The organism is Dongshaea marina (assembly GCF_003072645.1).
In the GTDB taxonomy this organism is placed as follows: Bacteria; Pseudomonadota; Gammaproteobacteria; order Enterobacterales; family Aeromonadaceae; genus Dongshaea; species Dongshaea marina.
In genome coordinates, this window is the sequence record NZ_CP028897.1 from 1,051,497 (window position 1) to 1,109,167 (window position 57,671).

A 57,671-nucleotide genomic window follows, 5' to 3' on the forward strand; every position below is an offset into this window, starting at 1 on the left:
TCTGACCGAAGAGGCCAGCGGTGTGATCCCCGATGGTGGGAGTCTCGCCATCGCCGAGGAGGATGATCTCTCCGAGTTACCCGAAAGTAAGCTTCAGGGGGCCCCATTTTCCGCAATTGAACAGAGCCTCAGCTCCCTGGCCCGTCAGAGCGAGGCCGGTACCATGCAGCTTGAGCAGGACGAGCAGTGGTTAACCATCGAGCTCGACTCCCGCTCTATATTTCCCAGCGGCAGTGCAGCGCTCACCCTTAAGGCCCGTACGATACTAAGAGAAATTTCACAAACCCTTAAAACGGTCGATAATTATGTCAGGATCAGGGGGTATACCGATGACCGCCTGGTTCGTAATGAGCTGTTTGCTTCCAATTGGGAGCTTTCTGCAGCTCGAGCCGTCAGTGTTTTACGGTTTCTTAACCGAGATGGTATAGCACCTCAGCGGATGGCAATCGAGGCATTTGGCCAGTATCGCCCCGTGCTCTCTAATGAGACCGAGGAGGGGCGGGCTAAGAATCGGCGGGTGGTCATTGCGGTCTCAAAATATGCCTGGGTTGCGCCGGTGAAGGCCGTACCCAAGACTGTAGATACGGCCACCGAGACGCCAAAACCCTCTGAGCAGCAAGATTCGGATGAGGTGAAAGAGATCCCATTGCCTGGAGGCGGCTTCATCATCACAACAAGAAAGGATGCATCATCGTGATTGTATGGACAGTAGCTAATCAAAAAGGTGGTGTTGGTAAGACAACGACCGTGGTCGCACTGGCTGGCTTGCTCTCTCAACGGGGCAAGCGGGTATTACTGATCGATACGGATCCTCACGCATCTCTCACCAGCTATCTGAACTATGACTCAGACTCACTGGACAAGACGCTCTATGAGCTGTTCCAGGTCCCGAAACTCACCCCTGAATTTATTCAAGAGCATATCATTCATACCGCCTTTGAAAATATTCACCTGCTGCCGGCATCCATTACGCTGGCCACCCTGGATCGGGTGTTGGGCAACCGTGAGGGAATGGGGCTGATTCTGGCCAGGGCGTTGCACAAGCTGCATGATGAATATGATTTTGCGATCATCGATTGCCCGCCGGTGCTGGGAGTGATGATGGTCAATGCCATTGCCGCCTGTGATCGCATCCTGGTTCCGGTACAAACCGAATTCCTGGCTCTCAAGGGCTGGATCGCATGATGCGTACTTTTGAGGTGATGCAGCGTTCCAAGAAAGAGGGATTCCTCTATACCATTATTCCGACCATGTTTGATAAACGCACCAAGGCGTCACTGATGACCCTGCGCTCCCTTAAGGAGCTGCATGGTGACAAGGTCTGGAACTCAGTGATCCCGATTGATACTAAGTTCCGTGATGCCAGCCTGCAGCATATCCCTCCCTCAATTTATGCCAAGGGAAGCCGCGGGGCTTATGCCTACTGGAGCTTGCTCAACTACATTTTGCAGCTCGAAGATGAGCAGAGGGAGGAGTCTTCATCATGAATTCAAAAAACCATGAACAGGCCCTGGAGAACTATTTCGCGGCACTGTTAATGGATCTTGATGATGACATTCAGGAGACGGAAGAACTGCCTGCGGGGGAGGTTGCCCTGGAGCAGGTTTCCGCTCCTTTGCAGGAGGAGCTAACCCCTGAGCCCAAGGTGCAGCCGCAAGCCGAAGCTAAAGCCGAGCCCTTGCCGGTTCGCCTTGAGGACACACTGATTGCCCCTTTCAATCACCTTGAAAAGGATAATCTTGCGAATCTTCTGGAAACGATTGAGGAGCTTAAAGAGCAGCAAGAGAAGGTTACACCCAAGGTGAAGGTTGAGCCGGTCAAACAACCCGAGCCTGAGCCGGAGCAGCCCTGGGAAAATATAGACGCAGAAGAGAGCTTTCAGGTGCTGTTTTTCTCGGTCGATGGCGTGACCTTTGCGGTCCCCCTGACCGATCTTGGCGGCATCCATGAGCTGGAGTCGGTGACCAGTTTGTTTGGTAAGCCCGATTGGTTTGCTGGTGTGGTGGATATCCGGGGTGAAAAGCTCAATGTGGTGAAGACGCCCCACTGGGTGATGCCGGATCAACCTCACGATGAGTGGGAGGCTCGTTACCTGGTGATGCTCGGAACCAGTGAGTGGGGGCTCGGCACAGAGCAGCTGCTCGGGACCGAGCTGCTGCATAATGATCAGGTGAAATGGCGCCGCAGCGCCGGCAAACGCCCCTGGCTCGCCGGGATGGTCAAAGAGAAGATGTGTGTGCTACTTCATGTCAATGAGATGATTCGGCTGCTTGAGCAGGGCGTCAATATTAATGGGGACTGATCAGAGCTAAACGAAACGTGCTAATGTTACGGTTAGAGAGCCAAAATAGTAAAGGATGGCAGAGATGAGTGAACAGCAGAGTGTAGCGGATAATGTCGCTGGAGATGAGATTCTCCAATGGGTGACCTTCAAGCTGGATGAAGAGACATATGGCATCAACGTGATGCAAGTACAGGAGGTGCTGCGCTATTCTGAGATCGCTCCTGTGCCGGGGGCTCCCGATTATGTCCTTGGGATCATCAATCTTCGCGGAAATGTTGTGACCGTTATCGATACCCGTGCCCGTTTTGGATTGATGCCGGCTGAGGTCAGTGATAACTCACGAATCGTGATTATTGAGACCGACCGTCAGGTGATCGGTATTTTGGTCGATAGCGTTGCTGAGGTGGTTTACCTGAGATCCTCAGAGATCGATACGGCGCCAAACGTTGGGACCGAAGAGAGTGCCAAGTTTATTCAGGGCGTCAGTAATCGTGATGGAGAATTGCTGATCTTGGTTGATTTGAATAAACTGTTATCAGATGATGAATGGGATGATCTCAGCCAGTTATAACCTGATGACCGACCAACTGTTTATATATCTGCTGCCAGCGTTAGCCCTAGTGGTTGCGCTGGTCGCGCTATTTTTGGGACTCATCCACTCCAGAAATCAGCAGCATAAACTGCAGGCGATGGAGCGGGTCCTCAAAGAGCACAGTCGCAACCGGGATCTGCTGAGGAAGCAGGTCAATGAGATCCAGTCTGGTACCCTGGGGCTTGGCAAGCGCCTGGTGGCTCTGCAGAGCTCCCTTGAGGGCCTGCAGGAGCAGCAGCAGGAGCTGTCGATGCGCGAGCCTGAAAATCGCCTGTATAGCCGGGCGATGCGTATGGTTGAGCTAGGTGCGGATCTTGATGAGCTGATGCGTGAGTGCGAACTTCCAAGAGCCGAGGCCGAGCTGCTCCTCTCTTTACACCAGCAACAGCGTCAGCGTACCGAATAGCCAGAGACTCCCATTACTCATATCCCTAAGCTTTCGCCTTTTCTATGGAGGAATAGATGTCATTTGATCAAACCGTAGCTTCTCTTACCCCCGAAATGTATTCCCGCCTTAAGTTGGCGGTTGAACTTGGAAAGTGGCCCGATGGTAAGGCCCTGACCCCTGAGCAGAAAGAGCTGAGCCTGCAGGCGGTGCTGTTATGGCAGAGCCAGCATGGTGATGAACCTGAGCATATGACGCTCGATCGCCAGGGAAACCTGGTGATGAAGAGTAAGCAGGAGCTGAAAGAGCAGTTTAAATAGCCTGACGCTATCTCAGATGAGGCCTGCTCAGATTGGCCTCATCTGGTGCCTGGTGTCACTCTCCCAGGGTAAGTTCTCCCTTGAGATCCTGTTGCATCAGGGCCCGGACTTGTGGGCTGGTATAGCGTTGGCTCAGCAGCATATGCAGTTTGGTCAGTGCTGCCTCGGTTGTCATATCAAAGCCGGAGATCACCCCGGCCCGGCTCAGGGCATTCCCCCGGCATATCCCTCCATATTGACTTTTCCGCTCAGGCACTGGGTCAGGTTCACGATAATGACCCCCCGCTCCGTGGCATCGGTTAACAGGGCTAGCATCTCCTGGTTCAGGGGGCATTGCCAACTCCGTAAGAGAGCAGGATCAACGCCTTGACCGGCTGTTGCAGGATATTGCGGATCACATCCACGCTTATTCCGGGGTAGAGGGTGACCACCCCTATCGGCTGAGGGGTGATCGGAGTTACCTGCAGGGGGAGAGGCTCATCTTCGCCTATCTTGCCGGCAACCAGTTCAATGTTGATTCCGGCCTTGAGCAGGGGGGGAAGTTCGGTGAGCCGAAGGCGTTGAAACCATCGGCTCTGATCTTACTGCTGCGATTGCCACGAAACAGCTCATTGTTAAAAAACAAAGAGACTTCGTGAATCGGGTAGTTGGCAGCGATGTAGAGGGCGTTGAGCAGGTTTTGCTGCCCATCGGAGCGCAACTGTGACAAGGGGATCTGTGATCCGGTGACGATGACCGGTTTTTGCAGATCGCTGAGCATAAAAGAGAGTGCCGATGCGGTAAAGGACATGGTATCTGTCCCGTGCAGGATCACGAAGCCATCATATTTGTCATAGTTGTGGTGGATATCGTCAGCAATCCTTTGCCAGTCAGCCGGGGTCATGTCCGAGGAGTCCATCAGGGGCAGTACTCATTGATGGTGTAGCTGGGCATATCCGGATGATGGAACTCAGGCATATCGGCCAGACACTGCTCCATATATCCGGCAACCGGGATAAACCCCTGCTCAGATCGCTGCATACCTATGGTGCCCCCGGTATAAGCGATATAGATCGATTTTTTCACGACAGACTCTTCTTTTATTTATATGGATAACAGACGGGCATTATAGAGGCTGAGGGGGGTAAAAAAGAACCCCGGCCGGGCCGGGGTTTTCAATTACTGAATTTTCCAGGGACAGATGGCGTACATCCCCTGTGGATCATTGAGCTGCAACAGGGGTTTACCGGCGCTGACTAGCTCACCGACGATCTTAGGCAGTGTGGTTCCGATGCTACTGAACTCGCTGATATGTTCGAACAGTTGCTGGATAAACAGCTCCCGGGCCGAGATCGGCGGAGTGATCGGTAGCAGCTGATACTCCTTGAGACCCGCGAGCTTGGCCGCCAGGGCTGCGGCGTCAGCCTGATTACCGAGCTTGTCCACCAGTCCCAGCTTAAGGGCATCCTTACCCGTCCAGACATGGCCCTGAGCAATCTTGTTGACTGCCTCTGGTGACATGTGGCGGCCACTGGCAACCACTTTGAGGAAACGCTGGTAGGTATCCTCAACCCCCATCTGGATGATGCTCTTGGCCTCTTTGGACAATGGCCGGGTCATGCTGACCTGAGGGTAGGCACTCACAGTTACCCCATCGGTATGCACTCCAAGTTTACCCAGGGCCTTGTCTATGGTGGTGAGCATGCCAAACACACCAATTGAGCCGGTCAGGGTGGTGGGCTCGGCGACGATCTTATCGGCATCGGCGGCAATCCAGTAACCACCGGAGGCCGCGTAACTACTCATGGAGACCACCACAGGCTTGCCGGATTTTTTCAGGGCAATCAGCTGCTGGCGGATCTGCTCGGCGGCAAAGGCGCTCCCTCCCGGGCTATCAACTCGCAGCACCACGGCTTTTATCTCTTTATCCAGCCGGGCCCGGGTTAGCAGCTCAGACAGAGTGTCTGAGCCGATCACCCCGCGGGGCTGATCGCCGCTCATGATCGGACCTGAGGCGGTGATGAGGGCGATATCCGGCTTGCCATGGTCCCGGTATGGGCTGGGCAGGGTTGAGAGGTATCTCTGGTAACTGATGCTACGATAATGCTCTTTGCCCTTGGGATGTCCCACCAGCTTGACCAGGGCCTTGTTCATCTCAAGCTCTGTGGCCAGCTCATCAACCAGTTTATTTTGCAATGCATACTGGGCCGGGTTGCCTCCGGCTTTGGTCAGACGCGCCATGAGCTGCTGTTTACTCGGGTTAATCACATCCGCAGCTATCTTACGCTGGGTGGAAACATCTGTGACATATTGGGACCAGATCTGCTGGAGCAGGTGCTGATTGACCTTGCGGCTATCCGGAGACATGTTGTCCCTGAGGTAGGGTTCAACAAAGGATTTATAGCGGCCCACCCGGAACACATGGGTGTCGATATTGAACTTATCCAGTGCGGATTTGTAGTAGAGGCGGTAGATCCCGTAGCCTTGCAGATCCACGCCTCCGGCCGGGTTGAGGAGGATCTTGTCTGCATAAGAGGCCAGGTAGTACTGGGCCTGATCAAACTCGCTGCCAATAGCGATTATTGGCTTCCTGGAGGTTTTGAAATCCTCCAGGGCCGCACCGATCAGCCTAAGCTTGGTCAGATCCGCCTGGCGCAGGTTTTTGAGCTGCAGCACCAGCAGCTTGATTCGTGGGTCCTTTTTCGCCTGCTCGATGGCATACACCACCTTGTGGACCGAAACCTGCTGAGTGGGGGACTCCTCATCCAGCAGTTGGCGCATCAGCAGCTGGCTCGGATTATCTTCACTGGGCTGCTCCACCAGATCCCCGGAGAGGTTCAAGGTCAGAGCGGCATGCGCCGGGAGCGCCGGAGTGGTTGGCTTATCCGCGATAAAGACAGAGATAACCAGCAGCAGGATAATTAAAAAAATAAGGTTTAGGATCAATTTGCGCAGGGTATTGATGCACTTCCATGCGCCAATCAGGATCCATTTTATGGTTTGCCAAATAACTTTCATATAGGTTTGCACAACTTATGGGCTCTAACTGCTGATTATCGGAGTTATTGATGCAAATTACCATGGAAGCGGGGGCAATTCGTGCTCGGGCGGGTGCACGGATTCAATTCTGTCATATCGGCATCAGTATCCTGGGTTTTGCTGTGCTGCATTTTTTACATGGCCTGTGCTAAGGTAACTTTTTTAAGTGGTCGAGAATCGTTATGGAAGCGTTAGAATTGCTGCTTAATCGTCACTCTTGCAGTCGACTCAAGGTACCGGCTCCTGCAGGGGAGGGGTTGCAACTTATTCTGAAGGCCGGGCTTTGTGCCCCGGATCATGGGGCCCTTAAACCCTGGGAGTTTATCATCGCCAAGGGTGAGGGGCTCACCCGGTTGGGGGATATTTTTGCCAGGGCTGCCGAGGCTCGGGGGGAGTCCGCAGATAAGGTAGAGCGGGCGCGTAATGCCCCCTCAAGAGCCCCTCTGGTGATCGCCGTTGCAGCCAAGGTCAAGCCTCACGAGAAGGTCCCTCCCTTCGAGCAACACCTGGCGGCAGGCTGCTCGGTGATGGCGATGCAGATGGCGGCCCAGGCCCAGGGATTTAACGGGATCTGGCGCTCCGGCTGGTTTATCTATGATCGTCAGGTTCACCAGGAGCTTGGGTTATCGGATGAAGATCAGCTGGTGGGCTTTCTTTATCTCGGGACGCCGACGGTCGAGTGCCACGCGTTGCGCAAGGTGGTGGTGGCCGACCACTGCCGCGAGCTATAAAAAAAGCCCTGCCATCCGGCAGGGCTTTTTTGTAATGCGGGTGCTGGCTTTTAGAACTCCGCCGTGCGGGCCGCGCGGGGGAATGGCATCACATCACGGATGTTGGCCATACCTGTGACAAAGGTTACCAGGCGGTCAAACCCTAGGCCAAAGCCTGAGTGAGGGACGGTGCCGTAGCGACGCAGATCCCGATACCACCAGTAATCCTCTTTTTCCAGCTCCATCTCTTCCAGGCGCTGATCCAGGATCTCCAGACGCTCTTCACGCTGGGAGCCACCGATGATCTCACCGATGCCCGGAGCCAGAATGTCCATCGCCGCCACTGTTTTGCCATCATCATTGAGACGCATGTAGAAGGCTTTGATATCTTTCGGATAGTTCTTCACCACCACCGGAGCTTTGAAGTGCTCCTCGGCCAGGTAGCGCTCATGCTCGGAACTCATGTCGATGCCCCAGGAGACCGGGTACTCGAACTCCTTGCCGCAGTTTTCCAGGATCTCGATTGCGTCGGTGTAGTCTACCTGCACAAATTCGGAGCTCACTAGCTGTTGCAGGCGCTCAATCACACCTTTTTGGATGCGCTGATCAAAGAACTGCAGATCGTCCATCCGCTCTTCGAGGACCGCCTTGAACACATACTTGAGCATCTCGATTGCAACTTCGGCCGCATCGTCGAGATCGGCAAAGGCTATTTCCGGCTCCAGCATCCAAAACTCGGCCAGATGACGGCTCGTGTTGGAGTTTTCGGCGCGGAAGGTCGGACCAAAGGTGTAGACCTTGCTCATGGCACAGGCAAAGGTTTCAACGTTAAGCTGGCCGGATACGGTCAGGAAGGCCTCTTTACCAAAGAAGTCTTCGCTATAATCCACCTCACCCTTATCGGTCAGGGGTAGGTTTTGCATATCCAGGGTCGAGACGCGGAACATCTCTCCGGCGCCCTCACAGTCACTGGCGGTGATGATCGGGGTACTGATCCAGTTGTAGCCATTTTCATAGAAGAAACGGTGCAGAGCCTGAGCCAGGCAGTTACGTACCCGGGTCACGGCGCCAATTACATTGGTGCGCGGACGCAGGTGGGCATGCTCACGCAGGTATTCGATGGAGTGGCGCTTTGCCGCCATCGGGTAGCTGTCCGGGTTCTCGACCCAGCCGATCACTTCAACCCCGGTCGCCTGAAGCTCAAAGGTTTGCCCCTTGCCCTGGGATTCGACCACCTCGCCCGTGACTGCTACCGAGCAGCCTGCGGTCAGGCGCTGGACCTCTTCCTGGTAATTATTCAGGGTATTAGGGACGACTGCCTGCACAGGATTGAAACAGCTGCCATCATGGATAGCAAGAAAAGAGATGCCGGCTTTCGAATCCCGTCGGGTTCGAATCCAGCCCTTGACAGTCACTGTGCTGCCGACAGGAAATTGACCTGCCAGTACATCTACAACAGACGCTAGCGCCATATTCTTCGGTTCTCCAGCAAGAGGGGTGATAAAAAAGAGAAAATCTCACGCAGCCCTCAATCTTACCTTCGTCACAATAAGACTCAAGTAAAAAGATTGGAAACGGGCAATTTTGGCCACAAATGCGACTAGGGATTATTCTAGTAAGTAGATAGGGAGGTAATATGCACGACAACGAGCGACGCAAAGGCCCCGATCTGGGGCAGCGGATCCTCCAGCTGTGCTCGATTCTGGCCTGGCTGCTGTTTCTGGTGGCCATGGTGCTGTTTCACTTTGCTCGTCCTGAAGTGCAGTTTGGTTTGCTTACCTTCTGGGGGTCGAGGTACGCCAGAGCTGGGATCAACCCCTGGGAGACTGGTTTTTGTTTACCCTGTGGGGCTGCTGTATTCTGGCGCTCGTCACCGTATTGGTGAACATCCGCCGTAGTCGCCGTCACAGTGATCACCAGTTGTTTAACCTGGTTCTGTTGCTCTTGATTGTCTCTGGCTCCCTGCTCTCCTATTACTTTGGTTTTATCTGATTATTTTCAACACCTTGCTTCATGGGCTATGTCTTTTGGACTCAGTCATGCATTTTGCCTGAGATCTTCTACGCTTTTAGGTAGGAAGATGGATAGGGAGTGTCCCTGATGACGGTCAAACAAAAACTTCTGGCCAGTGCAGTGCTGAGTGTATTGATTCTGCTGATCGTGCTGGCATTTGTGTTTCGCTTCGCATCCCAGCAGCAAGATCTGAGTATGGCGATCAAGAGCGCCGAGCACCTGGAAACCCAGATGCTGAACATGCGCCGTTATGAGAAGGACTTCTTGATCACCAAGAAAGAGGAGGATGTTACCAAGTTCAATCAGATCTATAAGGCCTTCGTCGCAGAGGATGAAGAGCTTGATGAGCTGATCCACGATGATGAGCTACATCGCCTTCTGACCCAGTTGATTGATGAGATCAAGGGCTATCAGCAGAAATTCACCAAATTGGTTGAGATGCAAAAAACCATAGGTTTGAATCCCAAGGCCGGGCTCTATGGATCGCTACGCTCCTCGGTGCATAATCTTGAGACCAAGCTCAAGGAGGATAACCAGCCCGAGCAGATGGTCGAGATGCTGATGCTGCGCCGCGCCGAGAAAGACTTTATGTTGCGCCGGGATCTCAAATACAAGGGTAAGTTTGAGAAGACCTACTCCAAGCTCGAATCCATGCTTGCCGGCGAGCCCGATAAGCTCAATCTGCTCAGTAACTATAAGCGGGACTTCTTCAATCTCATCAGTAACGAGCAGCAGTTGGGGTTGAGTCCAGATTCAGGTCTGCTCAAGGAGATGCGTACTCAGGTGCATCGCACCGAGAATATGTTTGGCCAGATGCTGGCTTACCTCGAAGAATTCTCGGCGGAGAGCCGTCAGTCGATGATCTCCCAGATCACCATCTTTGCCATCATCGGCGTTCTGCTGGTGGTGTTCTTTAGCTTCTGGATCGCGCGCAGTGTTATCGGTAGCCTCTCCGGTTTTGCCGGCCTGATGCAGAAGGTCAGTGATAATCACGATCTGACGCTACGCAGTGAGCTTCAATCCAAGGATGAGTTCGCTGATATGGGAGAGGACTTTAACCGGATGCTTGAGTCCTTCATGCATGTGATTGGCGATGTCAAAGGGGCGGTAAATGCCCTTGAGAGTGCGACCGACTCCCTGTCGCAAAATGCTGAAGCGGCCCGCAGTGGCGCCGAGCAGCAGCTGCAAGAGACAGATATGGTTGCCACCGCCGCGACCGAGATGGGTTCAACCATCAGTGAGATCGCCCAGAATACCGAACTGGCAGCGGCCAGTGCCAAGGAGACCAATGAGACAGCTCATAATGGTCAGCAGCAGGTTGAGACCACCATCCAGGAGATCCGCTCTCTGTCTGGCCGCTTGGAAGAGTCCTCCGGCGTGGTTCAGGAGCTTGAAAAAGAGAGTCAGACGGTGGGCGCCGTGCTGGATGTGATCCGCGGGATTGCCGAGCAGACCAATCTGCTGGCGCTTAACGCTGCTATCGAGGCAGCCCGGGCGGGTGATCAAGGCCGCGGCTTTGCCGTGGTGGCCGACGAGGTTCGAAGTCTGGCGATGCGTACCCAGGAGTCCACCGAGGAGATTGCCGGGATCATCAATGGGTTGCAGAGCCGTACCCAGAACATAGTGCAGCTGATGGATGAGTGCCGGGCCCAGGGAGAGCGCAGTGTGAATGCCGCCACCGATGCCGGTGAGCAGCTCTCTCAGATCACCGACAAGATGAAAGATGTGATGGATATGAGTACTCAAATTGCTACCGCTGTCGAGGAGCAGAGTTCGGTGGCCAATGAGATCAATCGCAATGTGACCACCATCCGTGACATCGCTCATGAGTCCAGTGAGAAGACTGAGCAGAATATGGAGTCGAGTTTTGAGGTATCACAACAGGCCCAGAGCTTGTCGCGCTCGGTCGAGATCTTTAAGTCCTGATTTACAGTCTTAGGAAATGAAAGAGGGATGCCTGGCACCCCTCTTTTTTATCCGGCTGGTTTTGATGAACCTTAGTCGACCTTATAGGGGGCCTTGGCTATTAGCAGGGCGCGTAGGGGAGCGGGATATCCCTCAATCGTCTTGCTTGGATCATTCGGATCCAGGAAGTCATCCAGGGATTCGGTGTTGATCCAGTTGGTTTTGCGCTGCTCTTCGAAGGTGGTCGGCGTCTCATCGGCGATGGTTACCTGTTCGAAGCCACACTTTTCCAGCCACAGCTTAAGGGCCTTGCTGGATGGGATAAACCAGATGTTGCGCATCTTGGCATAGCGATCGATCGGCACCAGTACATCCTGTTCATCTCCCGGGATCACCAGAGTCTCCAGCACCAGCTCGCCACCGGGCTTAAGATGAGACTTAAGCTGCATCAGGTGATCTATGGGTGAACGCCTGTGATAGAGGACTCCCATGGAGAACAGGGTGTCAAAGGCCTTGAGGGGAGGGAGCTCCTGGATCCCAAGAGGCAGCAGGTGGATCTTCTGCTCGGCGTTGGCAAAGTGACGAATCGCCTCGAACTGGCAGAGAAACAGTGCCGAGGGATCGACGCCGGTGACAAACTCGGCGCCCGCTCCGAGCATCCGCCACATGTGATAGCCACTGCCACAGCCCACATCCAGTACATAACGCCCCTTGAGAGGAGAGATATGAGGGGTGAGACGATCCCACTTGAGATCGGAGCGCCACTCGGTATCTATGTGGATCCCGTGGACCTGGTATGGACCTTTTCGCCAGGGCTGCAGGTGGCGAAACAGGTTCTCGGTTCGCTTGCGCTCGCCCTCAGTGAGCTCGCCCTCCTGACCCAGGGTGACCGAATCTTGGATTTCGATATGCCTGGTTGTGACCTGAGGCAGCTTGGTCAGCACCTTTTGCCAACGGGGGAAGTCGCCATGCTGGTGCTCCTTTTGCCAGTTAGAGAGCAAAGAGGGCAGGGTGGTGAGCCAGTGTTGCAGCCGGTTCTTGGCGATCGCCTGATAAAAATCGGAAAAATCTATCACTTGATCGCCACCATAGAGCCAAAGTTAAAGCATTGATACCAGAGATCCATGTGCTCAAATCCCGCCTGTTGCAGGCGCTGTTTGTGAGTTTGGATACTGTCGGTGCGCATCACATTCTCAAGGGCGGTGCGCTTTTGGCTGATCTCCAGCTCGCTGTAACCATTGGCCCGCTTGAAATCAAGGTGCAGATCCACCATCAGCTCATTGACCGGCTGATCCTCAAAGCTGAACTTTTCACTTAAGATCAGCACTCCACCCGGGCGCAGGGCCTGGTAGATACGGCTGAGCAGCACCTGGCGTTTTTCCGGCGAGAGAAATTGCAGGGTGAAGTTCAGGACCACCACGGATGCGTTATCCAGCTCAGCCTCACAGATATCCTGCTCGAGAATAGTCACCTTGGCGGTGGATTTGAATCCTTGCAGGTGACGGCGGCAGCGCTCTACCATGGCCGGAGAATTATCGATGCCGATGATTTGGCAACTGTCGTGAGGCAGCTGATTGCGCATCGACAGGGTGGCAGCACCCAGTGAGCACCCCAGATCATAGAGGTTGGTCTCGGGTTGGGCAAAGCGGCGGGTCAGCATACCGATCACCGAAATGATATGCTGATAACTCGGGATAGAGCGTTGGATCATATCCGGAAATACATCTGCGACGCGCTCGTCAAAGCAGAAATCACCAATTTGTGAGATGGCTGACGCAAAGATCCGATCTTTAGTTTGCATGGTCTTGTGGTTTAACTCGGGCTTAAATCTGGACTGCTGCTGCATCTGCGCAGCGCGAAAAGCCGGTTATTGTAGTGAAAAGTTCGCTGCTTGTCTTGAAGTAGGTTGTTTTTTATTCCCTGCTTAACCTCAGATCTGCATAAGCGCTTCCTTTTCAAGCCGAGACATTCGGATGCTCGGCTTCTTTTCCTGGAAGGTATATGCAATGAGGCCAGCAAGGAGATTCACCATAAAGCTGATGCAGCTACGATGCCGTGAGTGTTCTATCTGAGAGATGTTCTTCAGCTGATCAAAGACGGTTTCAATGATGAAGCGTTTGCGGAGCATCAGCTTATCCCATAGCCGCATCAACTTTGGTTTCATATTCTTCCTGATGCTGGTAATTAATGTGACCCCTTGGTCTGCCAGCTCTTCTGCAAGTGGTCCTGAAATATAGCCTTTATCTCCATAGAGTGAACCCCAGAGCTGCTCGCACATTTCAGGAAGAGGAGTTCTGTCATCAACATTGGCTGGGGTTAATTTGACCGAGATAACACCACCTTGATCATTGATGATAAGGTGCAATTTAAATCCATAAAACCACCCCATGGTTCCTTTGCCACGCTTGGCAGCACCTTGAAATACTTGATGTCGAGGGATGCGAAGGTTATGGCAAACCTGAAGTTTTGTTGAGTCGACGAATGCAATCCCAGTAGGTTTTGCTTGTCTGTGGGTGAGATAGGAGCACAAAGGGACAAGGGTCGTTTGCATCAATTTCAACATCCGGGTGTAACTCACCAGGCCGGGGAACTCGCTTTTCCAGTACTTACATACGAACTGAAGATAATAGGATTTAAAGTCTCGGAATCCCAAGCGATGGAATGCGATGACGATGGTCATCACTTCACTGACAGCCAGGCGAGAGGGTCTGTTCCGCTGCTTCACACCTAAGGAGATCTGCTGTTTTTGCCAAGCGGGTAGAAAGACCTGACAGAAATCATCGACATCAACGAAAATAGCTTCTAAATTGATCATGCCCAAGCTCCTTGGCGATTGATGGTTCTGGACAAACGATCAGATCGCAGCTTGGGCTTTTAGTTCCCCTCTTATGCGCAGCTCAGGTTGCTTAACAATTGTGCTGAATTATCTCAGCACAATTGTTAAGCAAACGGCTTTGTCCTTCGGACTGGTTATTTGTGCCGGCGGCACAATTGTCCGGCCGCGGACCACGGGAGTCTATCCTTCGTTACTCTTTCTAGAAAGAGTAACCAGAAAGTCGCTACGCGCTCCGAGTCCCTCCGTAGAGCTTCGCGGCTCGGCATCCTGCCTCGAAATAATCAAACACCAAAAAGGATATAAACGACCTTAGAAGCTAAATCGGAGAGAGGGAGTTTAATCCCCCATAACGAGTGCCGCGACAAGGATGTTGCGTCTAAGCGAAGCCTTAATCCTTAGGGGAGGCGAGGGTTAAGCGAGACCCGGGGCGGCAGGGGATTGCAAAGGGGAAAGGCGTTTGCCCCTTTGCTCGCTGTCGGTCGACCCCGGGCAGCTGATTGCTGGCACCATTTGGAGATATTTCTCACCTTTTTGTGATTGAGTGAGTTTTATTAGAAAAAAGATCGACCGATCAGCAAAGAAATATTTCACAGGGCATCGTGATGCTTCCGAATTAAATTTGGTGTTATTTCATTTGTCTTTAACAAGGTTAAGGGTTTTATAAATAGAGGTGTTTATTGGGTAAAAACCGCTATTGACAGCGTCTCCTTCGGGGAATTGACACACCCGCCCAGAAGACTAGAGTAGAGCCACAACAGAGCTCTTTTCTCGGAGCTTTGTATAAAAATTCCTTCAGATTATCAATACAGAGTAAACGCTCACAACTCATTGGCAGGGACTCCAATGGAGTATGTATTTCAGGCCGACGCGATCTGCCTGTGGTGGTCTATTGCACTTTTTTAAGATTTGGTCGAAGTCATGAAGTCTAAAACAATTGGTAGTATTTTAATTTTTACCGGTACCTGTGTCGGAGCCGGAATTCTTGCCTTGCCTTTATCGACTGCCGGACTGGGGTTCTTCCCGGCGGCTGGAGCACTTTTTGTCAACTGGCTATTGTCTGTGATCACAGCGATGCTGGTGCTTGAAGTCCTGATTGCACTACCTAAAAAGAAGCTTAATTTTGACTCCATGAGCCGGATGACCCTTGGGCGTCCCGGTCAGCTGGTCTGCCTCATCGCCTATCTGGTGCTGCTCTACTCTGTATCCTCTGCTTACCTTAGTGGTGGAACCTCAATGCTGATCGCTCTATTGGGTCAGTTTGGGATCAGCATGCCGAGCTGGCTGTCGGCGCTGATGTTTACCCTGATCCTGGGTGGAATCGTTTACGGAGGCCACAGGGTCGTCGATTTCACCAACCGAGGCCTGTTGTCAGTGAAAGGACTTAGCTTTATTGCCCTGGCATCCTTGTTGATCCCGGATGTAACAGCAAGCAACCTGTTTGCCCTGCATCACAGCATGCCTTACCTGTGGGCGGCATTTCCTGTGCTGTTTTTCTCCTTCGGGATGCAAATCATGGTCCCCAGCATGTATAGCTACCTGGAGATGGATGCTAAAGAGCTGCGCAAAGCGATCCTGATCGGCAGCCTGATCCCATTTTTGCTGTATCTGCTGTGGCTGGCGGTTACCCTTGGGATCCTGCCACGCTTTGGGGCGAACAGCTATGACAGCTTCCTTCAGAGTCACAGCAGCAGTGATATTGGCGCTCTGTTTGCGATGCTGGGTCACCTGGGCTCTAAAGGCTGGGGAGGCACCGCCATGGGGATCTTTACCAATGTTGCGGTCACCACCTCATTCCTGGCGGTCACCATGGCTTTGAAAGACTATGTCTCGGATATCTTCCGTCTCAAGCCGACCCGCAGCGGCAAGAATCTGGGAGCTCTTATCACCTATCTTCCACCTCTGTTGCTGGTGTTCCTGGCACCCTCAATCTTTTTGATCGCTTTGCAGTATGCGGCGGCCTCTCTGGCGGTGGTGATGGTGTTCCTGCCGGTGGCGATGACGGTTTCGGTTCGCCGAACCCTGGCCCGTGAGCAGCGCACCAGTGAGTTTCGGGTGATGGGCGGAACCGGAATGCTGGTCTTTGTGAGTGTATTTGGGGTCGTTGTGGTGGCGTTGAGCTTCATGGCGAGCATGCATATGTTGCCTGAGCTTGGCTTTGCCTAAGGGATAAACCAGAGCAGGGAGCTCCCCTCTCTATTGATGACAATGGTTACAGCAAAATCGATAAACCAGCCTCATGGGCTGGTTTTTTCTATGAGAAGCCCAATTGCGGCCTAATACAAGCTGGATTTTACCCGGTCGGGGCTTTTCCTTTATAATGCTCGCCTTTTCACACTGAGTTGGTTAGAACTTCTATGCCTATCTATGAATATGCCTGTGATAGCTGTGGCCATGAACTGGCCAAGCTCCAGAAGATCAGCGATGCGCCATTGACCGATTGTGACGAGTGCGGTCAGCCATCACTGGTAAAACAGATCTCTGCTCCCGGATTCCGCCTCAAGGGCAAGGGCTGGTACGAAACTGACTTTAAACAGGGAAAGAAGAAGAATCTTGCGACCCCCTGTGATTCAGAGCAGGGGTGTAAGACATGTCCTGCGACACAAGCAAACTAATTTGAAGAATATAGGATAACTCCATGCGCACCATCTATTGTGGACAAGTGAATATCTCTCACGTGGGGCAACAGGTCACGCTTTGTGGCTGGGTGCATCGCCGTCGTGATCTCGGTGGTTTGATCTTTATCGATATGCGCGATCGCGAAGGGATCGTGCAGGTTTTCTTTGATCCTGACTATGCCGAGGCTTTTGAGCTGGCGGGTGAGCTGCGCAATGAGTATTGCATCCAGATCCAGGGTGAGGTCCGTGCTCGCCCGGACTCTCAGGTAAACTCCGAGATGCAAACCGGCGAGGTGGAGATCCTGGCGAAGTCCCTGACCATCATCAACCGCTCAGCTCCGACTCCTCTGGACTTTAACCAAGATAATAGCGAAGAGCAGCGTCTCAAGTATCGCTACCTGGATCTGCGTCGTCCCGAGATGGCAAACCAGCTGAAGGTTCGCGCCAAGGCGACCGCATTTGTGCGCCGCTTCATGGATGACAATGGCTTTTTGGATATTGAAACGCCGGTTCTGACCAAGGCGACACCTGAAGGGGCGCGGGATTACCTGGTGCCGAGCCGGGTGCATAAGGGGGAGTTCTATGCGCTTCCTCAATCGCCTCAGCTGTTTAAGCAGCTTTTGATGATGAGTGGCCTGGATCGCTACTATCAGATCGTCAAATGCTTCCGCGATGAAGACCTGCGCGCCGATCGCCAGCCTGAGTTTACCCAAATTGATGTTGAAACCTCCTTCATGAGTGCCGAGCAGGTACAGGAGATGATGGAGCTGATGATCCGCGGGCTGTGGAAAGATGTGCTGAATGTGGAGCTGCCACGTTTCCCTGTGATGGGCTTTGCAGAAGCGATGCGCCGTTTTGGTTCAGATAAGCCGGATCTGCGTAACCCGCTGGAGCTTGTTGATGTCGCGGATCTGCTCAAAGAGGTGGACTTCAAGGTGTTCTCCGGTCCGGCCAATGATCCTGAGGGACGGGTTGCCCTGATCAAGGTTCCGGGTGGTGCCTCTTTGTCCCGCAAGCAGATTGATGAGTATGGCAAATATGTCTCCATCTATGGTGCCAAGGGGCTGGCCTGGATGAAGGTCAATGAGGTTGCCAAGGGCGCTGAGGGGATCCAGTCTCCAATCGCTAAGTTCCTGACTCCGGAGATCATCAGTGCCCTGTTGGATCGCACAGCGGCCCAGGACGGGGATATTCTGCTATTTGGTGCCGACACCTATCATGTGGTTTCTGATGCCCTGGGGGCTCTGCGCCTTAAGCTCGGGGCGGACTTTGACCTGGTTGAAGATAGCTGGAAGCCGCTGTGGATCGTTGACTGGCCGATGTTTGAGCGCAATGATGATGGCAGCATGACGGCGATGCACCACCCCTTCACCTCGCCCAAGGATAGCAGTGCCGAGGAGCTCACGGCCGATCCTTTCAAGGTTCATGCAAACGCCTATGACATGGTGATCAACGGCTATGAAGTCGGTGGTGGTTCGGTGCGTATTCACGATGCCAAGATGCAGCAGGCGGTGTTCGAACTGCTGGGTATCAATGAGACCGAGCAGTACGCCAAGTTCGGCTTCCTGCTTGAGGCTCTGCGCTATGGTACGCCACCGCATGCCGGGCTGGCATTTGGCCTGGATCGTCTGGTGATGCTGCTGACAGGCACCGACAATATTCGTGATGTTATCGCATTTCCGAAGACCACTACCGCATCCTGCCTGATGACTCAGGCGCCTTCTGCTGCAGCCGAGGAAGCCCTGGCTGAGCTTGCGGTGCAGGTCAAGGAGTAAACCAGTTTTGGCTCTGCCAGTAAAGGCAGAGCCTGCAAGAAATTGAACAAGGGGTTTAGTTATGGCAGGTCATAGTAAATGGGCCAACATTAAGCACCGCAAGGCCGCACAGGATGCCAAGCGCGGGAAGATTTTTACCAAGCTGATTCGTGAAATCACGGTTGCGGCTCGTGAGGGGGGCTCGGATATTGAGAGTAACCCACGCCTTCGCGCCGCCGTGGATAAGGCTCTGTCGAATAACATGACCCGCGATACCATTGAGCGGGCTACCAAGCGTGGTGCCGGTGAGCTGGATGATGTGATCCTCGAGACCGTGGTCTATGAGGGCTATGGTCCGGGCGGTACGGCCGTGATGGTTGAGTGTATGACAGATAATCGTAACCGGACCGTCTCCGGGGTGCGCCATGCCTTTAGTAAGAGCGGTGGTAACCTGGGTACCGATGGTTCGGTGGCCTACCTGTTCGATAAGAAGGGGGTGATCTCCTACCCACAGGGAACCGATGAAGACAGTGTGATGGAAGCGGCCCTGGAAGCGGGGGGTGACGATGTTCTGATCAATGATGATGGAAGCATCGATGTTTACACCACGCCGGAAGATTTTGGGGCAGTGAAAGATGCCCTGGATGCGGCGGGTCTTGAGGCTGAAAATGCCGAGGTCACCATGGTGCCATCAACTTCGGCTGAGCTTGATGAAGCGACCGCGCCTAAGCTTTTGCGTCTCATCGATACCCTTGAGGATCTCGATGATGTGCAGGAGGTTTACCATAACGGTGAGATCTCCGATGAGTTGGCAGCCGCGCTGTAAGCCTTAGGCTACACCTTTTGCTAGAAGCAGCCTGCGGGCTGCTTTTTTTTATGGGGCCCGGAGCTCTCTAAGCCGCGCTATCGAGAATTGCCTTAATTGCGGACAGGATCCAAGATTAGTGGTAGATGATGGTATCCCGGATACAAGAGAGCCATGCTAATCCTGCTGAGACGATTACTTTATGGTTGGCTGCTACTGTGTTCCCTGGCTGAGGCGAAACAGACGCTGATCCTGGCGGCTACCCCGGATCTGGTTTCGAAAATATCCCTGGAGGTTCTCAGGGAAGCCTACGCCGGGCTGGGGTATGATGTTCGGCCCAACCAATTGGCGGCGGAGCGTGCGCTGGCGATGTCGAATGCCGGCATGGTGGACGGGGAGGCTAATCGCATCGCAGGAATTGAGTCCGGTTACCCCAATCTGTTAAGAGTGCCGGTGGCGGTTAATTTCATTGAGGGGCTGGTGGTCACCCGGGGCCTCTCATTTAAGGTGGAGGGCTGGCAGAGCCTCAAACCCTATAAAATTGGGCTACAAAGTGGCGTCAAGTTTGCCGAAAATGCGACCCGCGGCATGTATGTTGATAGCTCGCTATCGGTCAACCAGCTGTTTCGTAACCTCAAGCGAGAGAAGGTGGACTTGCTTGTCACCACCCGCATCGATGTGTTGGATTATCTTGCGAAATATCCCGATCCTGAAGTTATGATCCTTGAGCCACCCCTGGTTCGCCTGAAGCTTTATCACTATCTCAATCATAAACACCGCGAGCTGCTTCCTAAAATCACGGCTCAGCTCCAGAAGATGCAGGCAGAAGGCCGCATCGAGGCAATTCGTCAGCGGTTACTACGACACTCTTTTAACTGAGACGGCCGGTTTCTCAGCTCTGCTTGCCTCATGGGTTGTCCGGATGGTCATCCTTGACCAAGCTTAAAGTGGGTGTCAGTACAATCTGGGGTAGATCTAGATGCTGCATCGACTTTTGCTGGGTAGCTTGCTGTTCGTGTTCTCTATGGCTGCTTTGGGCCTTGATAGACTGGTGCTCGGCTCACCCGTCTCCTCTCTTTCCAAAGCCTCTGCGAATGTGCTGGTGGAGGCCTACTCTCGTTTAGGGATCCAGCTCCAGATCAAACAGCTTCCTGCGGAAAGATCTCTGGCTCTCTCAAACCAGGGAGCTCTTGATGGTGAGGTTAACCGGATCAAGGGGTTGGAGCAGCGTTATCCGAATCTTGTGAGGGTACCGGTCGTCGTCAATCATTTTGAAGCCGTGGTGGTTGCCCAGGATCCGGCCCTTGAAGTCAGCGGATTACAGAGCCTTAAAAACTATCGCATCGGGATCCGTAACGGGATTAAATACGCAGAAGATCTGACCCGGGGCATGAATGTAAAACGGGCCATGAGTAATCAGCAGCTCTTTAGTAACCTGGCACTTGGCAAAGTGGACCTGATTATTGTGACCCGTTCGGATGCTTCTGATTATCTTGCGACTCATCCTCAGAGCCCGGTGAAAATAATCGGACCACCATTGCTGACGAAGAAACTCTACCACTACCTCAACCGTAAACACCGCGAGCTGCTTCCTCAAATCACCAAACAGCTCCAGAAGATGCAGGAACAAGGAAGCATCGAGGCGATTCGTCGGCAGGCGTTACAAAAACCTTTTAATTGATCTTATTTATCTAGCTTCACAAGTGGCAAACAGGGTCTTTCGATTGATTTATCTATCTCCTCAGCCAAGCTTAAAGAGGGCTCTCAGATCTGGCTTGGATAGATGTATACAATATTTCAACTCTTACTTGGGACATTACTATCTGTATCAGCCCTGTGCGCCTGGGGGCTGGATAGAATCGTACTGGGCTCTACAGCTTCCCCAATCGCCAATGCTTCATCTAAAGTGCTCAAAGAGGCTTATTCCAGGCTGGGGATCCAGATCCAGATTAAAGAGCTTCCTGCCGAGCGCTCTTTGATCTTTTCCAATCAGGGGTTGATAGACGGTGAGGTTAACCGAATCAAGGGATTGGAGATGCGTTATCCCAACCTGGTGAGAGTACCGGTTGCAATTAATCATTTTGAGGCTGTGCTGGTTGCCCAGGATCCGGCGCCGAAAGTCTCCGGGTTACAGAGCCTTAAAAACTACCGTATCGGGATCCGTAACGGCATCAAATACGCAGAGGATCTGACCCGGGGGATGAATGTGAAGCGGAGCGTGAGCAATATGCAACTTTTCAATATTCTGGAGCTTAGGCAGGTCGATCTGATTATCATTGGTCGCTCAGCGGTCCAGAAATATCTCAGGGCTCATCCTCATAGCCAGATGAAAGTCATAGAACCTCCACTACTCAGCCAACAGCTGTATCACTATCTGAATCGTAAGCACGAAGATCTCCTGGAGGCGATCACAGCCGAGCTTCGGAGAATGAGGCAGGGAGAAGAGATTGCCCGGATCAGGGAGGCAACTCTGGGGCCACAACCGAGCGGCAGCTCAGGTTGACTCAGTTTTCAATTTATCCGTGCAAGCTGCTATTCTGCCAACATTCAGGATATCGTGAGTCTTTATGAGTATTATTTTGGGAATCGATCCGGGGTCGCGGATCACCGGTTATGGGGTGATCCGCAGCCAGGGCGGCAAGATCCATTACCTTGGTAGCGGTTGCATTCGCACCAGTGCCGAAGCCTTCAGCGGCCGGCTTAAGCAGATCCACGATGGGGTGAGCGAGGTGATTGCCCAGTTTTCTCCCGATGAGTTTGCGATTGAGGAAGTGTTTGTCGCCAAAAACCCCATGTCAGCGCTCAAGTTGGGTCAGGCCCGGGGAGCGGCCATTGTGGCGGCGATGAATGCCGAGCTGGAGGTGGCTGAATATACAGCACGCCAGGTTAAGCAGGCGGTGGTAGGAACTGGAGCGGCGCAAAAGAGCCAGGTTCAGCATATGGTCTGTCAGCTGCTGCAGCTTGGAGCCTCTCCTCAGGCGGATGCGGCGGATGCCCTAGCGATCGCCCTGTGTCATCAGCATACCCGCAGCTCGCTTATTCAGATGGCCCAGACCGGCGGGCGCATGGTTCGGGGGCGCTTGCGCCGTTAGCCTAACCATTACTGGATAAATATCCAGTTCTTATTTATTCTATGGCATAACAAAATCAATTCAGGGTGCACACAGTGATAGGTAGTCTCAAGGGGATCATTGAACATAAGCAGCCACCTGGTCTGCTGCTCGACGTTAACGGTGTTGGTTATGAGGTGCAGCTACCCATGAGTAGCTTTTTCCGCCTGCCGGAGTGTGGGCAGTCGATCCGCCTCTACACCCACCTGGTGGTGCGTGACGATGCGCATCTGCTGTTTGGTTTCACCCATGAGGTTGAGCGTACCCTGTTTCGCGAGTTGATCAAGGCGAACGGGGTCGGTCCTAAACTGGCACAGACGATACTCTCAGGCATGAGCGCAGAGGAGCTGGTTGGTAGTGTTGAGCGTGAAGATATCAGTGCACTGATTAAATTACCGGGAGTTGGGCGTAAAACTGCGGAGCGTCTGGTGGTTGAGCTTAAAGATCGATTAGCGGGTTGGGCCAACAGTGTCGGTCTTGAGCGGGATCATCAGGATCTGCTCAGTGAGAGCGCTCCAGCGCCAGCACCATCCTTTAACCGGATCAAGCAAGAGGCGATAGAGGCCCTTGAAGCCCTGGGGTATGCGAATAAGCAGGCGCAAAAGGTGGTCAAGCAAGTTGCCACCGAGGCGATGAGTGTTGAGTTGGTGATCCGTGAATCCCTGCGTTCTATGATGTGAGGTTGTGATGATTGAAGCTGATCGGCTGGTAAGTGCAACGAATACCACGGTTCAGGAGGAGCAGAGCGATCGTGCGATGCGCCCGAAATGGCTGCGAGATTATATCGGTCAGGAGTCGGTGCGCTCACAGATGGAGATCTTCATTCAGGCCGCCAAGCGACGGGGCGATGCCCTGGATCACCTGCTTATTTTTGGCCCTCCGGGGCTTGGCAAGACCACTCTTGCTCACATTGTGGCCAACGAGATGGGGGTGAACCTCAAGATGACCTCGGGGCCCGTGTTGGAGAAGGCCGGCGATCTGGCGGCTCTTCTGACTAATCTTGAGGAGGGTGATGTCCTGTTTATCGATGAGATCCATCGCCTGAGTCCGGTCGTTGAGGAGGTACTCTATCCGGCGATGGAGGATTATCAGCTGGATATCATGATAGGCGAGGGGCCCGCGGCTCGCTCTATTAAACTGGAGTTACCCCCCTTTACCCTGATTGGGGCAACCACCCGGGCCGGCTCTCTGACTTCTCCGCTGCGCGATCGCTTCGGAATTGTGCAGCGTCTGGAGTTCTATAACAGCCAGGATTTAGCCGAGATTGTGCATCGAAGTGCACTGAAACTAACGCTGGAGATTGATGATCAGGGCGCTTTTGAGATCGCCAAGCGCTCGCGCGGGACACCGCGCATCGCCAATCGCCTACTGCGCAGGGTGCGGGATTATGCCGAGGTACGTGCCGATGGCAATATTAGTTCCCATGTCGCGGATTCGGCACTGGGCATGGTGGATGTGGATAGCCAGGGGTTTGATTATATGGACCGAAAACTCCTGAAAACCATAGTAGAGATCTTCATGGGAGGCCCGGTGGGAGTAGAGAACCTGGCAGCAGCCATCGGTGAAGAGAAAGACACCATCGAAGATGTTCTGGAGCCCTTTTTGATCCAAAGAGGCTTCATTCAGCGAACTCCGCGCGGACGGATTGCCACGGCGCGAGCCTATCAACACTTTGGTTTGGATAAACCGGAGTAACTCTCCATTCTATAAGCCCGGCCTATAGCCGGGTTTATTTTTCTGCTGTCAGGAATTATGTGCCTTCGGCACAATTGTCCGGCCGCGGACTACGGTTATTTCTCCTTCGTTACTCTTTCTAGAAAGAGTAACCAGAAAGTCGCTACGCGTACGATGTTCCCGACATCGAGCTTCGCGGCTCGGCGTCCTGCCTCGAAATAATCAAACACCAAAAAGGATAGAAATGACCTTAGAAGCTAAATCGGAGAGAGGGAGTTTAATCCCCCGTGACGAGCGCCGAGGCGAGCCGTAGAGGGGGCAGGTCGAATCACATGGATGTGATGAGAGCTTAGCCGTGACAAGGATGTTGCGTCTAAGCGGTGCCTTAACCCTTAGGCGAACCTAGGGTTAAGTAAGATCCGGGGCGCCCCGGGAGATGTAAGAGGGTGCGGGCGAGCGCACCTTCTTGCCTGCCGCCGGTCAGCACCGGCATATGCAGCGCAGCTGCAAACCTGCCATCTGCAGGATAAAGGTCGACCTGGTTTGACCTGCGGTCAGCTCTTTTGTGCCTTTGGCACGATTGTTCGGCTGCGGAGCACGGGAGTTTATCTTTCGTTACTCTTTCTAGAAAGAGTAACCAGAAAGTCGCTACGCGTACGATGTTCCCGACATCGAGCTTCGCGGCTCGGCATCCTGCCTCGAAATAATCAAACACCAAAAAGAATATAAACGACCTTAGAAGCTAAATCGGAGAGAGGGAGTTTAATCCCCCGTAAGCGAGCGCCGAGGTGAGCCTTAGTGGATTGGAGTTGAGCAACAGGAATTTGCGAAAGCGTAGCCAGGCCATGGAAGGTCTGTCTACGCGATGCTTCGATCAGCAGGTGAACCGAGGGTTAAGCGAGATCCGGGGCGCCAGGGGATTGCAAAGGGGAAAGGCGTTTTGCCCCTTTGCTCGTAGTCGGGCGCCCCCGACATTTCTGTGGCGATAGCCACAAATAGCTATCCGCAGGGTACAGTGGCAAATAGTCATCTGCTGGGTATGTAAAGCCGGGCTCACCTCAAATATAGATAAGAAAAACTAATGAATATCTCACCGTGTTATTCACGCGATACACAGGAGAATAAATATTGTCGCTCACCGATTGTGAATCTGGATCTCTGCCAGCCCGGATGTGATCAAAGCTGACACAGGTTACATCTGATTAAAGAATGAACTGAATGGTTGCTAGCCTGAGTCTTAGTTGTTTAATAACCGCAATAAAAATGGGTTAATTGTGTTATTTGTAGTGTGCAACATTGATCTCGAACAATTTTTGGTGATATAAAACAGGCACTTTTGGCACTGAAGTTTGCGTCAGTTTTGTTAATGAATTGTGATGGGGTGTCGTATGATACTCTATTTATCTGCTCAAGCTCAAACCAGCTAATGCCAGTGTCAGAGGAGTAGCCCTTTTTTGCTAGCGGTACACTGCGCCTGTAGTGTGCAAATGGGTTTGCAAGCCAATCCCCTCTTATCTTACGAGATGCGAGGTGATTGGCGTTTGTGTTGATGGATGCAGCCGTATAAAAAGTCTCGGTGAGGAAAAAACATGATTCTTGAGCATGTGGTCGATCTATCGCGGTTTCAGTTTGCCGCGGTGGCTCTGTTTCACTTTCTGTTTGTTCCCCTGACCCTGGGTATGAGTTTTATGCTGGTGATTATGGAGTCAATCTATGTATTGACCAATAATCCCATCTATAAAGACATGACCAAGTTTTGGGGAAAACTGTTTGGTATTAATTTCGCGATGGGAGTCGCGACCGGCCTGACCATGGAATTCCAGTTCGGTATGAACTGGGCTTACTATTCTCACTATGTGGGAGATATCTTCGGCGCGCCACTGGCGATCGAAGGATTGATGGCCTTCTTCCTTGAATCTACCTTCGTCGGTATGTTCTTCTTTGGTTGGGATCGTATGAGTAAGCGGGAGCACCTGGTGTGTACCTGGCTGACTGCGATCGGTACTAACCTCTCCGCACTGTGGATCCTGGTGGCAAACGGCTGGATGCAAAATCCGGTTGGAACAACCTTTGACTGGCAGACCATGAGCATGAAAATGGTGAGCTTCACCGAAGTTCTGCTCAATCCGGTTGCACAGGTGAAATTTGTTCACACTGTGGCGGCTGGCTACTGTGTCGGTGCAATGTTTGTACTGGGGATCTCTTCTTACTACTTGCTGAAAAAGCGCGATGTTGCCTTTGCCAAGCGCTCGTTCGCGGTTGCGGCAGCCTTTGGTATGGTCTCTGTTATCTCAGTGATGATGCTGGGTGATGAGTCCGGTTACACCCTGGGTGATGTTCAGAAGACCAAGCTTGCTTCTATCGAAGCCGAGTGGCACACCGAGCCTGCTCCTGCCGACTTCACTGTCCTGGCACTGCCAAGCCAGCAGAAGATGGAGAATGAGTACGCCATTCGGGTTCCCTATCTTCTGGGGATCATCGCAACCCGCTCTTTGGATAAGCAGGTGACGGGCCTGACCGAGCTGATGGATAACCATGAGCAGCGGATCCGCACCGGTATTACCGCCTATGAGCTGCTGATGAAGCTGCGTGCCGGTGATAAGAGCCCTCAGACTCTGGCTGAGTTCAACCGGGTTAAGGATGATCTGGGCTATGGCCTTCTGCTCAAGAAGTATACCGACAAGGTAACCGATGCCACTGATGCGGATATCAAGGCGGCAGCCAAGGATACCATCCCGGAAGTGTGGCCTATGTTCTGGAGTTTCCGGATCATGGTTGGCTGCGGCATCCTGATGTTTATCCTGTTTGCGGTAGCCTTCTACGATACTCTGCGTCGCCGGATTGGCGAGCGTCCATGGCTGCTTAAGGCCTGCCTGTGGGCGATCCCTATCCCCTGGATTGCGGCAGAATGTGGCTGGTTTGTTGCTGAATATGGTCGACAGCCCTGGACGGTCTCAGGTGTACTACCGACCTACTTCTCTGCGTCGAACCTGGAAGCCGGACAGATCTGGTTCTCCTTGTTCACCATAGGTGGCGTATATACCGTTCTGTTTATCGTCGAGATGTATCTGATGTTCAAGTTTGCACGCCGCGGCCCAAGCAGCATGCATACCGGTAAATATCACTTCGAGCAGAAGACGGCGTAAGGGAGGCCAGACGAATGATTGATTATGAAATTCTGCGGGTGATCTGGTGGTTGCTGATCGGCGTGTTATTGGTTGGCTTTGCAGTGATGGACGGCTTCGATATGGGAGTCGGGGTGTTGCTGCCATTTGTTGGCAAAAATGACACCGAGCGTCGCACCGCGATTAATGCGGTTGCGCCTCACTGGGATGGTAACCAGGTGTGGTTGATCACCGCTGGTGGTGCCCTGTTTGCCGCCTGGCCTATTGTCTATGCGACCTCGTTTTCCGGCTTTTATGTGGCCATGGTGCTGACGCTGGTGGGTCTTTACCTGCGTCCAGTTGCCTTTGATTACCGCTCTAAGCTTGAAGATCCGCGCTGGCGTCGGACCTGGGACTGGCTGCTGTGTGTCGGAAGTCTGATCCCACCTGTGATCTGCGGTGTTGCCTTCGGTAACCTGCTGCAGGGGGTTCCGTTCCACTTCACCGAGTTTATGCGTCCTATCTACACAGGGAGCTTCTTTGGGCTGCTCAACCCGTTTGCGCTGCTGGCGGGCCTGGTGAGTCTGTTTATGATCCTCACCCAGGGTGCAACCTATATGATGATGAAGACCGAAGCGGAAGTGATGGTACGTGCCCGTCATGCCGCTTCGATCTGTGCCCTGGTGACCCTGGTGCTGTTCGTATTGGCCGGGTTCTGGGTTGCTTACGGTATTGATGGTTATGTGATTACCAGTGCAATCAACACGGAAGCACCAACCGATCCAACCCTGAAGACAGCGATTGTTGAGACCGGCGCCTGGATGCGTAACTACGGCATTCACCCCTGGATGATGATCGCACCGATTCTGGGTGTGGTGATGGCACTGCTGACCGCTATTCTGGCTAAAGCAGGACGCTCAGTGCTGGCCTTTATCACCAGCTCCCTGACTATTGCCGGGGTGATCTTCACCGCTGGTTTTGCGATGTTCCCGTTCGTGATGCCCTCTATTACAGATCCATCACAGAGCCTGACCCTGTGGGATGCGACATCCTCACAGAAGACTTTGATGATCATGCTGGTGGTAGCGATCATCTTTGTTCCTATCATCCTGTTCTATACCTCCTGGACTCACAAGAAGATGTTTGGTCGAGTCACCAAGGAGCGTATTGAGAACAACAAGCACTCAATGTACTAAGGGAGGATTGATCCATGTGGTACATCACCTGGTTTATTGGCATAGTGATGGCAGTGTTGTTCTGTACCGTCATCGCGGTCTCTCTGGAACAGCACGAGTCTGACAAGGATGGCCAAGAGTAATCCTGCAGCCGAGCAGCTGCTACGCATCCACTCCATGCTACGCCGCCCGGCGTGGCGCTGGGGGCTGCTGGTGGTAGCTGTGGTGGTGGCGATTGCCGTATTACAGTCCCCGGATCGGGTGGCGGCGAATACCAGTGACTTTAGTCACTGGGCGGCCCTGCTCATTATCTGGGGGGTGTGTTGCGGTGTAATCAACGGTCTTGGATTTCGTTTTCGCAAGATCTGGTGGGCGGTTATTTTTTCACCCCTACTGGGCTGGTTGTTGCTGATCTTCGGCTTCATCGCCACTCACGGTTACTACTTCAGTTAGTAAAACGGGTCAGCGGCTGTCGTCTGCTGCTGACCCGCCTTTCTTTTATTTCCCCGGGTACGCTATATTAGGCCAACGATTTTTTTCGATGGACGAACCTATGATGCAGGCTGTCAGGCATCAGTGCCAATTTCGAGTCTATTATGCCCATACCGATGCCGGTGGATGGGTTTACCACGCAAACTACCTGAACTTCTTAGAGCAAGCTCGTACAGATTTTTTACGCGATCAGGGCATTACACAAGCTGACATTATAAGGAATAATGACCTTGTTTTTGCGGTGCGGCGTTGTGAACTTGATTATCTTGGTAGTGCCTATCTGGACGAGTTGATAACGGTTAGTTCTGAAGTAATTGAACTCAAACGAGCTTCTGTGGTCTTTAAGCAACAGATACATAATGAGCAGGGTAGCCTTTTGTGTGAGGCTCTAATTCGTTTAGCCTGTGTAAATATTAAGACGGGGAAGCCTGCCGCTTTTCCAAAAGAAATCAAAGAGGTGCTTGAAGGTGCAAACTAATATCTCGCTGCTGTCGCTGATCCTCGAAGCAAGCTGGGTTGTAAAACTGGTGATGTTGCTATTGGTGGCGATGTCGATCGCCTCCTGGGCGGCGATCTTTTATCGGGGGCGTGATCTGGCCCGGGCCCGCAAGGAGACCCGAAGCTTTGAGGATAAATTCTGGTCCGGCGGCGATCTCAATCAGCTGTACCGTGAGAGCCTCAATCACGCCGATGATCGTCACGGCCTGGAGCAGGTGTTTCACAGCGGCTTTCGTGAATATGCGAGATTACATCAAAGTGGGGTGAAGTCACCGGAGATGGTGATGGATGGCACCTACCGGGCGATGCGGGTCACCCTGTCCCGCGAGGTGGAGAACTTAGAGGCCAGCATGAGTATGTTGGCGACCATAGGTTCGGTCAGTCCTTACATTGGCCTGTTTGGTACCGTGTGGGGGATCATGCATGCCTTTGTCGCCCTGGGCGGCGTTGAGCAGGCGAGCCTCAATATGGTGGCACCCGGTATTGCTGAGGCGTTGATCGCGACTGCGATGGGCCTTTTTGCGGCGATTCCGGCGGTCATTGCCTATAACCGCTTTACCCATCATGTGGACCGAATTGAGGGAAGCTACACCAACTTTATGGATGAGTTCTCCACCATACTGTACCGTCAGGTCAGCGCTTCAGACCAACAGGAAGAGCAGTCATGAGAAGCTCATCGCGTCGTAAGCGCCGTCCATTGGCAGAGATCAATGTAGTGCCCTATATCGATGTGATGCTGGTATTGGTGGTGATCTTTATGGTCACAGCCCCTCTGGTCACTCAGGGGGTGAAGGTGGATCTTCCAACCGCCCATGCCAAGCAGCTCGATAAGGATAGTAAATCACCGATTATCGCCTCTATCGATAATCAGGGACGCTATTATCTGGATTATAAGAATAGCCGTGAGCAGGCGCTGTCATTGTCTAAGCTGGCGGTTCTGGTTGAGGCCTATCGCCGGGTCCAGCCTCATTCACCGGTAGTGGTGAGAGGAGATGGCGATGTGCCCTATAAGAGTGTGATCCAGTTGATGGTGGCGCTACAAAACGCCGGAGTTCCATCGGTCGGTCTGATGACTCAGCCGCCCGAGTCCCAGTAATCGAGGAGTTATCTTGAAACGGGGTTTTAAGAAAGCACTGACGCTCTCTATTGTATTGCACCTGGTTTTATTCAGCCTGGTGCTTTTTGGCATCGATATGCAGGCGCCGCCTCGTCCGGCGCCATCTCAGCAAACGCCAATCATTCAGGCAACAGCGGTCAGTCAAAATGCAGTTGAACAGCAGGTTCAGCGACTAGAACAACAAAAACGAGCCCAGCAGCAAGCGGAGCAGGACAGACTGCGCCGATTGCAGCAGCAGGCCGATGCAGCCAAGCGCCAGCGCGCCGAAGAGCAGCAACGGATCAAGAAGCTTGAGGCAGAGCGTAAGCAGAAGCAGGCGGCAGCCCGTAAGGCGGCGCAGCAGGCCAAGCAACAGGAGCTACAGCGGCAGAAGGCATTAGCTGCGGCGAAGAAGGCCGAGGCGCTCAAGCAGAAGCAGCAGGCGGAAGCGCGGGCGGCCAAGCAGGCGGCTGAAAAGGCGCAGCAGCAGGCTAAGGCGGCAGAGGCGGCGGCTAAGAAAGCGGCCGAAGCCAGACGCCAGGCGGAGCTTAAGCGTCAGCAGCAGCTTGAGAAACAGAAGCAGCAGCGTGAGTTGCAAAAGCAGATCGCGGAGCAGATGGCGGCCGATCAGAAGCGTCGTGATGCGGCTCGGCAAAAGCAGGTAGTTTCTGAGGTGGCTCGCTATACGGCTCTTATCAAGAGTGCAATCGAGAATCGCTGGCGGACGGACCCAAGTATGGCGGGTAAGCAGTGCGTGCTGACTTTGAATTTGGCACCGAGTGGCCTGGTGGTTTCTGTGAGTCAGGGGCAGGGCGATCTGCAGGTGTGCCGTACCGCACGCGCAGCTATCTTGCAGCTGGAAACGCTTCCGATATCTAAGGATGCTGATGTTTATCAGAAGATGAAAAATATTCGATTAACACTGACGCCGACCAACTAGGTCGAAATTTGGGGAATATCAGAAGTGGCCGCTTTATCATAAGCGGCTTAGCTTCTTAAGGTAGGACGCTGGAAACAACAATGAAAATATTTACACGAATCATCATATTGATGGGCTTAGTCGCCGCCTCTATCTCACCTGCTTATGCCGTGTTAGATATCACCATCACCCAGGGGATCAACAGTGCCCGGCCGATCGCTGTGGTGCCTTTCCAGTGGCAGGGGACCGGGGCCCAGCCGCAGACCAATGTCTCCGACGTGGTGGCATCGGATCTGCAACGCAGCGGTAAATTTAATCCTATCGATCCCAAATCGATGCCGCAGCAACCGACCGCAGCCAATCAAATTCAGTTTGCCAGCTGGTCGGCGATGGGGGTTGAGGCGATCGTGGTGGGAACCATAGAGCCTGTGCCGGGCGATCAGTACAAGGTCAGCTTCCAGCTGGTTGATGTGCTCAAGGGGCAGCTCGCCAGCAGTGAGGGGCCAACCGTGGGCTCACCGGCTTATGTGCTGGATAGTCGCAGTGCGGTGGTCCCGGCCAGTAAGCTTCGCGAGTATGCGCATCGGATCTCGGATGTGGTCTATCAGCATCTGACCGGTCAGCGTGGTGCCTTCCTGACTCGCATCGCTTATGTCGCGGTGGACAGTGACAGTAAGTATCCCTATCAGCTCAGGGTCTCGGACTATGATGGCTATAACGAAAAGGTACTGCTGCGCTCTAAAGAGCCGCTGATGTCACCGAGCTGGTCGCCCGATGGCAGCCGTCTGGCCTATGTCAGCTTTGAGAATCAAAAGTCGGAGATCTTCATTCAGAACATCTATACCCAGAAGCGCACCAAGCTGACCTCATTCCCTGGAATCAACGGTGCACCACGCTGGTCACCGGATGGTAAGCAGATGGCGATGGTGCTATCGAAGGATGGTCAGCCCAACGTCTACGTGATGAATCTGGCCACTCATCACCTCACTCAGATCACCCATGGTGGCAATATTAACACCGAGCCAGCCTGGAGTCCGGATAGTAAATCTATGGTGTTTACCTCCAACCGGGGTGGCAGTCCGCAGATTTATCAGGTAAACCTTAATAGTGGGGACATAAAACGTGTGAGTTGGGAGGGAGACAAAAACCAGGAAGCAGTTTATACCAAAGATGGTAAGGGATTGGTGCTGATCACCCAGATAAAGGGACGTTACCATATCGCTCGTGAAGATCTGAAAACTTACAATATGCAGATCCTGACGGGGGCCACTTTGGATCAGTCGGCTAGCGTGGCGCCGAATAACAGTATGATCATCTACAGTGCTGTGTATCAGGGACGACGCGTGCTGGCCTTGGTGTCGATGGATGGCCGCTTTAAGGCGGTGCTCCCGGCCAACCAGGGGGATGTTCAGGCTCCGGCCTGGTCACCATACTTGAACTAGCTGTAATCAAAGGTGGGTCTTATGCGTGTTGAACAGTGCATCAAAAGAGGGCTTATCACCCTGTCGTTATTGATGCTGGCTGCTTGTAGCTCAACGCCCAGTGATTCAATGGCGTCAGCGGATCAGGGCAAGCAGATGCCCTGGCCTCTGCAAAAGGAAAATACGGTTCACTTTGATACGGACAAATCGGTTATTTTGCCTAAGGCTAAGCCTAGGCTGGATGCGATTGCCTGTTATCTCAGAGGGCACCCGGATGCAACCGTGGTGATCGATGGTAATGCAGATGAGCGAGGCAGTAATGCTTATAATCTGGCCCTGGGAGAGCGCAGGGCACGCTCGGTAGCGGACTACCTGATGTCTGAAGGGGTTCCCGGAGATCAGCTATGGTATTCAAGCTGGGGAGAATCCAAGCCCGCCGATGCTGCGAGTAACCACAAGGCTTATGCCAAGAACCGTCGTGCATTGACCCTGCACCTTAAATTTGATTAAAGGTTAAACCAACCCGATAGTGACGCCGCGCTGGTTGATGCGGGAACTATCGGGTTTTTTGTTTGCCTGAATAACAAGGCGTTATGGGTGAGCTGAGACCTGCGGCTGCAACCCGTGGTCGATGCAGGTCACACTATTGACATTAAACTTCCCCATAACTCTTTTTTGTTGTCCTGTCAGGGTATTGCTTCTTATGGCAAAACCCATGATGATTATGGATGCTATTTTTACGGGCGATGTTTGTCGCCTCTGATGCCGGGAGCTGCAGCTTTAATTTGGCTTCGGTATGTCAGGGAAATCTGCTGACACAGATCGCATTTAATAACGAGTACAAAGGTGAGACTTATGCGTTTAAAACAGTGCATCAAGGGTATTGGTATCGCTCTGCCGCTTCTGGCATTGGCAGCTTGTAGTTCGACCCCTGGTGGTGATTCTGCGGCTTCAGGAGCAGCAGGTAGTGCAGGTAAAGATGGTTCTACAGTTCAGACGGCTTCAGCAGACCACATGCTGACGCCTCAGGAGAAGATGGCGCAGCAGCTCCAGCAGCTGCACAAGGAGAACACCATCTACTTCAAGTTTGATAACTCAGTAATCACCAAGCAGTACGTTTCACTGCTGCAAGCTCATGCCAGCTATCTGCTTGCTCACCCATCGGTGAAGGTGGTGATTGAGGGCAACACAGATGAGCGTGGTACTCCTGAGTACAACATCGCACTGGGTGAGCGCCGTGGTAATGCTGTGAAAGCCTACCTGGAGACCCTGGGTGTGCCAGCGGCTCAGCTGTCTGTGGTTAGCTATGGTGAAGAGAAGCCTGCTGATCCCGGACATACTGCTGCTGCCTACGCCAAGAACCGCCGTGCGGTTTTGGTCTATTAAGCAAGGAGCCCTGTAAGTGAAAAAGTTCGATAGTCGCATCTGCGTCTTGCTCGCGGGGCTGCTATCGAGCTCTGTGTTTGCTGCAGCCCCGGTGAGTAGTGCCGGGGATAGCCAGAGTCTCAGTCAGCAGGTGGCGATACTCAAGCGAATGACAGAATCACAGAGCTCGGTTCAGCTGCAGAGCCAGCAGCAGCTGCAGGCGATGCAAAATGATATCAACCAGCTGCGCGGACAACTGGAGGTACAGAATCATCGTATCGATCAGATGTTGTCTCGTCAGCGAGAGATCTATCAAACCCTGGATCAGCTTCAAAGTAAGGCTGGCGGCGCGACCAGCAGCTCGGTGAGTGCAACCGAAGCGGCAACATCGCAGCCCTCGGGGCCTGTGGTCTCAGCCGATGAGAATCAGGCCTATGAGCATGCCATCGATCTGGTTCTCAAAGATAAGAAGTATGATCAGGCTATTCCGGCATTTCGGGACTTTATCAAGCGTTATCCCAAGTCGGGTTATGTACCAAACGCTTACTACTGGCTAGGGCAGCTGTTGTTTAGTCAGTCCCAGTATCCGGATGCAGCTAAAGAGTTTCAGGCTCTGGTGGATGGCTATAAGAGCTCAACCAAGCGTCCGGATGCACTGCTCAAGTTGGGCGTGATTGCTCAAATGCAGGGTAAATCCAAGGATGCCAAGATTTTTTATCAGCAATTGATCAAAGAGTATCCCGATAACTCCTCGGCATTTTTGGCGAAAGATAGGCTCAAGCAGCTCTGAAAATAGCCAAATTGCTGTTTTGTGATGGCGGTCATGGCTCAAAATGGCTGATAAATGATTGGGTTGCTTGATATCTGGCCGATCGCATCGAAAATCTAATTTTTTTATTGCGTCTTGTTGGTAAATCCGTATCATAGGCCGCCGTCAGCCACGGTAACCCCGGGCAGGAAACGAGGCGCTCTCCGGAGCCCTGTTTCAAAGAATTCAATGGCTCATGGCGCATCCCATTGCCGTGAGACTACAGATTTGTGGGTCGTTAGCTCAGTCGGTAGAGCAGTTGGCTTTTAACCAATTGGTCGAAGGTTCGAATCCTTCACGACCCACCACGTTTTATAGCGTGGGCGATTAGCTCAGTTGGGAGAGCACCTCCCTTACAAGGAGGGGGTCACTGGTTCGAGCCCAGTATCGCCCACCAATTTTACAACGTTTTATGGCGCATCCCATTGCCGTGAGACTACAGATTAGTGGGTCGTTAGCTCAGTCGGTAGAGCAGTTGGCTTTTAACCAATTGGTCGAAGGTTCGAATCCTTCACGACCCACCACGCTTTATAGCGTGGGCGATTAGCTCAGTTGGGAGAGCACCTCCCTTACAAGGAGGGGGTCACTGGTTCGAGCCCAGTATCGCCCACCAATTTACAACGTTTCATGGCGCATCCCATTGCCGTGAGACTACAGATTTGTGGGTCGTTAGCTCAGTCGGTAGAGCAGTTGGCTTTTAACCAATTGGTCGAAGGTTCGAATCCTTCACGACCCACCACGCTTTATAGCGTGGGCGATTAGCTCAGTTGGGAGAGCACCTCCCTTACAAGGAGGGGGTCACTGGTTCGAGCCCAGTATCGCCCACCAATTTACAACGTTTTATGGCGCATCCCATTGCCGTGAGACTACAGATTTGTGGGTCGTTAGCTCAGTCGGTAGAGCAGTTGGCTTTTAACCAATTGGTCGAAGGTTCGAATCCTTCACGACCCACCACGCTTTATAGCGTGGGCGATTAGCTCAGTTGGGAGAGCACCTCCCTTACAAGGAGGGGGTCACTGGTTCGAGCCCAGTATCGCCCACCAATTTTACAACGTTTTATGGCGCATCCCATTGCCGTGAGACTACAGATTTAGTGGGTCGTTAGCTCAGTCGGTAGAGCAGTTGGCTTTTAACCAATTGGTCGAAGGTTCGAATCCTTCACGACCCACCACGCTTTATAGCGTGGGCGATTAGCTCAGTTGGGAGAGCACCTCCCTTACAAGGAGGGGGTCACTGGTTCGAGCCCAGTATCGCCCACCAATTTTACAACGTTTTATGGCGCATCCCATTGCCGTGAGACTACAGATTAGTGGGTCGTTAGCTCAGTCGGTAGAGCAGTTGGCTTTTAACCAATTGGTCGAAGGTTCGAATCCTTCACGACCCACCACGCTTTATAGCGTGGGCGATTAGCTCAGTTGGGAGAGCACCTCCCTTACAAGGAGGGGGTCACTGGTTCGAGCCCAGTATCGCCCACCAATCTTCAATGTTTTATGGCCAGCGATTGCCGTGAAACCTCCAGATTTACGGGTCGTTAGCTCAGTCGGTAGAGCAGTTGGCTTTTAACCAATTGGTCGAAGGTTCGAATCCTTCACGACCCACCACTTCGAAATACTCCCAATCCCTGGTGAAACTGCTCCCAAGATTTGTTTTCACGCCCGACAAGGCTATAATTCGCCGAGTTTTATTTTTTGCTTTAGGATTAAGCTTCTATGATTCAAGCCCCGGATATTTCCTGGAGTTATACGCTCCCCGAGCCCTGTGCGCCCCTTTCAGCCGAGCAAACCGAGTCTTATCGTGCCCGGATCAAGGCGCTGCTCAAGGAGAAGAATGCGGTACTGGTGGCCCACTACTACACGGATCCTGAGATCCAGGCCCTTGCCGAGGAGACCGGCGGCTATGTGGCCGATTCTCTGGAGATGGCAAGGCTAGGGCGAGACCATCCCGCCTCTACTCTGGTGGTGGCCGGGGTGCGCTTCATGGGAGAGACCGCTAAGATCTTAAGCCCGGAGAAGCGGGTGGTTATGCCGGCGCTGGATGCCGAGTGCTCTTTGGATCTGAGCTGTCCGGTGGATGAGTTTTCCGATTTTTGCGATCAGCATCCGGATCACACCGTGGTGGTGTATGCCAACACCTCGGCGGCGGTGAAGGCGCGGGCCGACTGGGTAGTGACCTCAAGTATTGCTCTTGAGATCGTTGATCATCTGGAGTCCGAAGGGCAGAAGATCATCTGGGGACCGGATATTCACCTGGGCCGTTACATCCAGCAGCAGACCGGCGCCGAGATGGTACTGTGGCGTGGCCGCTGTATTGTCCACGATGAGTTTAAGGCATCGGCGATCGCCGAGCTGCGTAAGCAGTATCCCGATTCGGCCCTGCTGGTCCACCCTGAGTCTCCCGAAGATGTGGTGGCGATGGCGGATGCGGTGGGCTCAACCAGTCAGCTGATCAAGGCGGCGAGCGAGTTGCCTAATAAGCAGCTGATCATCGCCACCGAGCGCGGGATCTTCTACAAGATCCAGCAGCTTTGCCCCGATAAGGAGCTGATGGCGGCACCGACCGGTGGCACAGGCGCGACCTGTCAGAGCTGTGCGCATTGTCCCTGGATGGGGATGAACAGCCTGCAGCGGATCTGTGAGGCTCTGGAGTCGGGAGATAGCTCTCACGAGATCGAGGTGGATGCCGAGATCCGTGAAAAGGCGCTGGTGCCTTTGAACCGGATGCTGGACTTTTCTGCGAGCCTGAAGGCCCAGGGTAAAATCTAAACACCCTGCCACCTAACCTGATGCAGTGGCGGCTCGCCACTGCATGCTGACGACCCAAGTCCTGCTAGCTGGCTCAGTCTCGAACGCCCTGGCAGATTTCAGCTCTCTACTACTTTCGGGCCGAGAGCCCCGGCTGCTGCTCCTCTGGCAGGGGAGCCCTGGTTGCGATCTTGAGTTGCTGCTCGCACCAATCGATTGCCAGCTCCGGGGTGTCAAAATATTGGACAGTAAGATCCCGGGTGGCGTTGTCTGTGACCTTCCTGGTCAGATATTTTTCCAGGGCGGAGTTGATGATAAGCCCCATATAGCGAAGGTTATAATCTTTGGATAGGTAGAAAGACATCTGCTGCCAATTCTCCAACACCTCCGGGGTACACAGCTCCCAGTCGCGCATATCACTTACCGCGGCCCAGGGGGAGCCCATCAGTTCGGGCAACAGCTCCCTGATTTCCTCTTCATATTTCAGCGCGGTCTGCTGGTTCCAGGCACCCCCAATCCTTATGATGAGTAGCTGTCCTATGGGGTCAATAGAGTAATAGCCATGTTCGTGAAAGGAGCTCATCGAGTCTACTCATACGCAGAGATCAAACAGTGCGACTAAGTATAGTCGAGATATTTAATTCGGCCAGTTTTTGAACATTGCGTTCGCTATCCCTGGTCAATTTCAGGATCTTTGTGGGTCGCTGTTGCGCTGTACCTGTTTGGTGATTGTTCCATTGGCTTTATCCATGGAGACAATGCTCTCACCCCAAACTGTCGGGGATACGACGCGATCTAAGGTTGTTTTTATTCAGGGCCCGATGCTTATATTTCGGGCCCTGAGTGGCGTTACTTTTTACAGCTTATCGAAAGGGATACCACAGAAGCGCTGCGGCGTGGTAGCAACCGCAATCAGATCGCGAATGAAGTGCGTGGTCTCCACGCTCCAGATATCGTTGTGATCATCAATCAGGCTGGTGTCCACCTCGACATTCAGGTAGGGGTTAAGGGCGGTACTACGCCCAAGCGAAATGAGCTTACTCTCACCAAGATCCAAAGTGCCACCAATGGATTGGGCGCCCCAGGCCATCTGCAGATCCTGGATCTGGAAGCCAGCCCCGTGATCCTTACCATCGGACACGGCCGCCAGGCGATGGGTGAGGTAGGGCTTAAAGTGGCCAACCGTGGTGCGCTCGGCGCTCTTAGCGTCAATTTTCAGAGGCTGCTCACCGGATTTGCCATCGGCGGTGCAGTAGTAGCTATCCTGATTGAGCTCTTTGACCATGCTCTTAGAGAACAGCTGACCAAAGGGGAAGGCGTACTTAGTGGCCCAGTCTCCCTCCGAGGTGATGATCGCAAGCTTTGGCAGCTGACTATTTTTATAGGGGCGGCAGTCGGTCTGGGAGAGTTTATACAGCTCTGAATAGCGGATCGCCTCAAAGGCGGGGTTGATCAGCACCACCAGATTGCCGAAGCCATCGACATTGCCCTTGCTCTGGCGAGTTTGCTTATAGCGCTCAAGTAGCACCTGCTCCAGTGAACTGTACACCAGGGCCCCGCCAAAGCTATGACCTATCACCACCAGGCGGCTGTCGGAGCCTGTCTTATGGTCGACGATATCCTCAAGCTCGATCAAAAGCCCGGAAACGCCCTGCTCTCCGACCTTGTGAGCTGTATCCTTACGGTTCCAGAAGGTCAGGTTGTTGATGACAGGGATCTCCAGCGCTTCACCACGCCAGCCCACATACAGGCCTAATACCTTCCGAGGCTTACGACTTTGCTGCTTGGCCCCGATGCTTTCCATCTGGGAGACCTGGACCAGCATGTTGCGAAATGAGGAGAGATTGTCGTTATCCGGCTCTGCGGTATTGTGCCAGCCGTGAACAAAGGTGATGAGCATGACATCTTCTTTAGCGATCACCTCTCTGAACTCTTTGAGAACCGCATTTTTTTGAGCGATGGAGTGTAGCTTGCCGCTATCGTCATATTCGATGATCCCCAGCAGGTACTTGCCTTTTTCTTCATGATCACCCATCTGGATAGCGCTATCTGAACAATCACCGTCCTTACTATAGGGGCAGCTTTCGATACTGGAGTGGTGGAGTTGGCTGCTGGTACAGGCGGTTAATAGCAGACTCAGAGCCAGAATGCACAATGTGCGAATGGTTCCATCATTCATGAGAATCACCTCATCCATTCAGTTTGTGTCTGAACAGAACATACTCGCGGGCCCATGCTGCATGATCTGGGTGTGGCTCAGCGTCAGGCTCCCGGTTCCCTGTGATCAAATGGAGCATAAATCGCTCCATTGCTGTTCAAAAGCTTAGGATACCCGGGCGGTTTTTTCAGTAATGCAGGGTGTTTTTTAGCCAGAAGGAGGGGGCAGGGGCTGGAATAGTTCTTGTATGTTGTTCTGATAGCAGCCGAATGAGTCTGAATGTTGACCGGAGAAGATAAAATAACGCTAGTGCTTGTCACGGAACTGTAACAATTAGTCGCTAGACTGGAGTTGAAAGCTGAAGTGAGAGCACCCTGTCCACGTATAAGGAGAGAGCCATGACCCAGCAATCTGAAAGAAACCGCCTGCGTGAAGCGATTGGTGCGCTGATCGGGGTCCTGTTTATCATAGGGGCCGGAGTCGCATTGATCCACCTCATCTAGGCTGTGCTGATGTTGAAGATATAAGGCTGGCAACATCCACAGCGACAGATGTAGTTAACTGCTATCACCCATAGTGTGTTACTTTGCAACTTGTGAAAGCAGCCATTTCGTAGGAGGTACCCGTCCGGGTGCCTTTTTTATGCTCTGAAGGCAGCCGCAATAACGTCTCTCAACGTCTTGTGTCACGCCAGCTTCACAGTTTCTTTTTACTCTTCACTGAGCCCTGGGATTATGTCTCAGATCTGTTGCTCATATAAAGGTGTACTGATTCCAGGTCACCAAACTTCTGTCGCCAGGATGCGGCAGCAGAGGCTCCATGGACGGATACACAGTGTTGGTGATACGTGAAATCAGATATCAACAACAGATGTGAAACACGAGCAGCTCTCGCTCGAATTCACGGCTCAAGCCGGGGTTGGGGGTTACATCATCCCATGCAACCCCGGCAATGTTAACAGATGGTCAGCGATAGACAGTGTTCTTCACCGGGTGAAACCGTGACCCCTTCGGCAGCGGTGATCGCCGTCTCGGCGCACAGCATGCTCTGGTAGCCATTATCCGGCATATCAGTGAAGGCCTTGGCCCCCTCAATCCAGGGGTTCCACACCACAATGGAGTCATGATTACCGCTCAGGATCTTCAGGTTGCGATCCCTGTCTTTTAATATCACCTCTGTTTCAGGCTCAAGATAGATGCGATCGACCGGCCCTGCAAAGCTGAAGTCGCCCTGTTGGGTCCCATCACTTTGAGTCAGTGAGTCGTAATAACGGGGGCCCAGCCCCTTGAGCGACGCATTTTCCGGCGCGCTGATATTGAAGTAGCTGTGCATGGCACCGCTGTAGACCAGCGGGGTATCCCCCGAGTTGACGCTGGTCAGGATAAGCTTGAGCTCGTCGCCGACCAGGATATCCAGTTGTAGCTCAAAGGGCTGATCCCACAGGGCCCGGGTCAGTGGATTATCGCAAAGGGAGAGGTGAACCAGGGTACCATCGGGATGCTCACTGACACCATCGAGTTGCCAGTTGTGGTTACGGGCAAAGCCGTGGGATTGCTTGTCGCTGCCAACACGCTTGGGGGCCGGACCAAACCAGGGCCAGCAGATGGGGATCCCGCCGCGGATCGGGCGCTTGCCATCAAACTGAGCTGTCTGTGACATCCAGATGATTGCTGGCTCATTATGTCGCTGGTAATGGCACAGGTGGCCGCCAAACAGTGAGATGGTGGCCGTTGCTTTGGGGTTGTCGATGACCACAAACTCAAGATTCTCTGAGTTACGCTTAAGCTGGGTGTACTGAGTCAGGGAGCGGCTAGGGGTCAGTTGTAGAAGCTCTTGCATCTGTATCTCTCATTTTCCGTATGGGATCAAAAAAGGCGGCCTAAAGCCGCCTTTTCAACAGGGTTAATCTGAGCTCATTACTTAGAGATGTGAGCGACCAGATCCAGAACCTTGTTGGAGTAACCGATTTCGTTGTCGTACCAGGATACAACTTTAACGAACTTGTCGGTCAGTGCGATACCAGCCTTGGCATCGAATACAGAAGTCTGTACTTCGCCGTTGAAGTCAGTAGAAACAACCTGATCTTCGGTGTAGCCCAGAACGCCCTTGAACTCAGCGCCGGAAGCACGCTTCATTTCGGCACAGATCTCTTCGTAAGTTGCAGCAGACTTCAGGTTAACAGTCAGGTCAACAACAGATACGTTTGCAGTTGGTACGCGGAACGCCATACCAGTCAGCTTACCGTTCAGCTCAGGGATTACCTTACCAACAGCCTTAGCAGCACCGGTAGAAGATGGGATGATGTTCTGAGAAGCACCACGACCGCCACGCCAGTCTTTCATAGAAGGACCGTCAACAGTCTTCTGAGTTGCAGTAGTTGCGTGAACAGTAGTCATCAGACCGCTCTCGATGCCCCACTTGTCGTTCAGGACCTTAGCGATAGGTGCCAGACAGTTAGTGGTACAAGAAGCGTTAGAAACGATGTCCTGACCTGCATACTCAGCGTGGTTAACACCCATGACGAACATAGGAGTCGCGTCCTTAGAAGGACCAGTCAGAACTACTTTCTTAGCGCCAGCCTGGATGTGCTTACGCGCGGTCTCGTCAGTCAGGAAGATACCGGTTGCTTCAGCAACGACATCAACACCTGCCTCGTTCCACTTCAGGCTTGCAGGGTCACGCTCTGCAGTCACGCGAACAGTTTTACCGTTCACGATCAGGTTACCGCCTTCAACTTCCACAGTACCATTGAAACGGCCGTGAGTTGAATCGTACTTCAGCATGTAAGCCATGTAATCAACGTCGATCAGATCGTTGATTGCAACAACCTCGATGTCGTTACGCTCACACGCAGCACGGAATACAAAACGACCGATACGGCCAAAGCCGTTGATACCTACTTTAATTGTCATATCTAACCCAACCTTGTCAGTTCAACAAATTTGAATTCTTTCTAATCATCCATAAACGTCGGCGAAGAGTCAGTCTAGGCGACGCGATTTGTGCTAAATCTTACTCCAAAAATTATTAAAGTACATCCCTAATTCTTGACTGAGGGTGTACGAGAAGATTCGGACACAAAATAACAGGCTTTGTTTGTATAGTTTTTAGGCATGCCTGTAAAGAGTGTTCTGTTTGTTTTTTGAACGAGTCTGTTGTGGGAAATTGAGTCGTTGGGCTCAAACCTGCTATCGGCTTGGGTTTTACCCTTGCAAAACAACAGATTGTGTTTTTGAGAATATTTTTGTTTAAGGCTGATGCAGAGTTATTTTAGTTGGAATTGAATTGGTGTTTTTTTAATCGTCGTGGGTTTGTATCCCAGGGTAACAAATTATCAGGGGATTGTTAGCTTCCCGGGTTTAAATCATCACTTAAGCTTCAGCGGCAATCTCTTTTGTCATTTGTAAGCCTTTTGAGCCGATAAATCGAGGCTTGTTGTTTGTTGAATGCTGACCCAGAGGGTTTCATCTGGTAAAGTGGCAGCCTGTTAAGATCACCCTGATTCGGATAGTGCTATTCACTGAACCGACGATGGCTATCATGACGCTGGCTTAATATTGTTGCTCTGGGGGCGTGACTGTCGAAAACTCAGGCAAGGATATAAAATTACAGTGAAATCAAGATGGCACCGAGCTGGTGATGCCTCATCAGCGAATCGCCAAGCCAATCGTTTGTATTGGATTGATGTCAGGGAAAGGGACCACTGTCGATGGGAATCAGCTATGACAGCCGATATGAGAGAGTTAGCGAAAGCTAAGGGAATTGCAGACGAATTTATCGATGCCTGGGGTGAGCTCGCCAGTATCACGGATGCCAGCAAACAGACCATGCTGGCGGCGATGGGATACAGGGTCGATGAGCCTGAAGAGCTGGCGGGGCAACTAGCTCAGGAGAGTCAGCTATTCTGGACACAGCCCCTGGAGCCGGTTCAGATCCTGACCGAAGGGGAGCAGGAGCTTCAGCTTGAGATCAAACGGCCAATCGCCGTGATCGATCGCCCACTGCGCTGGCGCCTTGAGCCGGAGCAGGGGAAGATCAAACAGGGGGCCCTGAAGCTGACCGACGGCGATCTCATCGGAGTCGGTGAGGTGAATGAGCTGGAATATCAATGCTGGCGTCTGCCGCTTTCGATCGGTCAGCTGCCACTTGGTTACCACCAGTTTGAGCTGTTTGATGACAGTGAGATGCTGGCCGAAATGTCGCTGATTGTGACTCCCGCCCAGTGTTATAAGCCCGAGGTGATGACCTCCGGACAGAAGGTCTGGGGGGTGAGTGTCCAGCTCTATTGTCTGCGCAGTGAGCGCAACTGGGGGATCGGTGACTTTACCGACCTTGCCTATCTGGTTGAGCAGATCGCGCAACGCGGCGGTCAGTTTGTTGGCCTCAATCCTATCCACGCCCTCTATCCCGCAAATCCCGAAGCAGCCAGCCCCTACAGCCCATCATCACGACGCTGGCTTAATATCGCTTATATCGATGTCGAAGCGATTCCTGAGCTTTCTCACAATAAGCATCTCAAGGGACTGCTTGCCGAGGATGAATTCCAGCAGAAGTTGGAGCAACTCAGATCTTCTGAGTGGGTAGACTACAAAGAGGTAACCCAAGCTAAGCTGGAGTTTCTGCGCAAGATCTTTGATGAGGCGCACCTTGGGGAGCGGACGGCGCGCGGGCGCAAATTTGCCAAGTTCATCGAGGCTGGTGGCGAGAGTCTGTTAGAGCAGGCTTGCTATGATGCGATGCAGGCCTGGTTCTATAGCAAGGGGATGAAAGCCTGGGGCTGGAGTGTTTGGCCCGATGAGTATAACGAGTACCATAAGCCAGCGGTGCAGCAATGGATCAAGCAGCATGAGCGGGATGTTCGTTTCTACCTCTACCTGCAGTGGCTAGCCTCCGAGCAGCTTGAGGCGGTCGAGCAGCTTGCCCGGGACAAGGGGATGCTGATCGGCCTGTATCGGGATCTGGCGGTGGGTGTCTCCGAAGGGGGCACAGAGATCTGGGCCAACAGCGCTCTCTACTGTCCGAAAGCCAGCGCCGGGGCCCCGCCGGATGTACTGGGTCCCCTGGGTCAGAACTGGGGTCTCCCCCCGATGAACCCAAGCGAGCTTTACCAGAGTGCTTACCAGCCGATGGTTGAGCTGTTCCGCTCTAATATGCAGGCCTGTGGCGCACTGCGTATCGATCACATTATGGGATTGCTGCGTCTGTGGTGGGTTGCCGCCGGCGAGTGCGCCAAGACCGGTGCCTATGTTTACTATCCGGTTGAGGATCTGTTGGCAATCCTGGCCCTTGAGTCTCATCGCAACCAGTGCCTGGTGATCGGTGAGGATCTGGGGACGGTTCCCGATGAGATCCGGACCATGCTCAGAGAGCACGGAGTATACTCCTACCGGGTGTTCCTGTTTGAGCGGGCAAAAGATGGTGGTTTCTATTCACCGAAACACTATCCGGAGCAGGCGATGGCGGTTCTCACCACCCATGATATGGCAACCCTTGAGGGCTTCTGGAATTGTGAAGATCTTGAGCTTGGACGCAAACTTGGGATCTATCCCGATCCCGAGCAGTTGCAGCAGCTCTATGATTCACGGCATCAGTCGAAACAAAGGATCCTCGACAGTATGCTGGGCCATGGTACTCTGCCTGAATCGGTCTCCGCCGATGTGAGCTGGTGTCCTATGACTCAGGAGCTCAATCATGGAATGCAGAAGCATCTGGCTCTGTGTAGCTCGGCGCTGCTGAGCTTCCAGCTGGAGGATTGGCTGGAGATGGATCAGCCGGTGAATGTGCCGGGAACCAGTGATGAGTACCCGAATTGGCGGCGCAAGCTGACTCGAAACCTGAGTGAGCTGTTTGCCAATCCGAAAATAGACCAACTTACGGCGGATCTGACACGAATTCGCCGTGAGGTGAGCAAGAAGGATTAAAGGATTCGTGATCTTTCTCGCATAAAAGTGTAAAAAGGGAGAGCACCGGGGAATGTCTCGGTGCTTTTTGTTGTTATGAAAGCTGACTGAGGTCAGTGTTTGGATCTTGTATTAGAGGCAAAGGATTCGTCGATGTTATTGCAAAATTTGGCGCACGCTCGTTGTGGCAATCCGTTTGAACATCTGGGTTTGAAGTTCAATGCACAGGGAACCGGGCTGGAGTTGACTGCCTGGATGCCGAGTGCTCAGGCAATTACGGTCAAGGATTTGAAGACAGGCAAAGCCCTGTGTGAGATGACTCGGGAAGATGAAAAAGGATTATTTACCGCATCCTTCCCACGCCGCCAGAAGCTGTTCAGCTACTTCTTCACCGTTCAGTATGATCAGGCAAAGGTCGATGTGATCGACCCTTATCAGTTCCATGATACAGCTTATGCAGGACTCGCTGAGCTGACTCATGCTCCGGAAAATATCTACCATACTCTGGGTGCCCAACTGACCGAGGTTGAGGTCGACGGCAAGATTGTCCAGGGGGTTCGCTTTGCAGTGTATGCACCAAGTGCGACCGCTGTTAGTGTCGTGGGGGATTTCAACTACTGGGATGGCACTCGTCAGCCGATGCAGCGCAGCCTGTGCGGACACTGGGTTCTGTTTGTCCCCGGGGTTGGCGAGGGGATGCGATATAAGTTTGAGCTTAAAGATCCAATGGGGAACCGTCTGCCCCACAAGACGGATCCGGTCGGCTTCCAGATTGAGCAGTTCCCATCTCACTCCAGTACCGTCTACGATCACCGCCGCTATGAGTGGAACGATCAGCAGTGGATCGAAAGCCAGCGTAACAACAAGCTTGAGCAGCCTATGTCTATCTATGAGCTGCACATGGGCTCCTGGCGCCGTCATGGCGATGGATCGCCTCTGAGCTATCGTGAGCTGGTCAATGAGCTGATCCCTTATATTCTGGAGATGGGCTATACCCACATCGAGCTGCTTCCGGTCTCTGAACATCCGTTCAGTGGCTCCTGGGGCTACCAGCCGGTTGGGATGTTTGCATCCACCACCCGCTTTGGCAATGCCGATGACTTCAAGTTCTTCGTCGATCAGTGTCACCAACAGGGTATCGGGGTGATCGTCGACTGGGTTCCGGCACACTTCCCATCCGATGAGCATGGTTTGGCACGCTTCGATGGCACGCCTCTGTATGAGTATGAGGATCCGCGTCGTGGCTGGCATCCGGACTGGAACTCCTTTATCTATGACTTTGGTCGTAACCATGTTCGCCAGTTCCTGGTAGCCAGTGCCCTCTACTGGTTGGAGTACTTCCATGTCGACGGGATCCGGGTGGATGCAGTCGCTTCCATGTTGTATCTGGATTACTCACGCAACGAGGGTGAGTGGGTACCGAATGTTGATGGTGGCAACCTCAACTATGAGGCGGTAAGCCTTATCAAGTGGTTCAACGAAGAGATCTATGCCAAGTACCCTCATGCGATGACCATCGCCGAGGAGTCGACCGCATTCCCGGGTGTTTCCAAGCCGACCTATGCAGGCGGCTTAGGGTTTGGTTTCAAATGGAACATGGGTTGGATGCATGACAGCCTGACCTATATGAGCAAGGATCCCTGCTATCGCAAATATCATCACAATGAGATGACCTTTGCGATGATCTACAACTATGACGAGAACTTCGTGCTGCCTCTGTCCCACGATGAGGTGGTCCATGGTAAGGGCTCGCTGCTGGATAAGATGCCTGGGGATGAGTGGCAACAGGTGGCTAACCTGCGTGCCTATACCGCCTTCATGTTTGGTTTCCCGGGTAAGAAGCTGAACTTCATGGGTCATGAGATTGCTCAGTCGGCGGAGTGGAACCACGATGACTCGCTGCAGTGGTGGCTGCTTGAGTATGACAAGCATAATGGTCAGCAGAAACTGGTGAAAGATCTGAACCGTCTGTACCGCCAGGAGAGTGCCCTGTGGGAGGCGGATTATCAGCATGATGCCTTTAGCTGGCTGGAGCATTGTGATGCAGAGAGCAGTATCTTTGCCTGGATCCGCCGCAACAAGAGCGGTAGTGAGAGCATTGTGGTACTCAGCCACTTCACACCGGTGCCCCGTAACAATTATCGGATGGGGGTTCCGGGACCCGGACGCTACAAGGTTCTGCTTAACAGTGACAGCCACTATTACTGGGGCAGTAACTATGAAACTGGCGCGGTTGAGTTTGAAGCGGAAGCCAGACCATGGCATGGTCAGGAGTACTCCATTGAGCTGAATGTTCCTCCCCTGGCCACACTGTTTATCAAGCGTATTTAGGGAAGATAGATGATCGTCGAACAAGCGGGCTTCAAGGTGCATCCAGGACGAGAATATCCTCTGGGTGCGCACTTGAGCGCACATGGATGTAACTTTGTTCTCTGGGCTCCGGAAGCCACCAAGGTGGAGCTTTGCCTGTTTGATCAAGCCGAAAAGGAGCTGGCCAGGATCCCCCTGGCCGGCCGTAAGGAGCATAACTGGTACTGTTTTGTGGAGGGGATCAAGGCCGGTCAGCTTTATGGCTACCGGATACATGGCCCAAAAGATCAGTCCCGGGGAAAGCTGTTTGACCCGAGTAAGCTGCTGATTGACCCCTATGCCAGAGCGATCAATCGTCCTTTGGAATGGGATTATCCCCAGTATGTTGCCGATAGCACCTACATGATCCCCCGCTCAGTGGTCTGCTCGAACCAGTTTGACTGGCAAGATGTAGAGAAGCCGCAGCTTGCTGATGAAGATATGCTTATTTATCAGCTGCATGTGCGGGGATTTACTAAGCTTCACCCGGATGTTCCACCAGAGCACCGAGGCAAGTTTAGTGGCTTATCTCAGCCTGTGGTGATCGATTATCTCAAGCAGCTGGGGGTGACCGCCGTTCAGCTGATGCCCTGTACCAGCTTCATGACTGAGCCCCGGCTTCAGGATCTGGGGCTGGTTAACTTCTGGGGTTATAACCCGGTCTGCTTCATGGCACCCGAGCCGCGTTATGCCAATCAGGATCCCGTGACCGAGTTTAAGACCATGGTACGGGAGCTGCACCGGGCTGGTATCGAGGTGATTCTGGATGTGGTGTTTAACCATACCGCCGAAGGTGGCCATGGTGGTCCGCTGTTGAGCTTCAAGGGAGTGGATAACAGTAGTTATTACCTGTTTGATTCGGGGCAGAGTGGCGCCAATTACAGCAGTTACACTAATTTCAGTGGCTGTGGCAATACCTTTAACGTGGATCATCCCAACGGCTTGCGCCTGGTGATGGATAGCCTTCGTTACTGGGTGGTCGAGATGGGAGTGGATGGCTTTCGTTTTGATCTGGCGGTGGCGCTGGCTCGCGAAGGCTATGAGTTTGACAGCTGTAGTGCCTTTTTTAAGGCGATCATGCAGGATCCAATTCTCAGCCGGGCCAAGATGATTGCCGAGCCCTGGGATATAGGACCTTTTGGCTATCGACTGGGGCAGTTTCCCGGTCATTGGCGTGAGGTAAATGACAGATTTCGAGATACCTGCCGCTCTTTCTGGCGAGGTGATGCTGGCCAGATGGCCGACTTTGCCACCCGGATCCTCGGTTCCAGGGATCTGTTTCCTAAATCCAGGCGTCCCGGTTATGCAGGAGTCAACTTCATCTGCTATCACGATGGGGTGACCCTGGAGGATCTGGTCTCTTATAACCAGCGGCATAATATTGCCAATGCGGAAGAGAATCGGGATGGGCACGGTAATAACCTGTCGAGTAATAATGGCTTCGAAGGGCCAAGCATGGATCCCCGGATTGTCAGCATTCGTCAACAGCAGAAACGTAACCTGCTGGCGACCCTGTTGCTCTCTCAGGGAACGCCTCACTTTCTGGCCGGCGATGAGATGGGTCGGACCCAGATGGGTAACAATAATGCCTATTGCCAGGATAACCGGATCAGCTGGGTCAACTGGGAGATCCGCGATGAAGATCGCAAGCTACAGCAGTTTGTAAAGATGCTGATCAAGCTTCGTCAAAGCTCTAAGGTGTTTACCCGGCTTAATCTGGATGATGATCCTTTTGTGGCCAATTCGGATGAACATCATCAGGTGGCCTGGTTCCATCCCGATGGTGAGGCGCTGGCAGGACCCGCCGACTGGAATACACCGGTGGCTCAGGCCTTTGCTCTGGATATCGGTGTGGCGCTCGAAGGGGCTGAGCGCTGGTATATCATGTTCAATTCCAGTCGCTATGACATCCAGTACCACCTGCCGCCTGCCGGTAAGGGGCTGATTTGGTGTCAGGTATTTGATACTGCAGAGGATGATGGTCTGGGGCTTATCCACCGTGATTATCCTAACCGGATTGCGGTGGGGCGAGCTCACTCCCTGAAGCTCCTCAAGCGAGTAGTGGATACCCGGCCGGAGCGAGGTGAACCGAAGAAGTCCAGTAAACAAAAGGAGCAGGTTCAGGATGTCATCGCCCCCGAAACCGCCACAAAAAGATAAGGCGTTCTGGCAGCAGCAGCTGACTGCTGAGCAGTATCGGGTCTGTTGGGAGGGGGGCACCGAGCCCCCTTCAGCGGGACTTTATTGCATAACAGAGAGCAGGGTAGCTATCACTGCATCTGCTGCCAGGCTCCCTTGTTTGATTCGGATGCTAAATTTAATTCGGGCTGTGGCTGGCCCAGTTTTGATCAGGCCCTCGAAGGTGCGGTTATCTATCGTGCGGATCACAGCCATGGCATGCTGCGAACCGAGATCCTGTGTGCGAGTTGTGGAGCTCATTTGGGACATCAATTTGAGGATGGTCCAACTCAGAGCGGGCTTCGTTACTGTGTGAATAGTGTTGCTCTGGGGTTCTCCTCCCGTTAGAGCATGTTTCTGGTCATGGGGCCTGGCCCCATTCGCCCCAACTGGCTGATTTGCCATCGCCTTTCCCATTTTTTAGCTGAGATTATCGAACCTTAACCTGAGCCTTTCGGGGGAGGTGACGCGCTGCGATCTCTCCTCATTGCCAATCGTGTCCTTTGATTTACCCGGCACAGGCATTTATTTGCCTATACTCAAAGTGTTAAAGGGAGTTAACGGGATCATATTCAGGGCATGAAAGAGTGTCAGATTGAAATCAAGAGTATCCGAATAGGCAACTATATCCGTCTTCCGGACTCAGTGGATTGGACGGCTCACCCCTTTTTGTTCCGCAGTTTCAAGGTCAAGAGTGCCGATCAGATCGCGATTATTCGCGGGCTGGGAATTGATCATGTTTTTTTGATCCCGGAAAAGAGTGACAGCAAGTCGATCGCTGAGGCGAAGCCCAAAGAGGTGAAAGAGCGCCCGGCCAAGCCTGTGGAAGAGGAGGTAGCAGAGGCTGTTAAGGAGCCTGAAGAGGAGGCTCCGGTTTTTAATGTTAAAGAGTACAAAAAGACCCTGGGCAAGGCTGAAGATGGTTTTCGCCAGACCCTGTCAGAAGTGCGTAATCTGATGGGGAAGGTTCAGAGCCAGCCCTTGGTAGTGATCAAAGAAGCCAATAAAATGGTTGAGGATATTAGCAATAAATTGATGTCTGCCGATGGGGGAGAGATCTTCCTGATGTCCGACACCAAGGAGCGGGCTGACATCCATTTTCACTCTCTTAACATCGCGATTCTGGCGATGATGCTGGGACGGGAAGTTGGGTTATCACCCGATGAGATGTGTGCCTTAGGAGTAGGGGCACTGTTTCATGATATCGGGAAGCTAAAGGTTCCAACGCCGATTCTACGTAAGACAGAACCTCTGACTCCCCCGGAAATGAATCTTTTGAAAGAGCATACCCGCTATGGGACCGAGCTTTTGAAACTGGCGGCATCTAAGTTTCCCCGTAAGGCCAAACGGATTGTGGCTCAGCACCATGAGATGCTGGATGGAAGCGGTTATCCCGATGGCTTAACCTGGGATGATATCGATCCCCTGGCGCAGATCGTCAGCGTGGTGAATGAATATGATAACCTCTGCCATAACGCAGATGTAGAGAAGGCAAAGCTGCCCAGTGCCGCACTCTCTTACCTTTATAAAAACTATTCGAAGAAGCTTAATCTCGACTACCTGACCATGATGATCCGCCTGTTGGGGGTTTATCCTCCCGGTAGTGTGGTTCAGCTCTCCGATGGACGGTTTGGGCTGGTGATGTCGGTCAATAGTGCCCGGCTGCTTTACCCAAGGGTGCTGGTCTATGATTTTCGGGTTCCCTCAGAAGAGGCGCCGATTGTCGATCTCGAAGTGCAGGGGCTTACCATTGCCAACGCGATGCAGCCACAACAGCTTCCCGACATTGTTTATGAATACCTGAGCCCGAGAACCCGGATCTGCTATTTCTTTGCCAGTAGTGTTCCTGCGGCCTCGGCGGCGGCTTCGGTCGACAAGCCGGATAAATCCTGACAAAGCTCTCCCGATGAAAGTTCTTATCGGGGGATAGAAGACGGAAAAATGGGTGCCCTGGCACCCATTTTGTGTCTCGACCCACAGGGTTATTTTGGCGACTTGAATTTACGATCTTCAAGCTGATCGGCGTAGACCTGGGCCTGCTCTTTTATTTCACTGAGATCTTTTTCAGAGAAGCTCTGATAGCGATAGAGACGATCCGGTGAGATATTACTCTTCTCAAGCTCGAGTATCTTGGTGACGTTGGCCCATACCAGGGCTTCTTTGTAGTTTTTGAGTTTAATATTTAAAGAGACCAGTCCCTGGATACCCCGTGCCGGGATCGGTTCATTTTTTTTAAGAAGCTCCAGCGCATGATAGGTGATGCGCAGTGCCTTTTTAGGAAAATCTTCTGCATAGTAGGAGGCAAGTGCAAGCTGTAGCTCAGTTGCTTCCAGCTGCTTTTTACCTTCAAGGGCCAGGAAGGCCGCCTTGGCATCGGAATTGTTATCCCGGGTCCAGTGCCACATCAGAAGATAGGGGTTCTTTGAACTGGCAGTTTCTGTATCCAGCTTTTTGAGCTCCTGGTTGGAGTACATCAGAGAGCCGATGCGGTCGGAGCGCTTATCTTTACTCTTTTTGGGTTGAACATGGATCGCCAGCTCCAGGCAGTGGATATAGCTTTCATAGTCCTTCATCAGCTCATACTTATGCAGATCCGTTGGGGATGTGACTTTGTTATACCGAGCGCGGATAAGATCAGAACGTTCATAGCGGCACCAGGAATCCTTATTGAGGTGCTCGCAAAGCTCGGGCTTCTCATCACAGATGGAGCGCAGCGATTTCTCCTGCCCACAGCCAACCAGTAACAGGGCCAGGGCAGGGCCAATCATGATGCCAAGATAAGTCCTATTCATCAAATAAAGATCCCGGAGCTTCTTATCAATACCTTAATAATGAGCTAAAGATATGAAAAATGCCTATTTTAAGAGGGATACCCTTTGCAACTGACGGTTTAGAAAAGTACTCTTATGCGCTGGCCCAAGGCCTCTTTCCGGGTAAATTACTTTGCGCCTGGTTTATTTGTTTATACTCTGCCTATTGGATAATGAATCGAATGAATAAGGCGATGTTGCCAAGATTGTTGCTGATGGCTATAGGTGCAGCCCTGCTGGCGGCCTGTGCAAGCCAACCCCAAAAGCCGACAAAACCCCTGACCCATGAGCAGTTGTTTGGCCATGAAAAGGCGGATGCTCACGTCAAAGCGGTTGCGGCCGACCCAAGCGATCCTTTCCAGGGCTTTAACCGGGCCATGTGGGCGGTTAACTATGATGCCTTTGATCCATACGTTGCCAAGCCCATCGCCCATGGCTATGTTGACTATGTGCCTCAGCCGATGCGAAGTGGTGTATCTAACTTTGTCGATAACTTTAATGAGCCCTCCAGCATGGTGAATCACCTGTTGATTGGTGATTTTAAGGATGCGGGAGTTAACCTGGTGCGTTTTGTACTAAACACCACGGTTGGCATGCTGGGGTTTGTCGATGTTGCCGGACACATGGGACTGACTCAGCGCACCATGAGCTTTGGTGATGTGATGGGGTATGCCGAGATTGGCCAGGGAGCCTACCTGATGTTGCCCTTCTATGGTCCAACCACGGTGCGTAACCTGGCCGGTAATGTTGTTGATGATCTCTATTTTCCCTACAACCTGATGACCCTGCCGATGAAGGTGGGTCGTCTGGCATTGAAGGGGCTGAGCGTTCGGGCCGATCTGATCCCTCAGGAGCCGCTGTTGGATAACTCCATCGATCCATACGCTTTCTCTAAGGGAGCCTATATGCAGTACCAGCAGGCTACCATTCACCAGATCAAGGTTTCCAATGGTGCAATTCCAGCGGACCAGCCGGTACAGCACAAGGCGAATGAAGAGGTTAGCTCCTATCTCGATGAGATAGATGACTAACAGCTGAGTATGAAAAGGGGGCGAATATTCGCCCCCTTTTTGATCCTCCTGATTCGTCCGATAATCTGAGAATGCCTTTACCGGTTGCCGGGCAGCCATGCTAAGGATAATGAAAAGTTCGCTGTTGCTACAAAGCGAACCTTAACTATTTGTCCTTCGGACGGATATTTATGGCTTCGCCATAGAGCCGTATTCGCCCGGCGGTCGAGTTACTTTGGTATCGCTCAAAGTAACCAAAGGCTCACTCCGGAACGATGTTCCCGACATCGACCTGCGTAGCTCGGCATCCTGCCTCGAAATAATAAAACCCAAGAAGCCAAATCGAAGAGAGGATGTTTAATCCCCCGTAAGCGAGCGCCGAGGTGAGCCTTAGTGGATTGGAGTTGAGCAACAGGAAGTTGCGAAAGCGTAGCCAGACCATGGAAGGCCTGTCTACGCGATGCTTCAATCAGCAGGTGAACCGAGGGTTAAGCGAGATCCAGGGCGCAAGGGGACTATTCGCCGCTAACAACATCCATGTTTAACGCGGCATTCACATATCCCTATGTATCAGGGGAAGGCGTATCCCTGCTATACAGGATGTATTAATGCCGTGGAAGTGCATAGCAACGTAGCCAGAGCAATGGACTGTGAACTGGGGAGGGCTATAAGGATGGTAGCCGCCTGAGAACGGCCTTTGCTCGCTGTCGGGAGATTCCTACACTCATGTAGCGAAGCTGTGAATCAGCCGTGCGCAGCACAATGAAAAGCTCGCTATTGAAATGGTACGAATATGCTCAGGGAACTCGGGGGGCTACTTCCTGTCGAAGTTCAAACCTGCTTAGGATTGATGATCCTGAGTTCATTGTTTTTGTATTCTGATGCTGAAGGTAAACAGTATGTTTTCTATCGCCAATATGGCCGATCTTTTTTCACTTATTCTTACGTTAGTTACCCTGATCACGGGAATCATCTATGTCGCAGATCAATTGATTTGGAAGCGCCGGAGGTTGGTGAAAGCTTGTGAGGGTGTTTCAACCTCAGCTAAAGAGGGGGAGGTCGTAGGCCATGCCCCTGTTACCCCGGGTTGGATTGCCAATGCGCGTTCCATTTTCCCGGTGATTCTGGCTGTGCTGATCCTGCGCTCTTTTATCCTTGAGCCTTTTCAGATCCCGAGTGAATCGATGCAACCCACCTTGTTGCCGGGAGACTTTATTGTGGTCCAAAAATTCTCCTACGGGCTGCGCGATCCTATTTTCCATCATAAATTTTTTAGCACAGGTGAGCCCAAGAGGGGGGATGTGGCTGTGTTCGTCTCACCTAAGGATCCGAAAATAGACCTCATCAAGCGGATCGTAGGGCTTCCCGGTGACACTATTATCTATCGTGATAAGACTCTGTATATTAAGCCAGCTTGCCATGGTGCCAAGGTTTGTCCTTCGCTTCATGAGATAGCAAAGCAGTACATTGGGCCGACCCGATTCACCGAGCTTGGGATGCCCCTCTATGAGTTTAAGGAGCAACTTGGCACTGTGAGTCACAAGATGCTGCGTAACCCCATGTTACCGGAGCAATACCAGAGATATTATCAGCAGCCGGGATCAGCCATAGGTGAGTGGGTTGTTCCTAAGGGGCACTATTTTGCGATGGGAGATAACCGGGATAACAGCGACGATAGCCGCTATTGGGGCTTCGTTCCCGAAGAGAACCTAATCGGTAAGGCAAGCTTTATCTGGATGAGCTTTACCTTTGATCATTCGGCAGATTCCTGGTTGCCTCACTGGATACCGACCGGCATTCGCTTTCATCGCATTGGTGCGATAGGTTAGAGGAGATAATAAAAAAGCGCCAGGTAAGGCGCTTTTTTAATTCAAAGGAGAGCTGGGAGTTACTCGTAGAGTCCCAGGTGCTCTTTGGCGTAGGTTTCAAACTCGCTGCAACCACCGATATGCTGCTCGTCGATGAAGATCTGAGGCACAGTGCTCACCGGCTTACCTATAGTCTTCTCCAGATCGGCCTGGCTGATCCCTTCAGCGTGAATATCGATATAGCGGAATTTAAAGTCATCACGCTCTTCGGTCAGCTGCTCGGCGATCTGCTTGGCGCGCACACAGTAAGGGCAGCCGGGGCGGCCAAAAATAACTACAAACATAGGGATCTCCCATCCAGGTTTTTGGGCAGTATAACCTTTCAGATTATTGGGTAAAGTCGAAATCCTCAAATGTTTTAATCGTAAATATCGATTGGATCTCCGTAATAGATCATCTCAAGAATGCTGGCTTCATATTGGGAGATGCTGCGCGCATAGTGGCGAATCGCCGCTGAACTTTCATCCGTGGGGCCGGTTAGGCCGGAGACCATGAGCACAAAGGCTTTCTCCTTACCGGATTCGGTTTTAATAAAGCCTGCCAGGTTCGAGACATGAGCCATGGTGCCGGTTTTGGCATGGACATCGCCCTTGAGCGGGGCCTGGGTAAAGCCGGAGCGGTATTTGAGAGTCCCATCCATACCGGCGACCGGCAGCGCCGCTTTGAGCCAGGGCATATCTATGGCGATATAACGCAGTAAGGTTATCAGCTGCTGAGCCGAGATGAGGTTACGACTGGAGAGTCCAGAGCCATCTTCGAGTGGGGTATGGGTCAGAGTGAGGCCCGCTTTTTTCTGTAAAATGACTTTCATTGCCGCAACCCCATTTCGATAATTACCTGCCTGTTTGAAGTAATGGTGTCCCAGAGTTTTGAGCAGGGCATCGGCGATCAGGTTATCGGACTCCTTGAGCATGGTGGTGACCATCTCTTTGAGGGGAGGAGACTGAACCCATGCCAGGGTTGTACCCGGACCTTTGAGCTGGTGGGCGATAATGGCTTTCCCCTTAAGAGTTATCCCGGCCTTCTTCAGCTGCCCGATCACCACATCTTTGCCGAAAAGACTTGGGTTGCTGACTGCAAAATTAAGGGGTAAGGGTTTTTCCTGCAAAGGCATGCAGCCGCTGAGCCAGTAACGATTTTTATCCAGGCGTTTGAGATCCAGTGAGCAGAACTGTTGCTTTGCCTGTTCGGCTGACAGAGTCATTACTTCACTCTGCACATGAATGGGTTGAAAATCAGGAATGTGTAACCTGGCTTTTTCATTAAGCTTTGTTGGATAGAGGGCTCCCTGGACACAGTTATGATCAATGATGATGGCACTGCTGGGTGCGGTAAAGCAGACTCCAAGATCATCCCAGGCCCAGCCTCGGCCTCTGGGGTAACCACTGAAGATCCCATCCATCAGGTAGAGGTTGCCGGTGATCTTGCGGATGCCCTTGTCTTTGAGCTGTTGCCATAGTTCCCTGAGTTGTGCCCGGCTGAGCTCGGGATCCCCGGTAAAATTAAGGTAGAGATCGCCCTCAAGGGTATCTCCTTTAATTCGGGAAGGATCTGCGGTGAGGGTGGTTTGATAGCGAAAGTCGGGGGTTAACTCAATGGCTGCGGCGGTTGCGGTGAGGAGTTTTTGCAGACTGGCGGGCTGCATTCTTTCGTCGTGGTTGACGGAGAACTCGGGTTTGGCCGAATGAATCCCCTGAACGATCAGTGAGAGTCGATAACCGGGAACCGGAGTCGCCAGGGCTCCCCACACCGGCAGGC

At 52.7% G+C, this 57,671-nt stretch carries 50 protein-coding genes, 13 tRNA genes and 3 pseudogenes (2 of these 66 cut by a window edge); 53 read left to right on the forward strand and 13 right to left on the reverse strand.

From position 1 onward, the window contains the following. From DB847_RS05210 to DB847_RS05235, 6 genes and pseudogenes are all read left to right on the forward strand, one after another. Nucleotides 1-697: the 3' portion of an OmpA family protein gene (locus tag DB847_RS05210; RefSeq protein ID WP_108649751.1), read on the forward strand. 242 nt of this gene lie to the left of the window's left edge; only the last 697 of its 939 coding nucleotides appear in the window; its start codon lies off the left edge, out of view; its stop codon occupies nt 695-697. Then, nucleotides 694-1,487, forward strand: a pseudogene (locus DB847_RS05215) (ParA family protein). Before DB847_RS05210 ends, DB847_RS05215 begins: the two are co-directional and overlap by 4 nt. After that, nucleotides 1,484-2,302, forward strand: a complete 819-nt coding sequence (locus DB847_RS05220; protein ID WP_108649752.1) for a chemotaxis protein CheW — start codon at nt 1,484-1,486, stop codon at nt 2,300-2,302. The pseudogene DB847_RS05215 and the gene DB847_RS05220 overlap by 4 nt, the downstream one beginning before the upstream one ends. Before the next feature lie 64 nt (nt 2,303-2,366). Continuing rightward, nucleotides 2,367-2,855: a chemotaxis protein CheW gene (locus DB847_RS05225; RefSeq protein ID WP_108649753.1), complete on the forward strand. Its 489-nt coding sequence runs from the start codon at nt 2,367-2,369 to the stop codon at nt 2,853-2,855. Beyond that, on the forward strand, nt 2,836-3,282 hold the full coding sequence (locus DB847_RS05230; protein ID WP_234418520.1) for a DUF2802 domain-containing protein: 447 nt from the start codon (nt 2,836-2,838) through the stop codon (nt 3,280-3,282). The genes DB847_RS05225 and DB847_RS05230 overlap by 20 nt, the downstream gene beginning before the upstream one ends. A 56-nt stretch (nt 3,283-3,338) precedes the next feature. Continuing rightward, the gene (locus tag DB847_RS05235) at nt 3,339-3,581 is read left to right on the forward strand and encodes a YeaC family protein (protein WP_108649754.1); all 243 of its coding nucleotides are present in this window, start codon (nt 3,339-3,341) and stop codon (nt 3,579-3,581) included. A 55-nt stretch (nt 3,582-3,636) separates the two neighbouring features. Here DB847_RS05235 and ansA read toward each other — a convergent pair. Together ansA and sppA are read right to left on the reverse strand one after the other, a co-directional pair. After that, nucleotides 3,637-4,646, reverse strand: a pseudogene (gene ansA, locus DB847_RS05240) (asparaginase). A 93-nt stretch (nt 4,647-4,739) separates the two neighbouring features. Beyond that, nucleotides 4,740-6,578 carry a signal peptide peptidase SppA gene (gene sppA / locus DB847_RS05245; protein ID WP_108649755.1) on the reverse strand — a complete coding sequence of 613 codons (1,839 nt, stop codon included), beginning with the start codon at nt 6,576-6,578 and terminating at the stop codon, nt 4,740-4,742. A 50-nt stretch (nt 6,579-6,628) separates the two neighbouring features. Between sppA and DB847_RS25945 the strand changes: the two genes are divergently transcribed. Next, nucleotides 6,629-6,751, forward strand: coding sequence for a hypothetical protein (locus DB847_RS25945; RefSeq protein WP_267897742.1), 123 nt, complete (start codon nt 6,629-6,631; stop codon nt 6,749-6,751). A gap of 30 nt (nt 6,752-6,781) precedes the next feature. After that, nucleotides 6,782-7,330, forward strand: coding sequence for an NAD(P)H nitroreductase (locus tag DB847_RS05250; protein WP_108649756.1), 549 nt, complete (start codon nt 6,782-6,784; stop codon nt 7,328-7,330). A 50-nt stretch (nt 7,331-7,380) separates the two neighbouring features. On the opposite strand, the gene asnS is transcribed toward DB847_RS05250, so the two are convergent. Next, on the reverse strand, nt 7,381-8,781 hold the full coding sequence (gene asnS / locus DB847_RS05255) for an asparagine--tRNA ligase (RefSeq protein ID WP_108649757.1): 1,401 nt from the start codon (nt 8,779-8,781) through the stop codon (nt 7,381-7,383). Nucleotides 8,782-8,945: 164 nt separating this feature from the next. On the opposite strand from asnS, the gene DB847_RS05260 reads away from it, so the two are divergent. Together DB847_RS05260 and DB847_RS05265 are read left to right on the forward strand one after the other, a co-directional pair. Continuing rightward, on the forward strand, nt 8,946-9,194 hold the full coding sequence (locus DB847_RS05260) for a hypothetical protein (protein ID WP_108649758.1): 249 nt from the start codon (nt 8,946-8,948) through the stop codon (nt 9,192-9,194). 215 nt (nt 9,195-9,409) lie between these two features. Then, nucleotides 9,410-11,248, forward strand: a complete 1,839-nt coding sequence (locus DB847_RS05265) for a methyl-accepting chemotaxis protein (RefSeq protein WP_108649759.1) — start codon at nt 9,410-9,412, stop codon at nt 11,246-11,248. Between the two features lie 71 nt (nt 11,249-11,319). Here the strand turns inward: DB847_RS05265 and cmoB are convergent, their stop codons facing one another. The 3 genes from cmoB to DB847_RS05280 all read right to left on the reverse strand — a co-directional run bounded on the left by cmoB (nt 11,320) and on the right by DB847_RS05280 (nt 14,042). Continuing rightward, nucleotides 11,320-12,303 (reverse strand): tRNA 5-methoxyuridine(34)/uridine 5-oxyacetic acid(34) synthase CmoB, encoded by a 984-nt coding sequence (gene cmoB / locus DB847_RS05270; protein ID WP_108649760.1) that lies wholly within the window; start codon nt 12,301-12,303, stop codon nt 11,320-11,322. After that, nucleotides 12,300-13,028: a carboxy-S-adenosyl-L-methionine synthase CmoA gene (gene cmoA / locus DB847_RS05275; protein WP_108652907.1), complete on the reverse strand. Its 729-nt coding sequence runs from the start codon at nt 13,026-13,028 to the stop codon at nt 12,300-12,302. The genes cmoB and cmoA overlap by 4 nt, the downstream gene beginning before the upstream one ends. Nucleotides 13,029-13,157: 129 nt before the next feature. Then, a complete protein-coding gene (locus DB847_RS05280; protein WP_108649761.1) occupies nt 13,158-14,042 on the reverse strand; it encodes an IS982 family transposase in 885 nt (294 codons plus the stop codon). Between the two features lie 939 nt (nt 14,043-14,981). Here DB847_RS05280 and DB847_RS05285 point away from each other — a divergent pair. The 36 genes from DB847_RS05285 (at nt 14,982) to nadA (ending at nt 37,661) form a co-directional block, all read left to right on the forward strand. Continuing rightward, on the forward strand, nt 14,982-16,226 hold the full coding sequence (locus DB847_RS05285) for an amino acid permease (protein ID WP_108649762.1): 1,245 nt from the start codon (nt 14,982-14,984) through the stop codon (nt 16,224-16,226). Between the two features lie 191 nt (nt 16,227-16,417). Next, a complete protein-coding gene (locus tag DB847_RS05290; protein WP_108649763.1) occupies nt 16,418-16,675 on the forward strand; it encodes an FmdB family zinc ribbon protein in 258 nt (85 codons plus the stop codon). A gap of 23 nt (nt 16,676-16,698) precedes the next feature. Then, nucleotides 16,699-18,453 (forward strand): aspartate--tRNA ligase, encoded by a 1,755-nt coding sequence (gene aspS, locus DB847_RS05295; RefSeq protein ID WP_108649764.1) that lies wholly within the window; start codon nt 16,699-16,701, stop codon nt 18,451-18,453. A 61-nt stretch (nt 18,454-18,514) separates the two neighbouring features. Continuing rightward, nucleotides 18,515-19,258 carry a YebC/PmpR family DNA-binding transcriptional regulator gene (locus DB847_RS05300; RefSeq protein ID WP_108649765.1) on the forward strand — a complete coding sequence of 248 codons (744 nt, stop codon included), beginning with the start codon at nt 18,515-18,517 and terminating at the stop codon, nt 19,256-19,258. Between the two features lie 153 nt (nt 19,259-19,411). Continuing rightward, a complete protein-coding gene (locus tag DB847_RS05305; protein ID WP_108649766.1) occupies nt 19,412-20,116 on the forward strand; it encodes a substrate-binding periplasmic protein in 705 nt (234 codons plus the stop codon). 100 nt (nt 20,117-20,216) lie between these two features. Next, nucleotides 20,217-20,918 carry a substrate-binding periplasmic protein gene (locus DB847_RS05310; RefSeq protein ID WP_108649767.1) on the forward strand — a complete coding sequence of 234 codons (702 nt, stop codon included), beginning with the start codon at nt 20,217-20,219 and terminating at the stop codon, nt 20,916-20,918. Nucleotides 20,919-21,020: 102 nt separating this feature from the next. Next, on the forward strand, nt 21,021-21,740 hold the full coding sequence (locus DB847_RS05315; RefSeq protein WP_108649768.1) for a substrate-binding periplasmic protein: 720 nt from the start codon (nt 21,021-21,023) through the stop codon (nt 21,738-21,740). 64 nt (nt 21,741-21,804) lie between these two features. Further along, complete coding sequence (gene ruvC / locus DB847_RS05320; protein WP_108649769.1) at nt 21,805-22,329, forward strand: crossover junction endodeoxyribonuclease RuvC; 525 nt, start codon at nt 21,805-21,807, stop codon at nt 22,327-22,329. 74 nt (nt 22,330-22,403) lie between these two features. Then, nucleotides 22,404-23,027 (forward strand): Holliday junction branch migration protein RuvA, encoded by a 624-nt coding sequence (ruvA, locus tag DB847_RS05325; RefSeq protein ID WP_108649770.1) that lies wholly within the window; start codon nt 22,404-22,406, stop codon nt 23,025-23,027. A gap of 7 nt (nt 23,028-23,034) precedes the next feature. Beyond that, complete coding sequence (gene ruvB, locus DB847_RS05330) at nt 23,035-24,042, forward strand: Holliday junction branch migration DNA helicase RuvB (RefSeq protein ID WP_108649771.1); 1,008 nt, start codon at nt 23,035-23,037, stop codon at nt 24,040-24,042. A 1,568-nt stretch (nt 24,043-25,610) separates the two neighbouring features. Beyond that, the gene (locus DB847_RS05335; protein ID WP_108649772.1) at nt 25,611-27,167 is read left to right on the forward strand and encodes a cytochrome ubiquinol oxidase subunit I; all 1,557 of its coding nucleotides are present in this window, start codon (nt 25,611-25,613) and stop codon (nt 27,165-27,167) included. A 14-nt stretch (nt 27,168-27,181) separates the two neighbouring features. After that, the gene (cydB, locus tag DB847_RS05340; protein ID WP_108649773.1) at nt 27,182-28,321 is read left to right on the forward strand and encodes a cytochrome d ubiquinol oxidase subunit II; all 1,140 of its coding nucleotides are present in this window, start codon (nt 27,182-27,184) and stop codon (nt 28,319-28,321) included. A 14-nt stretch (nt 28,322-28,335) separates the two neighbouring features. Beyond that, nucleotides 28,336-28,443, forward strand: coding sequence for a cytochrome bd oxidase small subunit, CydX/CbdX family (locus DB847_RS05345; RefSeq protein ID WP_108649774.1), 108 nt, complete (start codon nt 28,336-28,338; stop codon nt 28,441-28,443). Then, nucleotides 28,430-28,753: a cyd operon YbgE family protein gene (locus DB847_RS05350; protein WP_108649775.1), complete on the forward strand. Its 324-nt coding sequence runs from the start codon at nt 28,430-28,432 to the stop codon at nt 28,751-28,753. Before DB847_RS05345 ends, DB847_RS05350 begins: the two co-directional genes overlap by 14 nt. Nucleotides 28,754-28,853: 100 nt before the next feature. Next, nucleotides 28,854-29,270, forward strand: coding sequence for a tol-pal system-associated acyl-CoA thioesterase (gene ybgC, locus DB847_RS05355; protein ID WP_234418521.1), 417 nt, complete (start codon nt 28,854-28,856; stop codon nt 29,268-29,270). After that, complete coding sequence (gene tolQ / locus DB847_RS05360) at nt 29,260-29,958, forward strand: protein TolQ (RefSeq protein WP_108649776.1); 699 nt, start codon at nt 29,260-29,262, stop codon at nt 29,956-29,958. The genes ybgC and tolQ overlap by 11 nt, the downstream gene beginning before the upstream one ends. Beyond that, nucleotides 29,955-30,386 (forward strand): protein TolR, encoded by a 432-nt coding sequence (gene tolR / locus DB847_RS05365; RefSeq protein WP_108649777.1) that lies wholly within the window; start codon nt 29,955-29,957, stop codon nt 30,384-30,386. Before tolQ ends, tolR begins: the two co-directional genes overlap by 4 nt. Before the next feature lie 13 nt (nt 30,387-30,399). After that, entirely contained in the window at nt 30,400-31,326 is a 927-nt protein-coding gene (gene tolA / locus DB847_RS05370) for a cell envelope integrity protein TolA (RefSeq protein ID WP_159084412.1), read from the forward strand. Nucleotides 31,327-31,406: 80 nt separating this feature from the next. After that, complete coding sequence (gene tolB, locus DB847_RS05375) at nt 31,407-32,747, forward strand: Tol-Pal system beta propeller repeat protein TolB (protein WP_108649779.1); 1,341 nt, start codon at nt 31,407-31,409, stop codon at nt 32,745-32,747. A gap of 21 nt (nt 32,748-32,768) precedes the next feature. Continuing rightward, nucleotides 32,769-33,236 (forward strand): OmpA family protein, encoded by a 468-nt coding sequence (locus tag DB847_RS05380; RefSeq protein WP_108649780.1) that lies wholly within the window; start codon nt 32,769-32,771, stop codon nt 33,234-33,236. 345 nt (nt 33,237-33,581) lie between these two features. Next, nucleotides 33,582-34,112, forward strand: coding sequence for a peptidoglycan-associated lipoprotein Pal (pal, locus tag DB847_RS05385; protein ID WP_108649781.1), 531 nt, complete (start codon nt 33,582-33,584; stop codon nt 34,110-34,112). 16 nt (nt 34,113-34,128) lie between these two features. Beyond that, a complete protein-coding gene (gene ybgF / locus DB847_RS05390) occupies nt 34,129-34,881 on the forward strand; it encodes a tol-pal system protein YbgF (protein ID WP_108649782.1) in 753 nt (250 codons plus the stop codon). Nucleotides 34,882-35,131: 250 nt separating this feature from the next. Next, a tRNA-Lys gene (locus DB847_RS05395) sits at nt 35,132-35,207 on the forward strand. Between the two features lie 13 nt (nt 35,208-35,220). Next, nucleotides 35,221-35,296, forward strand: a tRNA-Val gene (locus tag DB847_RS05400). 51 nt (nt 35,297-35,347) lie between these two features. Further along, nucleotides 35,348-35,423, forward strand: a tRNA-Lys gene (locus DB847_RS05405). Between the two features lie 13 nt (nt 35,424-35,436). Next, nucleotides 35,437-35,512: transfer RNA gene (locus DB847_RS05410), tRNA-Val, on the forward strand. A 50-nt stretch (nt 35,513-35,562) separates the two neighbouring features. Continuing rightward, nucleotides 35,563-35,638, forward strand: a tRNA-Lys gene (locus DB847_RS05415). 13 nt (nt 35,639-35,651) lie between these two features. Then, a tRNA-Val gene (locus DB847_RS05420) sits at nt 35,652-35,727 on the forward strand. A 50-nt stretch (nt 35,728-35,777) separates the two neighbouring features. Then, nucleotides 35,778-35,853: transfer RNA gene (locus tag DB847_RS05425), tRNA-Lys, on the forward strand. A 13-nt stretch (nt 35,854-35,866) separates the two neighbouring features. Then, nucleotides 35,867-35,942: transfer RNA gene (locus DB847_RS05430), tRNA-Val, on the forward strand. A 52-nt stretch (nt 35,943-35,994) separates the two neighbouring features. Further along, nucleotides 35,995-36,070: transfer RNA gene (locus tag DB847_RS05435), tRNA-Lys, on the forward strand. Between the two features lie 13 nt (nt 36,071-36,083). Further along, nucleotides 36,084-36,159 (forward strand) — tRNA-Val (locus DB847_RS05440). 51 nt (nt 36,160-36,210) lie between these two features. Beyond that, nucleotides 36,211-36,286: transfer RNA gene (locus DB847_RS05445), tRNA-Lys, on the forward strand. A 13-nt stretch (nt 36,287-36,299) separates the two neighbouring features. After that, a tRNA-Val gene (locus tag DB847_RS05450) sits at nt 36,300-36,375 on the forward strand. A 49-nt stretch (nt 36,376-36,424) separates the two neighbouring features. Then, nucleotides 36,425-36,500: transfer RNA gene (locus tag DB847_RS05455), tRNA-Lys, on the forward strand. Nucleotides 36,501-36,608: 108 nt separating this feature from the next. Beyond that, nucleotides 36,609-37,661, forward strand: coding sequence for a quinolinate synthase NadA (gene nadA, locus DB847_RS05460; RefSeq protein WP_108649783.1), 1,053 nt, complete (start codon nt 36,609-36,611; stop codon nt 37,659-37,661). A 109-nt stretch (nt 37,662-37,770) separates the two neighbouring features. Here nadA and DB847_RS05465 read toward each other — a convergent pair whose 3' ends face one another. The 4 genes from DB847_RS05465 to gap form a co-directional block, all read right to left on the reverse strand. After that, a complete protein-coding gene (locus DB847_RS05465; RefSeq protein WP_108649784.1) occupies nt 37,771-38,223 on the reverse strand; it encodes a hypothetical protein in 453 nt (150 codons plus the stop codon). A gap of 273 nt (nt 38,224-38,496) precedes the next feature. Beyond that, on the reverse strand, nt 38,497-39,819 hold the full coding sequence (locus tag DB847_RS05470) for an alpha/beta fold hydrolase (protein ID WP_199911735.1): 1,323 nt from the start codon (nt 39,817-39,819) through the stop codon (nt 38,497-38,499). Nucleotides 39,820-40,752: 933 nt separating this feature from the next. Then, nucleotides 40,753-41,619, reverse strand: a complete 867-nt coding sequence (locus DB847_RS05475; protein ID WP_407644456.1) for a D-hexose-6-phosphate mutarotase — start codon at nt 41,617-41,619, stop codon at nt 40,753-40,755. 95 nt (nt 41,620-41,714) lie between these two features. Continuing rightward, entirely contained in the window at nt 41,715-42,710 is a 996-nt protein-coding gene (gap, locus tag DB847_RS05480; protein WP_108649786.1) for a type I glyceraldehyde-3-phosphate dehydrogenase, read from the reverse strand. Nucleotides 42,711-43,520: 810 nt separating this feature from the next. Here gap and malQ point away from each other — a divergent pair. From malQ to DB847_RS05505, 5 genes and pseudogenes are all read left to right on the forward strand, one after another. Next, nucleotides 43,521-45,719 (forward strand): 4-alpha-glucanotransferase, encoded by a 2,199-nt coding sequence (malQ, locus tag DB847_RS05485; RefSeq protein ID WP_108649787.1) that lies wholly within the window; start codon nt 43,521-43,523, stop codon nt 45,717-45,719. Between the two features lie 132 nt (nt 45,720-45,851). Beyond that, a complete protein-coding gene (glgB, locus tag DB847_RS05490; RefSeq protein WP_108649788.1) occupies nt 45,852-48,029 on the forward strand; it encodes a 1,4-alpha-glucan branching protein GlgB in 2,178 nt (725 codons plus the stop codon). Nucleotides 48,030-48,038: 9 nt separating this feature from the next. Continuing rightward, nucleotides 48,039-50,207 carry a glycogen debranching protein GlgX gene (glgX, locus tag DB847_RS05495; RefSeq protein ID WP_108649789.1) on the forward strand — a complete coding sequence of 723 codons (2,169 nt, stop codon included), beginning with the start codon at nt 48,039-48,041 and terminating at the stop codon, nt 50,205-50,207. Beyond that, nucleotides 50,173-50,573 (forward strand): annotated as a pseudogene (gene msrB, locus DB847_RS05500) (peptide-methionine (R)-S-oxide reductase MsrB). Before glgX ends, msrB begins: the two are co-directional and overlap by 35 nt. A gap of 231 nt (nt 50,574-50,804) precedes the next feature. After that, nucleotides 50,805-52,118, forward strand: a complete 1,314-nt coding sequence (locus DB847_RS05505) for an HD-GYP domain-containing protein (RefSeq protein WP_108649790.1) — start codon at nt 50,805-50,807, stop codon at nt 52,116-52,118. An 89-nt stretch (nt 52,119-52,207) separates the two neighbouring features. Here the strand turns inward: DB847_RS05505 and DB847_RS05510 are convergent, their stop codons facing one another. Further along, nucleotides 52,208-53,017: a DUF2989 domain-containing protein gene (locus DB847_RS05510; RefSeq protein WP_108649791.1), complete on the reverse strand. Its 810-nt coding sequence runs from the start codon at nt 53,015-53,017 to the stop codon at nt 52,208-52,210. Between the two features lie 200 nt (nt 53,018-53,217). Here DB847_RS05510 and DB847_RS05515 point away from each other — a divergent pair, with 200 nt between their 5' ends. Continuing rightward, the gene (locus DB847_RS05515) at nt 53,218-54,066 is read left to right on the forward strand and encodes an MlaA family lipoprotein (protein ID WP_234418522.1); all 849 of its coding nucleotides are present in this window, start codon (nt 53,218-53,220) and stop codon (nt 54,064-54,066) included. Nucleotides 54,067-54,962: 896 nt separating this feature from the next. Then, nucleotides 54,963-55,874, forward strand: a complete 912-nt coding sequence (gene lepB / locus DB847_RS05520; protein WP_199911834.1) for a signal peptidase I — start codon at nt 54,963-54,965, stop codon at nt 55,872-55,874. A 59-nt stretch (nt 55,875-55,933) separates the two neighbouring features. Here the strand turns inward: lepB and DB847_RS05525 are convergent, their stop codons facing one another. Together DB847_RS05525 and dacB are read right to left on the reverse strand one after the other, a co-directional pair. Next, nucleotides 55,934-56,197, reverse strand: coding sequence for a GrxA family glutaredoxin (locus DB847_RS05525; RefSeq protein ID WP_108649792.1), 264 nt, complete (start codon nt 56,195-56,197; stop codon nt 55,934-55,936). Between the two features lie 74 nt (nt 56,198-56,271). Beyond that, nucleotides 56,272-57,671, reverse strand: the 3' portion of a protein-coding gene (gene dacB, locus DB847_RS05530) for a D-alanyl-D-alanine carboxypeptidase/D-alanyl-D-alanine endopeptidase (protein WP_108649793.1). 28 nt of this gene lie beyond the right edge of the window; only the last 1,400 of its 1,428 coding nucleotides appear in the window; its start codon lies off the right edge, out of view — the gene reads right to left on this strand; it ends in the stop codon at nt 56,272-56,274.

Bases quoted from the DNA above. Each gene is read 5' to 3' on its own strand.
- DB847_RS05220 (WP_108649752.1), top strand. From the start codon at position 1,484: ATGAATTCAAAAAACCATGAACAGGCCCTGGAGAACTATTTCGCGGCA.
- DB847_RS05225 (WP_108649753.1), top strand. From the start codon at position 2,367: ATGAGTGAACAGCAGAGTGTAGCGGATAATGTCGCTGGAGATGAGATT.
- DB847_RS05230 (WP_234418520.1), top strand. From the start codon at position 2,836: ATGATCTCAGCCAGTTATAACCTGATGACCGACCAACTGTTTATATAT.
- DB847_RS05235 (WP_108649754.1), top strand. From the start codon at position 3,339: ATGTCATTTGATCAAACCGTAGCTTCTCTTACCCCCGAAATGTATTCC.
- sppA (WP_108649755.1), bottom strand. From the start codon at position 6,578: ATGAAAGTTATTTGGCAAACCATAAAATGGATCCTGATTGGCGCATGG.
- DB847_RS25945 (WP_267897742.1), top strand. From the start codon at position 6,629: ATGCAAATTACCATGGAAGCGGGGGCAATTCGTGCTCGGGCGGGTGCA.
- DB847_RS05250 (WP_108649756.1), top strand. From the start codon at position 6,782: ATGGAAGCGTTAGAATTGCTGCTTAATCGTCACTCTTGCAGTCGACTC.
- asnS (WP_108649757.1), bottom strand. From the start codon at position 8,781: ATGGCGCTAGCGTCTGTTGTAGATGTACTGGCAGGTCAATTTCCTGTC.
- DB847_RS05260 (WP_108649758.1), top strand. From the start codon at position 8,946: ATGCACGACAACGAGCGACGCAAAGGCCCCGATCTGGGGCAGCGGATC.
- DB847_RS05265 (WP_108649759.1), top strand. From the start codon at position 9,410: ATGACGGTCAAACAAAAACTTCTGGCCAGTGCAGTGCTGAGTGTATTG.
- cmoA (WP_108652907.1), bottom strand. From the start codon at position 13,028: ATGCAAACTAAAGATCGGATCTTTGCGTCAGCCATCTCACAAATTGGT.
- DB847_RS05280 (WP_108649761.1), bottom strand. From the start codon at position 14,042: ATGATCAATTTAGAAGCTATTTTCGTTGATGTCGATGATTTCTGTCAG.
- DB847_RS05285 (WP_108649762.1), top strand. From the start codon at position 14,982: ATGAAGTCTAAAACAATTGGTAGTATTTTAATTTTTACCGGTACCTGT.
- DB847_RS05290 (WP_108649763.1), top strand. From the start codon at position 16,418: ATGCCTATCTATGAATATGCCTGTGATAGCTGTGGCCATGAACTGGCC.
- aspS (WP_108649764.1), top strand. From the start codon at position 16,699: ATGCGCACCATCTATTGTGGACAAGTGAATATCTCTCACGTGGGGCAA.
- DB847_RS05300 (WP_108649765.1), top strand. From the start codon at position 18,515: ATGGCAGGTCATAGTAAATGGGCCAACATTAAGCACCGCAAGGCCGCA.
- DB847_RS05305 (WP_108649766.1), top strand. From the start codon at position 19,412: ATGCTAATCCTGCTGAGACGATTACTTTATGGTTGGCTGCTACTGTGT.
- DB847_RS05310 (WP_108649767.1), top strand. From the start codon at position 20,217: ATGCTGCATCGACTTTTGCTGGGTAGCTTGCTGTTCGTGTTCTCTATG.
- DB847_RS05315 (WP_108649768.1), top strand. From the start codon at position 21,021: ATGTATACAATATTTCAACTCTTACTTGGGACATTACTATCTGTATCA.
- ruvC (WP_108649769.1), top strand. From the start codon at position 21,805: ATGAGTATTATTTTGGGAATCGATCCGGGGTCGCGGATCACCGGTTAT.
- ruvB (WP_108649771.1), top strand. From the start codon at position 23,035: ATGATTGAAGCTGATCGGCTGGTAAGTGCAACGAATACCACGGTTCAG.
- DB847_RS05335 (WP_108649772.1), top strand. From the start codon at position 25,611: ATGATTCTTGAGCATGTGGTCGATCTATCGCGGTTTCAGTTTGCCGCG.
- cydB (WP_108649773.1), top strand. From the start codon at position 27,182: ATGATTGATTATGAAATTCTGCGGGTGATCTGGTGGTTGCTGATCGGC.
- DB847_RS05345 (WP_108649774.1), top strand. From the start codon at position 28,336: ATGTGGTACATCACCTGGTTTATTGGCATAGTGATGGCAGTGTTGTTC.
- DB847_RS05350 (WP_108649775.1), top strand. From the start codon at position 28,430: ATGGCCAAGAGTAATCCTGCAGCCGAGCAGCTGCTACGCATCCACTCC.
- ybgC (WP_234418521.1), top strand. From the start codon at position 28,854: ATGATGCAGGCTGTCAGGCATCAGTGCCAATTTCGAGTCTATTATGCC.
- tolR (WP_108649777.1), top strand. From the start codon at position 29,955: ATGAGAAGCTCATCGCGTCGTAAGCGCCGTCCATTGGCAGAGATCAAT.
- tolB (WP_108649779.1), top strand. From the start codon at position 31,407: ATGAAAATATTTACACGAATCATCATATTGATGGGCTTAGTCGCCGCC.
- DB847_RS05380 (WP_108649780.1), top strand. From the start codon at position 32,769: ATGCGTGTTGAACAGTGCATCAAAAGAGGGCTTATCACCCTGTCGTTA.
- pal (WP_108649781.1), top strand. From the start codon at position 33,582: ATGCGTTTAAAACAGTGCATCAAGGGTATTGGTATCGCTCTGCCGCTT.
- nadA (WP_108649783.1), top strand. From the start codon at position 36,609: ATGATTCAAGCCCCGGATATTTCCTGGAGTTATACGCTCCCCGAGCCC.
- DB847_RS05465 (WP_108649784.1), bottom strand. From the start codon at position 38,223: ATGAGCTCCTTTCACGAACATGGCTATTACTCTATTGACCCCATAGGA.
- DB847_RS05470 (WP_199911735.1), bottom strand. From the start codon at position 39,819: ATGAATGATGGAACCATTCGCACATTGTGCATTCTGGCTCTGAGTCTG.
- gap (WP_108649786.1), bottom strand. From the start codon at position 42,710: ATGACAATTAAAGTAGGTATCAACGGCTTTGGCCGTATCGGTCGTTTT.
- malQ (WP_108649787.1), top strand. From the start codon at position 43,521: ATGACAGCCGATATGAGAGAGTTAGCGAAAGCTAAGGGAATTGCAGAC.
- glgB (WP_108649788.1), top strand. From the start codon at position 45,852: ATGTTATTGCAAAATTTGGCGCACGCTCGTTGTGGCAATCCGTTTGAA.
- glgX (WP_108649789.1), top strand. From the start codon at position 48,039: ATGATCGTCGAACAAGCGGGCTTCAAGGTGCATCCAGGACGAGAATAT.
- DB847_RS05505 (WP_108649790.1), top strand. From the start codon at position 50,805: ATGAAAGAGTGTCAGATTGAAATCAAGAGTATCCGAATAGGCAACTAT.
- DB847_RS05510 (WP_108649791.1), bottom strand. From the start codon at position 53,017: ATGAATAGGACTTATCTTGGCATCATGATTGGCCCTGCCCTGGCCCTG.
- DB847_RS05515 (WP_234418522.1), top strand. From the start codon at position 53,218: ATGAATAAGGCGATGTTGCCAAGATTGTTGCTGATGGCTATAGGTGCA.
- lepB (WP_199911834.1), top strand. From the start codon at position 54,963: ATGGCCGATCTTTTTTCACTTATTCTTACGTTAGTTACCCTGATCACG.
- DB847_RS05525 (WP_108649792.1), bottom strand. From the start codon at position 56,197: ATGTTTGTAGTTATTTTTGGCCGCCCCGGCTGCCCTTACTGTGTGCGC.